Source organism: Vibrio ouci, from assembly GCF_004551525.1.
In the GTDB taxonomy this organism is placed as follows: domain Bacteria; phylum Pseudomonadota; class Gammaproteobacteria; order Enterobacterales; family Vibrionaceae; genus Vibrio; species Vibrio ouci.
In genome coordinates, this window is sequence record NZ_SATR01000038.1 from 1 (window position 1) to 42,984 (window position 42,984).

A 42,984-nucleotide genomic window follows, 5' to 3' on the forward strand; every position below is an offset into this window, starting at 1 on the left:
GACAACTGGCTTACTGACATTGAATATGGAGGCAGTAGCTTCTTCAATATGGCTTCTTTTCTTTCTGCTGGAATACGAGACACAATTCATTCTTACCGCCCAAACTGGTTAAATTTTAACAGTGACAACTATCCTGCCAGAGGGGGAAGGCCAACACTTTTGAGTTGGCCTTCTTAACCATATGCTTCGGACTAATTATCGTGAGATAAAGCAACAGGGTTATGAATACAAGGGCTATGTCGTCGAAAACTTTGTTCAGCAAGAATCGCCGCACTTCGAGTCTCTGTAAAAGAGACGAGTTCCATAAGACCTCCACACTTACAGTTTAAGGTACAAGTATGATTCTACTCTTTGGACATGTACAGCTCAACGGACAGTACATTTAGAGCTTGTTAGAACTATTGTTTTTTGACGGGATAATTATCCAATTTGTCAGGAAACCGTACTGAGGGAGTTAATAAAATCATCAAGCGCATATACAACATTCTTCAATTCCTTTCATTGCTTGAAATAACAACACCGTTCATTGTGGAGTAAAGACCACGAATAATAAAAATTAATAAGTTGGTCTATTCAAATAAATTGATTTTTAATTGTGCTCAACCAATGAGCTCAATTATTAATGAATTAAAGGAAGTAACAATGAAAAAAGTAAACCTTGAAGACCAAAAAGCTGCTAACTGGACACCAATGAAGAAGCAAAAATAAAAGTTAAATAGCAGGAGAGGCTCCAACCTGTTGGAGCCTTTAATTATTTCATGGCAAATATAGATTACTCATTCATAAAGTTAGTAGATAATAAACTTATTCTTTGGGACTACCTCAACCGAAACCAGTACGAGATTCAGCCTGAACTTGTAAGTACGATTTATAACTATATTAACGACTCTGGGGAATATGATGTAAAGGCTATTGAGTACCTTCAGGAACTTAATATACTCCAGGAAAGTAAGAGCCAACCTTGGGGCTGGGATTGCCTCTCTCATATTTACCATCATGGAACCAAGAATGTATTCAATGAAGAGGTTGTTAAAAATGCCGATGCCTGGGTAGAAGAGAATGAAAGGGTCCAGCTTCAAGAAGCGGACTCGATCATACCGAAGTTTCGCGCAATAGTGGACGAAAAGTCCATGGGGAGGCGGATAGCGTTGTCTTGCAAGCCGTCAAATCTCGATATAGAAAAACACCTAAATAACAGAAAAACTACTCGAGATTTCTTAGACTCTCCGGTACCTCTTTCCTCTGTAGAAAACATCTTGACGATTTGCTACAAAGCATCATTCGATTGGGGCAACTCAAACAGCAAAGAACCGCTAGGCAAAAAGAAAACTAGCCCGTCTGGAGGTGGGTTACACCCCACACAAGCCTATATTATAGCGCTGAATGTAAATGGATTGGGAAGAGGGATATATTTTTATAATGACCTAGACCATGAGCTAATTTACCTGCGCCCTTTCCCAGACAACTATCCGCTTAGCCAACTGATCGGAGGGCAGCCCTACGCTGAGAATGCAGCGTTCCTTATCATATTGACTACGCGATTTGATTTGTCTTGGATAAAGTACAAACACTCCCGCTGTTATCGAGTCTCACTATTGGATGTGGGGCACTTGTCGCAATCAACCCAGCTAGTAACCTCAGAACTGGGCTTGGGGAGTTGGATTACAGGTCAACTCTGTGATTCGAATGTCGAAGGCTTACTAGGTTGTGACACTTCAGTCGAAGCTCCGATATATTGCATTGCGATTGGTAATGCAACGGGTAATTCGTTCCCTAACGATTAAGGTAAATTTATGGATCACGTTAGCAACTGGATGCAAAAATCAACCATCACTTCTCACAAGTACCGATATTCAATGCAAGTAGATGGAATGAAAGGAGTGCTGAGTACTGCGTGGATAGCAGACTCTTGGTACTCTTATTTTCTACCTTCAGTAATTGTGAGTAAACTAAACCAAGAAGAAAAAGCTATTCTAGGTGCCTGCATATTGAGTAATTTTATGTCATACACTGTTGAAGTGGAGCATGGAATTGTTAACCCGATAGTGAACAAGATTAGCCTGGGTGAGTCGATATTTTTTTCTGGTAAGCAAGAGCGAATGACGTGTTACGGAGTCTTTGCAGACGAAGTTTATCATGCCATGTTCTCTTACGATCTGCTTTCTTCACTCATGTATAGTGGCGACATTCATAAGATTCATGACTTTGAGTTAGATTCTAAAGAGAAGTCAAAAAAAATCGTCTCACTGCGCAGATGCGATAATGACAGGGATACTGAAGTGTCAATGCTTGCATTGGGAGTCTACTCTGAAGTTTGCATCGCTACACAGCTAACCAATATCCAAAAAGACACCATCTATGAGCCTGTCTACAATGCATTAAAAGATCACCTCGATGATGAAAAACGTCACGCTGCAATATTTGTTGACCTAATGAGAACGTTTTGGAAAACATCAACTATAGCCGACAAGACGTTGTTTATTTCAAAACTGTTTGCAGTGATGGAACTCAACGTATCATACATGGATCGCACTTGGGTGAAGAACTACCTTAGCTACATTGATAAGGCTGACTTATTTTCGCTCATGCCTACCATCAAACCAGAGAACAAGTTTGAAGGGGTTGCCAGCTTTGTTGAAAGAACGTCTAAAGTACTGTTTGCGGAGCTTAATAGGCTTGGCGCATGGGATGTTCAAGAGCTTAATGAGTTGCTGACTCGCTATCGTTTAGCGAAATTTGCGCAGGGAGGCAACCTATGCGTAGAACAAAGGTACTAGTCTGCCTAGCAGCACTGTCTGTATTGTCCATGTTCCCGATGGACGTGTTTATTTCCTCTTTTGAAGACTTAGCCAGTTATTTTTCGATTCCCTATAGAGATACCATCTCTTCGGTCACTTTGTTTACCTACGGATTCGGTGTAGGGGTATTGGTTGTTGGTATTCTGGCAGAAAAACTGGGAGTGACTACTGTGCTATTGGGAAGTTTAGTTTTTTTACTGCTTTCGAATTTGCTGTCTCTTGGCCATAGCAGTTATGAACTCTTCCTTGGCTCACGATTCATGCAAGGGCTGTTCTCATCGTCATTCGTACTAAGTACATTTATAGTGCGAAACTGCTTTAATGAGGAAGAGGGAGTGAGGGTTCGCGCTTTGATTGCGTCAATCTCTGCGATTGCAATTACGCTTTCACCGATGCTGGGGGCTCTATTAACAACAGCGTTTGGGTGGGGCTCGATTATTGTGGTCGCGTCCTGCGCCTGTGTCGTTACCATGCTGTGTTTCTTGTCAATAAGTAGTGAGTTACGTGACGAAAACCTTAGTGCGGTACGAAATAATTTTTTAAGGTCAAGAGAGTTTTGGGTGCTAAACCTAGTGTCTACGCTGAATTTCTCCATTCACTTCGTTTTTGTAATACTGTCGGTCAAAATTTTCACACAAGACTTTAGTGGCTCTCTGCAAGACTACGGTTGGATGATGATTTTTTATGGGGTGGCACTCTTTGTCACAAACACCATCATTATTAAGTTCAACACCAAGCTAGCATTTACGGGCTCTAACTATTGGTATTTGCTGTCCATAGCCGTGCTGGCTGTGATCATAATGCAGATGTCCACTAACGATAATCTTGGTTTTTATAGTTACTTTCCTATTATCGTCCTCGCGACCTTTTTTGGTGTCTATTTATCTAATATCACCCTCAACAAAGCTATATTCGTAGTCAACGGAACCCCGACAGTTTCCTCTGTTGTGGGAAGTATTAGATTTATTACTACAGGTACCATTGGCTGGTTAGGCTTTAGTTATGGGTCTGGGATGACTTCAATCGCCCTACTCTATTTCTTGTCTTCGATTTCATCACTTATACTTTTGCGGTCGGTAAGGCCTAATAAAACCGAACCGTGAGGGGCAATTACCATTATCCTTGCCAATGAGGCCAGACTCAGGTAAAGGTGTTAAACGGCAGGCGTTCGGGATGAAGGCTTGAACCTTTGGCTTCGTGGTGGTGGCATATTCGCGTGTCGACGGCTTGGCAGTTACAGCAACGGCATCCGAGTAGCTCGATTTTGCTGATTGAGAAAGAGCAGCACTTATCATCTCATCAAACTGGGTACAACAGTGGTGTGATTCACGCTGAGGTGTATTACGCCCCAGGCAGTTTAAAAGCCGAGTTTTGTAAAGCGGGCTACCGAAAGCCGGTTAACAAATATTGCTCACAGGTAGAGGCCGAAGATTTGCAGCCGTATCCCGCTGATATAAGGGTGCAAGCCGTGCTTAAAGATGGCAGCTTAGTGCATGACTTTTTGTTTGCGGAGAGCCTGCGTTCTTTGCATGTCTGTAATGCACCCTCACCAGCGGCAACCTCTGCTATCCCGATTGGTGGTTATATTTGCGATAAGATTGCAGAGAAACAAAAGCTATAGTTGGGGCTTTAGCTCTACCACATTCCCTTCTGGGTCTTCAATATAGATAGAGCGGCCAAAGCCTTGCGCGCCGTATCGCTCGAAAAAGTCACTGGTCGCTATATTGTGCGCTTCAAGATAGCCACGCAGCTGTTGCTCATCAAACGCGGCTATTTTTAGGCAGAAATGATCAACGTTGCGCCCGTTCTGCAAGGGCGCTTTCCCACCTAGTTTTCCCAACTCGCTATCTACCGTCACTATATCGATCAATGCAGTGCCTGCTCTTAGTTGAGTTAGGCCAAGTTCGGGTAGCTCTCTTTCTATTGGGCAAGCAAGAATGTCTTGATAAAAGGCGAGCATTTTCTTTAAGTTAGAGGTTCTAAGTACAATATGGTCAATCGCAAGTATGCGAATGGGATTTGATGTAGTCATAACTAGCCTTAGTCGTTTGGTTGTTTTAACTATACGAAAAAATGGCTCGGCTCGATTGGCTATCTGAATAAACGATGGAGATAAGATGCGATATCTTGGGATTGATGGTTGCAAAGCTGGGTGGGTTGTTTGGTTGCTCAACGGTGGCACGCCATCTTTTCAAATAGTGACTTCCTTAAGTAACATAGCGGATGTACTTACCCAGAGTAGAGCTTTGATCGACATACCGATTGGCTTTAGTGATAGTGCGCAGCCAGATAGGTTATGCGATAAAGCCGCAAGAAAGTTCTTAGCGCCTAAGCGAGGTTCATCGGTATTTCCTGTTCCTTGCAAAGAGGCCGCCTATGCGGAGACTTATCAGCAAGCGTGCCAAATCAATATGGAACAATTGGGTAAAAAGCTTTCTAAACAAACCTGGTATATCTTGCCGAAAGTACGCGAAGTTGATGCGCTATTAAGACAATACCCTAAAGTCATGCTTCGAGAATCTCACCCTGAAGTCGTCTTCAAAGCACTCAATAAACAGCCGCTATCCCACAGCAAAAAGACGATAGAGGGTAGGGAAGAGCGCCTCACTATTTTGAATCACTATTGCCCAGAATGGATATCAGTACTGACTGATTCTATAGAGCAAACCAAGCGTAGCGAGGCTCAACCCGACGATTTGATTGATGCGTTTGCATTGATGTTTATTGCTTCAAAGTGGCTGCAATTGTCGACGCTGCCTGAAACGAAAGCGTCGTTGGATAATGAAATTGTGTATTGGCAAGCGAATTAAATGAAACAGAGAATAATGACGATAAAAACAGTGGTTACAGCCTTACTGCTACTATTCAGTGCAGGAGCGAGCGCAAACGTCGCACCTATTTCAGAGTGGCAATGCGGTATGATGAAAAAGACCGGAGTTTTGCCAAGCAATGCGCCAATTGGATGTGACCGGTTAAACAAAGTCGATTTTGAGTTTGTGAATTTTGCCGATAAAACCAAGTCAGGAAGTGTGATTGTCTTGGATATCGTGGCACCTTCTGTCGAGCAAATCTTCAAGGCATTGAAGCAGCGAAAATTCCCGCTCCACTCCGCACGTTTAATGCGTGAGTTTAAAGGCGATGACAATGCCTCGATGGACGCCAACAACAGCAGCGCATTTAATGCTCGGGCGATCACGGGTGGTAGTAGTTGGTCTAAACATGCTTACGGCGTAGCGATTGATATTAACCCAGTGCAAAACCCATTCTTAGAGTTTGGGGATAACGGCACTATTACCGTTAAGCCGACTCAATCTGCAACACAGTACATTAACCGAACTCAGTTTCGTGCTCGCTCTGAGCTAAGCCGAACAGGCATGGCGGAAGAGGTAGTCGATCTATTTGCCCACCACGGATTTCTTATTTGGGGCGGGGATTGGAACACGCCTATCGATACCCAGCATTTCGAAGTTGGCTCAAGGAAGTTCGTCAATCAATTAGTCTCCAAACCTAAGCCAGAGGCGACACAACTGTTTAACCGTTACATCGATTCCTACCGAGCGTGCTACCAGCAAAACAAAGCGCAAGGTGCAGAGAAAGCCAGAGCGATGTGTGCTTATCGTATCGTTCATAGGCATTGATTAGCGGCGAACCAACAAAGATAAATAAAAAGCCAACTCTTTTGAGTTGGCCTTTTTACTCATATCTCATTTGAACAAGTATTCATTTACTAGGTACCAATTTTGATAATTAGTTTATGACCGTAGGTTGTTGTTTTATTGGGGCAGGTTTCAGATTAATTATTGTTAATAACTACCTTTAGCCAATATCTGAGTATAAGTTTTATCGCAGCCGCAGCTTGCTAGCTGCCGGTTAAGAAACATTTACCGTCCAATCAGTTACAAACAATTGTGGGCATAAATGATCAGTGATTTATTTTAGATTCAAACGGAGACTTATGTTCAGACATACCATCAAGATCTGCTTTAGCACTTTGATATTAACCGGATGCGCTAACTCCTTTCCTGATACTCAGCATAGTTGGCCGCTGACTTATGGCGAACTAGGTATTCCCATCGCTCATGTAACCATCGGAAATAATACCCACCAATTAAGTGTCGACACTGGCGCTTCACGAGGGCTGTATTTGTATCAGGAAAATATTAATAGCATGATCGATGACCCCGCCTTTTCGATTCAGTATATCGGTACTGATAGGTCGATTGATTTGGATGGAAACATCACTACAACAGACCTATGGCAAGTTGATAAGTTAGTTATTTCTAAAGTAACGTTTAATGAAGTAGATATTCTCGCGTTTAAACCGTGGGGGCTTGTGCTTGGTGGTGGCGAACAACCTGCCGATGAGGTTTTGGGTTTAGGATTGTTTCAAGATGCATTAGTTTTAATGGACTTTTACAGTAACAAGATCAGGGTGATTGACTCCTTACCAACTGATTTATCAGGGTGGACTGAGTTTCGCGTAACTCCAAATAAAGCGGGCCTTCAAATTGACGGGTATCTTAGTGAAGGCTCTCGAATAAGGTTAGTCATTGATACTGCCGCTAGCCATTCCGTCCTCCTTTCTAGCCCATTAACTGAACCATTAACTAAATTGGGTTGTAGCGCGGCGTTTCCTGAGGCTCAGGACTCTGATTGTATGGTGGTGCGATATGAACTGTCTGATAACTTGGATAGTGTTGGTCATCCATTTGCAATTCTGATCCCGAATACAAGTGAGATTACTGAATTTGATGGGATACTTGGCATGGATGTATTACGTGGAAGACAAATGATCATCGACACACAAAATCTACGTGTGTATATCAGTCGCTAATCGAATGCTATCGTTCAGAAACGTTGGAACATAAATAGAATACGCGGTGGCAGGGGGCTCAGTGTTACTACCTAGATCTGGCTTTCATTGAGGTTCAAGAAAAAGTCGACATTCCCAATGTAACAACGCTTACTTAAAAACTGCCTAAATAATCGGATACATATATGTTAAATAAGAACCCAAACCTTGCCTTATTCGGTGTCGGTTTAGCGAGCTTTTTAGGCTGTGTTGACTTTACCATTGTTAATACAGCATTACCGGATATACAAACTGAATTCTCCTCTTCCCTTTCATCTCTGCAATGGGTGATGAACATTTTTGTTATCGCGCTCTCTTCCATGATGGTGATGATGGGGCGTCTGGGGGATATCTACAGTCATGAAAAGGTCTTCTACGCAGGCGTGGTGGTATTTGGTTTGTCCTCTGTCGCAGCGGCGATAGCTCCAAACATTGACGTACTCATCGTGGCAAGACTGTTACAGGGGGTTGCCTGCGCTATATTGTTTACCAACTCAGGTGCGATCATTTCCCATATTTTTCCAGCACATAAACAAGGGCATGCGTTAGGCATTTTATTTGGAATCAATGGACTCGGCTTGGCGATAGGACCTTTCCTTGGTGGCTTACTGGTCAGCTACATGGGCTGGCGATGGATTTTCTTCATCAATATTCCGATTATCGCGCTCTCGGTGCTGGCTTGTCTGGCCTCCATTCCTGCACCGGAGCATCAGGAAAAGAAAGGCCGTCTTGATATACCTGGTGCGATACTGGTCACGCTGATCCTCGGGTGTCTATCGATACTATTTACGCAGGGACCGACTTGGGGATGGCTATCATCTAATTCGCTCGCGTTATCTGCTGCAATCGCACTGTTTACGTTTGGCTTTGTCTACGCTGAACGTAAGGCTACTGAACCTATTGCCAACTTAAGTATCTTGCGTAATTCGCAGTTTTCTTCGTCGGCGATCGCCTCCTTTACCTTGGGCGCATTCTATAGTTTGGCGTTCTTTCTGATGCCGCTGTACTTGGCTAATATTCAACACTTACCGGCGTTAAATATTGGATTCATGCTCCTTCCGACTACCGCAGGGGTAGCTATTATCTCCCCGTTTGTTGGTAAAGCCGTCGATCAATTTGGCTGCAAACCTATTATCATGTTGGGGCTGTTGTTATTGGCCATCTCAGCCATACTGCAATCCCAATTCACCGCGAGTGAGACGACACCATTTATTCTTCTCTCATTCCTTTGCATGGGAATTGGTTGGGGGTGCGTCTTGAGTCCGTCTATGACTGCGGCGGTCACTTCGGTACCGCAACACTATACGGGGGCTGCGATCGGGAATTTAGGCACGATACAAAACACAGGGGCCTCGATAGGCTTGGCCATCGGCGTCGCATTATTCAACAGCCAGTTACTGGAGCATCTCTCTTCAGGGCGAGAAAACGAATTGGCATCGACGCTACACACTGGCGATTTGGAGCAACTCACTCAGGCTTTGGCGAGCCAGTTGTCTTTAGGGATCAATGAAGTCAGTCATCTGGTCATCGACGGCTTTATGGCGTCTTATTCAAGTGCGATGTTACTCCTAGCTGCACTCTGCTCATTATCTTGGTTGACTTTACTGTTCAAGATGAAAAGCGCCTCTATGAGCCGCTCGGAAGAAAAACCATGATCACCATGGGCACCTTTTATACCTATGATGAAGCCAGAGCTATGTGTGCTTATAAGACAGTGAGGGCGTTTTGATTTAGTTCTAATGCTTTCTTGTGGGACAACATAGACAAAAAAGGCGCTAACTCAAAGAGTTAGCGCCTTTCCAAACGTTTGGGCTGGCGGCATCTGAATTCTCTGTTTAAGGTATTGTTTTAGTTATGGAATGTTTGATTTTATTATCTGTCTTGGTACATGTCTTGGTACTAAAGTTGTTTGGTAGTGAGCCAACAGATAAAGCTTAAAATTGTGAAAGTGATCCAAATAATAGTTGGATGCTCACTCAAAAAACAATGATTCAGCGTTGTCCCATTCACCATTGTAAGCTTGCTGATTGTTCGAGTTCTAGATATTACCGAGCATACGGCCATTAGCAAATAACAGAGTTCCTTAATTAGTATCTCCAATCCAGCTTGTCACTATCAGTTATATCACTTCAATCTTCGGGATCTGAGTAGTCTCTTAAATTTGCAGAAGTAACATTTTTTTCGTGTTCACCTAATCCGTAACTTCCTATAACGATTGGAAGGTCTACATCAAATTTGACATCGATAGTATCGCCACAATAACCTTTGTCTTCTTCTGTTGTTCCGGTAAGTGATGTACTGAAAGATAAGGTAAGCCCTTTTGTACTATCAAAAGAATGGTCTATTAAATCCGCAGAGTCAGCTTCATAATCAATTGCATTAGTATTAGCTATTTCTGAGTTTACGGGTGTAGATTCCGTTAAATCCAGTAGTTCATCAAAGTTGTTTATAGCTTCAACAAGTTCCTCAACTACCCCATCAATGCTAGAAATGGTTATATTGAACTTATCTGATAGGATTTGTTGAAAATGCTCAAATAGCCAATCTTCTCCCCAATATTCGATCTTGTTTTCATCTAATACCTTTGCGAAGGCTGGTAGTAGTCTTTCGTCATAAGCTAAATAACGAGTTTTCATCAATGATTCGTGATTGAAGTTTCTGTCGTTGAGTAAGTCTTCGAAGGAGCCATAACCAAAGCTAGCAGCAACAATAGCACCTAAACTTGAAGGATTTAGGTACACCTCATCTGCAGCGATGCTTTCTGACAAGGTATCAATTAAGTAAAAGACAGCAGGAAATCGCATCACTTTAAGCTTATCGTTGTGGATTTCAGTGTTCAGCTCAAACTCTTGCCTTTCTTTCTCTGTACGAATTCTTTTTAGTTCTGCTTCATGAGTAGCTTTTTGTGTAATGGACTTTTGCTCTTCAGCTTCACTTTTTGCTTTCTCTTTACGCTTTTCTGCTTCAAGCCTTTCGCTCTCTGCTTTTTCGGTCTCAGCAATTCGTCTACGTGTGTCAGCTTCAATGTTTCTCTTTTCAGCTTCTATTTCGATCTCAGCGATTTGGTCTTGCATATCGGCTTTCTTTGTGGCTTTGACTAACCGCCCTCGGTGTTCTTCTTTATCTATATCTAAGTCAACAGCACTTGAGTAGCGTCTTCCTTCGCAAGGAGATTGAGCTCTGTAAATCCAATGGTTTACCCAAGGTAACGCAAATAGGTAGAGCAGCGTTAGAGATGCAGGGCCTACAATGAAGTTTATTTCTAGTGGAGATAATGAAGCCGAAAAAGTCTCGATACGTGAGTTAACAGAGCCTACACCCCATATGAGAAGAACCAGCTTATCCCAGTTACAAAGCGCCCAAGATGTGAAAAAAGTGCCGACTACGGGGCTAGTTACTCTGGAGTCAATACTGGTGGCCATGGATTTAAAAAAATCTTTAACTATCTGCATGTTACGCTTCTAAGTTGAGGTGTTTAATACAGAGACTATTCTATGCTACAAAATGATGTGACTCAAAGGTGGTATGTGTAAGGTTTAATATGCTTCACTCTTTAGTTTCTATAAGCACACATTGTTCGAACCGCTCTTAAGGCGTAAAATCAGAACCAATTTTCTGGTACGGGTATTACCGTGCCACCAGCCTTATTTATAAGAATCGAAATGACTAAAAAACTCACCCTCCAGCAGCTTGAATCTTTCCTATGGGAAACCGCTGATATCCTTCGTGGCAACATGGATGCCTCTGAATTTAAAGACTATATCTTTGGCATGATGTTCTTAAAGCGCATGTCGGATGCGTTTGAAGAAGAGCAAGAGAAAGTCATTCAGTACTACCTAGACAAAGGTAAAACACAAGCTCAAGCAGAAGAGTTAGCAGATGATGAAGATGAGTACGATAGTACCTTCTATATCCCTGAGAATGCGCGTTGGTCTGCACTAAAAGACTTAAAGCACAACATTGGTGAAAGCCTCAACAAAGCGACAGAAGCGATTGAAGAACATAACCCATCCCTAGAAGGTGTGTTGGTGACCATCGACTTCAATATTAAGAACAAGCTGACTGATGCTAAGTTGCGTGATTTGCTCTCTCACTTTAGCCAACATCGTCTACGTAATGAAGATTTTGAGCGCCCTGATATGTTGGGAACGGCTTACGAATACCTAATCAAAATGTTTGCAGATAGCGCAGGCAAAAAGGGCGGGGAGTTCTATACCCCAAGTGAAGTGGTACAACTGCTGGTGGCATTGCTGAAACCTCATGCTGGTATGCGTATCTACGATCCAACAACGGGCTCAGGCGGTATGTTGGTTCAGACTCGAAACTATCTAAAACAACACGGTGAAAACCCTGCCAATCTGTCGCTATTCGGGCAAGAGATGAACCTGAATACGTGGGCGATTTGTAAGATGAATATGTTCTTACATGGCGTACAAAGTGCTGACATCCGCAAAGGCGACACTCTACGTGAGCCAAAGCATACCGAAGGCGGAGAGCTCATTAGCTTTGACCGCGTTATTGCCAACCCGCCGTTCTCACTAAAGAAGTGGGGTAAAGACGAGTGTGATAATGATGGTTTTGGACGCTTTCCTTATGGTACGCCGCCTAAAGATGCAGGTGACTTAGCCTTTGTTCAGCATATGATTGCTAGTACTAACAATGAAGGTATGGTCGGTGTGGTCATGCCTCATGGTGTGCTATTCCGTGGTTCAAGTGAGAAGGCGATTCGCCAAGGCATTTTGGAAGACGATTTGCTAGAAGCGGTGATCGGTCTGCCATCTGGCTTGTTCTATGGCACGGGTATTCCTGCTTGTTTGCTTATTATCAACAAGAATAAAGCGGCAGAACGAAGAGGTAAAGTGCTGTTTATCAACTCTGAACTTGAGTTTGAAGAAGGCAAAAACCAGAACAAACTGCGCCTGAAAGATATCACTAAGATTGTTGAAACCTTCGATAACTATGTTGATGTGAAGCGCTACGCGAAAGTGGTGAACTATTCAGAAATTGCCGAGAACGACTTTAACCTCAACATTCGCCGTTATGCGGATACCTCACCACCAGCAGAAATTTTTGATGTACGTGCGATTCTTCATGGTGGTATTCCTGCTCGTGAAGTGCATAACGAATATATTGAAGAAGAAATCCTTGAGGGGTTTGATATCTCTTTAGTGTTCGATAAAACCAACGATGATTACTATGCCTTCAAACCAAGCATTAAAAGTAAAGAGCAGATCCGAGAAGTTGCAGGTGATGTAGACGCCAAGGTTATCACACAACTTGAGCGTTGGTGGGATAAATACCAAGTGTCGTTGCATGAATTTGATAAGCAAGTAACGGAAGCTGAGCAAGTAATGCAAGGGTACTTAAAGGAGCTAGGTTATGAGTAATGTAGTTCCGGAAGGTTGGGCAGTAACATCAATTGGGGAGTTAACTAAGAAAGACTCGTTGTTTAGTGATGGGGATTGGGTTGAGAGTAAAGACCAAGACCCGAATGGTTCTAACCGATTAATTCAACTTGCTGATATTGGTGATGGTAGATTTATCAATAAGTCGTCTCGTTATCTAAACGACGAGCAATTTGAAAGACTAAATTGCACAACGTTGAGAAAAAATGATGTCTTGGTAGCACGAATGCCTGAACCTTTAGGAAGAGCATGTTTATATCCACTTGATAATGCTCGGGCGGCAACAATTGTCGATATTGCTATTATTCGTACTCCGAATGCTGATCATAAGTGGTTGATGTCGGCTATTAATTCTTCTGACTACAGAGCGGATATTGAGCTGAATGCCAGTGGTACAACTCGCACTAGAATTGCAAGAGGAGCGCTTTCGAAATTAAAGCTGATTGCGCCGCCCCTCCCTGAACAAAAGAAAATCGCCGCCATCCTTACCTCTGCCGATGACGTGATTGAAAAAATACAGGCGCAAATCGACAAGCTCAAAGACTTAAAAACAGGCATGATGCAAGAGTTACTTACTCGTGGTGTCGGTGTGGATGGTAAGCCGCATGCCGAGTTTAAAGACTCGCCAGTGGGTAGGATTCCGAAGGGGTGGGAGGTTCGGAAGATATCTGAACTATGTACTTATGTAGTGGATTGTGTGAACAAGACTGCGCCAGTAGTAGACTATAAAACACCATATAAGATGATACGTACAACTAATGTACGACATGGTCGAGTTGATACTGAGAACGTACGCTATGTTACGGAAGAAACTTATAACGCGTGGACTCGTCGGTTAACTCCAGAAAATGGCGATTTGATATTTACTCGTGAAGCGCCGGTTGGAGAGTGTGGGGTTTTAGAAGACTCCCGGGGAGTTTTTCTTGGTCAACGGACAATGATGTACCGCGCAGATCAAACTAAAACATCATCACATTTTTTATTGTATTCATTGATGAGTGAATATGGAAAGCAGCAGCTTGAAGATTTCAGTGGTGGTAGCACGGTGCCACATATGAGGGTTCCAGACTGCAGCAAGATCTTAATCAAATTACCGCCGAAAGAAGAGCAGGGTTTAATCGTTAATTCTTTAAAGAGTGTTGATGTGGCGATAAAAAACAAAGAGAAAAAACTTCAAAAAGTTAGCCATATGAAAAAAGCCCTTATGCAAGATCTTCTAACAGGCAAGGTTCGCGTTAAGGTCGAGGACTAACCATGAGTCGAGTACACTATTTCCAAAGATACTCCCAGAAAGAAAACGTTGTCACCAACAATACCTTGTTGCTGTTTTCTCGACTGTACAACCATAGTCCTGCAAGGTTTGAAGATTTCCTAAATGCCCTCAGTGGTGATGGAAACCTAACCTTTGATGTGGGTATGCAGTTTGCCCAGCAAGAAGGGAATACAAAAAGAAATAGTGTACCGGATGGCTTGATTACCCAGAAAAGCATCAAAGTTGTTATTGAGACAAAGCTATATGGGAATTACGGTTTATCCCAGCTATCTAACCACTTGGAGAGCTTTGAAAACGAAGATACTCAAGTGCTATTGCTTTTAGACCCACGCAAACCAAATGATGAATTCTTAACGCAAGTGATAAGTGACGTTAAGAGCTTCAACCAAGCAAACGATACGCAAGTGATTTGCTTGGCAACAACTTTCACTGAAATCATCAAAAACTTTGACTCTGTCTTATTGGACTACGATCTTGAGCTCCATGAAATCTTGGGTGACTATCGAGAGTTTTGTGATTCGATGTCATTGCTTCCTCGTGACGAGATGGTGATGAGGGCCATCGTTACGGGTTATACGTTCCATGAGAACATGGAGTTCGGGGTTTACTACGATCCTATTGATAGGGGATTCTCAAACCACGCTTATCTTGGCTTATACAAAAACAAATCTGTGCGTGGTATCGGTAAGCTAACCAAAATTGTTCATGCTGAATACGATAAAGAGACGGATGAACTTAACTTGGTGGCTTATCAAGAAGGCGCTGAAATAACCGAAGATGAGAAAAATCGGATAATTGGGGTGATGCGCTCTGCTGAGGAAGTGCATGGCTGGAACGTCTACACTGGGCATCATTTCTTTGTTGTCGATGAGTTTGTAGCGACCAACTTCAATAAAAGCTCTAAATACCCAATTCAGCGGTCTAAGTATTTCGATCTAGGAGAAGTGCTCGATATTGAAGTGCTACCAAGTGATTCTGAAATAGCCACAAGATTAACTGAAAAAAGCTGGAGTTAACGCATGGCAAATAATGAATTCGAAAAAGTAGAGGCGCTTGCGATTTTGCTCTGCCTGTGAGCTTTTTCTTGGCTATCGCTGTAGTCCTAGATAACCCCCTGAAACTTGGTCGAATATAAGTTAATATAACTTTAATGCTATTTTACGAGAGTAAACCTCATGAAACTCAATACATTATCTGTCAAAAACTTCCGTTGCTATAAGGATGAAACTTTCCAGTTTAATCCTCAAGTAAACCTCATAGTTGGACAAAATGCGACGGGTAAAACAGCTGTGTTGGATGCAGTATCGGTAGCGATGGCGACTTGGATATTAGGTTTTAAGAAGAAAAACGATCAAAAAAGCTTATACCCAACCGATGCCACTTTGTCATATGTTGAAAAAGAGGGAGAGTCTCAGTTTGTTGAGGCATGGCCGGTTTTGGTTTCTGCAACTGGAGTAGTTAAAGAGCAAAAGATTGAATGGGAGCGCTCTAAAGATTCACCGAAGGGGAACACTCGTTACGGCAATGCTAGTTCATTGATTGCTCTGGCAAAAAATTGCGATGAGCGGCTTTCGGAGGATATCAACCTTCCTTTGATCAGCTATTATGGCACAATGCGTTTATGGCAAGATCCAAAAGCCTCTAGAGCAAAGCCATCATTAACAAAATCAACAACCAAACCTTCTCGCCTAGATGGCTATAAGCATTGTGTCGACCCTCGTATAGCTTTAAAAGAGCTAGTTGCATGGTTTGCTCGCCAAGAGTGGCAAGCGTTTCAAGAAGGTAAAGAATCTACCATGCTTAAGGTTGTGCGTAAGGCGGTAATTGGCTGTATAGAGCATGCTGAGCATTTACGTTATGACCCAAAAAGAGAAGAGCTACTTTTAACCCTTAAAGATTCAGAACCACAACCTTTCAACTTGCTAAGTGACGGTCAACGATGTGTTTTAGCTTTGGTTGCGGACATTGCACAAAAAGCAGCGCGTCTTAATCCTCACTTAGGGGATGAGGTGCTTAATAAGACTGAAGGTATTGTTCTAATTGATGAGCTTGATCTACACCTTCATCCTAAATGGCAGCGTCATGTTATTGAAGACTTGCGGAATACTTTCCCTAAAGTGCAATTTATTTGCACAACGCACTCACCTTTCTTAATTCAGTCACTACGCTCTAGTGAAGAGTTGATCATGCTTGATGGCTTAGCACCAGCTCAACTAGCGAATAAGACTCTCTCGGATATAGCGGTAGGGATTATGGATGTTAACTCGCCAGATACGAGTAGCCGTTATGAAGAGATGAAAGGTGTAGCAACAGAATATTTGAAGTTATTAGATGAATCTGAATCAGCCCCTGAGGATAAACTTCAACAGTATAAAGAGAGGTTAGCAGAATCGATTGCTCCTTATGATGACAATCCTGCATTCCAAGCATTCCTAGAGATGCAGCGAGTTGCCAAATTAGGAGAGTAAGTTAATGCGACCAATAAGAAGAGACACTTCCCCGGAGGCTGACGATTATGATGATTATACCAAGGCAAAACCTGCGTTAATAGGTCGTTTAGGGAGTTATTGTTCGTACTGTGAGCGTCCAATAAAAACTAATTTGGCTGTGGAGCATATTCAACCTAAAGCTGGCGATGATGGACACCCTGAGTTAATTGGCAGGTGGACGAATTTTCTTTTGGCTTGTGTTAATTGTAATTCGACTAAGAAAGATAAAAAGGTCGACTTAGATAAACTATTAATACCAGATCGCGACAATACTTTTAGCTCCTTTCAATATACTGAGGATGGGAAAGTTTCGGTTTCTGAGGCATTGGCTACTCCAATCAGTGGATATGCAAAAGCAACTTTAGAGCTTGTTGGTCTTGACAAGAAAATACTCCGCGCACTCGATGCAAATGGCGTACAAGTTGAGATTGACCGTGTTTCTCAAAGGATGCAAGCGTGGGCAAAAGCTCAAAGTGCAGAAGCGATGATTCAACAGCAACCCCAAAATGACTTACTAAAAGAAATGGCTATTGGCTGGGCGGTTTCTGAAGGTTTCTTTAGTATTTGGTTGACTGTATTTGCAGATTGTCCTGATATGAAGCTTAAACTTGTGCGTGCATTCAAAGGAACTGAAGAGAGTGGTTGTTTTGATATGACAACAGGTGATTCAGTAACCCCAGCCCCAAATCCAGATGTACTTGCCCATGGCGGTAAAGTTTAAATCTCCTTTCTGTCTTGCAGAGAATATATTTTGGCAAATAACGAATTCGATAAGGTAGAAGCCCCCGCCATTGCTCAGTTAGTTAAGCTTGGCTGGACTTACGTACAAGGTAAATCCCTCTCCCCTGAACATGCAAATCAAGAGCGTACCTATCTACGTGACGTCATACTGGTGAAGCGCTTAGAGGCGGCAATTAAACGTATTAACCCTTGGATCAGTGAAGAAAACCTGCGAAAGGTATCTAGGGAAGTTACGCACCCCAATTTTGCTGCTTTGATGGAGTACAACCATGCTTTCTACCAAACCATGGTTAACTACCTATCGGTAGAGCAAGACCTCGGTAAAGGGCGTAAAGGGCAAACCGTTAAACTTATCGACTTCGATACGCCGCCCAACAACGAATTCTTAGTGACGAACCAGTTTAAAGTCGAAGGTGCACAAAACATTATCCCTGACATAATCTGTTTTGTTAACGGTATTCCTCTTGCTGTCATTGAATGCAAATCTCCGTACATTTCTGACCCTATGAGCCACGGAATAGACCAGCTTCGTCGTTACGCTAACCTACGTGAACAAGAAAATGAAGAAGGTGCGGCAAAGCTATTTTGGTATAACCAATTGATGGTTTCGACCTGTCGTGACCAAGCGAGAGTCGGTACTATTAGCTCCAGCAGTCAGCACTATGGTGATTGGAAAGATGCCTACCCATACAGTGATGAAGAGCTAGCTCAACAATCACTGCACGACAATGCAGTGACGTTTCGTTCTACCGTGGACGTTCAGCTTCCTGACGATGTTGTGGATGACAACTCCGAGGCAGAAAGCCAAGTTGAGTTCTTACAAGCTGCCGAAGAAAAAGCCACTTACGAAGTCCTGACTCGTGTAACAGCGCAGCAGCGATTAATAGCAGGCATTTTTAGCCTGGATAACTTCCTCGATATTCTGCAAAACTTCATCATCTATGAAACCGACGATGGCAAAATTATTAAGAAAGTTGCACGTTATCAGCAGTATCGTGCCGTTAATAAGGTCATTCAGCGCTTAAAAACAGGTAAAGACCGCAGAGAAAAATCTGGCGTGGTGTGGCATACGCAGGGGAGTGGTAAATCTCTGACCATGGTCATGCTAGCGGTGAAGATGCGCCGTGACCCTGAACTGCAGCAATATAAGTTGGTATTCATCACCGATAGAACTCAGCTCGATGAGCAGCTCTCTGATACTTTCCGTGATGCGCAAGGTGAAACCGTTTATAACGCTGGCTCAGTGAATGAACTCAAAGAGCTACTAAAAAAAGACAGCTCAGATCTCGTTACGGCAATGGTTCAGAAGTTCTCTGATTTAGAGAAAGAACAAGAGAAACAGCCGAAAGCTGCAGAAGGGTTTAAAGATCTAAACCCTAGCGAAAAAATCATCGTATTGGCTGATGAGGCACACCGTACTCAGTTTGGTGGTCTTGCGATGACTATCAATGCTGCACTGCCTAATGCGCCTAAAGTAGGCTTTACGGGGACACCACTGCTTAAAACCCAGAAGATGGGGCAAGCATTTGGTGGCTATATTGACGAGTACAAAATCAACCAAGCAGTAGAAGACGGGGCGACTGTACGCCTGCTGTATGAAGGTCGAGAAGTTAAGTCTGAAGTTGCTGGAGAATCTCTTGATAAGTTGTTTGAAGAATACTTTGGTGAATACACAGAAGAAGAACAGCGCGAAATTAAGAAAAAGTACGGTGTAGAACGTGCCGTGCGTGAAGCGCCTGCACGCATCCGTTGGGTCTGCCTTGATCTGCTCAAGCACTATAAAGAGCGCATTCGTCCTGATGGCTTTAAAGCAATGATTGTTGTTGGTAGCCGCCATGCCGCTGCCGTTTTCAAAAAGACACTGGATGAGCTTGGTGCTCCGCCTTCAGAGGTGATCATTTCTGGTGACCACAACGATAAGCAGTATATCGCTAAGTACACCGACAAAGCACATCAAAAAAAGGTGATTAGTAACTTCAAAAAGCCTTTTGGTATGGATAAGGCTGGCACTGAAGAAAAGGACAAGAAGTTTGATAATACGGCGTTTCTCATCGTCAAAGATATGCTGTTAACTGGCTTTGATGCACCGATTGCACAGGTCATGTATATCGATAGAAAACTGCAAGATCACACATTAATGCAAGCCATCGCTCGTGTGAATCGTACATACAAAGGTAAAACTTGTGGCTACATCGTTGACTACTATGGTCTTGCAACGCACTTAACTGAAGCGCTTGATTTGTTTAGTAGTGAAGATGTTGAGGGGACGTATCAAAGCCTCAAAGACGAGGTACCGAAGCTTAAGGCGAAACATACCCGTGCAATGTCATTCTTTAAACACATTGATAGCGATGATATTGACGAGTATGTGCTCGCGCTTAAAGATGAAACTACTCGTGCTCAATTTGATGTAGCGTTCAAACTTTTTGCCAAACAGCTCAACGTAATATTGCCTGATGCGAGTGCTGCTCCTTTTATCCCAGATATGAAGTTGCTAGGAAAAGTACACAATGCATCGCGAACCATGTATCGAGATGCTGGTTTAGATATGCGTGAGATTGGTGAAAAAGTAAGACAGTTGGTCGATGAGCATATTTTGAGTACAGGGGTAGATCCTAAAATTCCTCCAGTGGACTTATTGGCAGCCAACTTCAAAGATACGATTAAGCCAAATAAATCAGATGAATCTAAAGCCTCTGAGATAGAGAGCGCTATCAAGCATCATATAACCGTTAATCTTGATGATGACCCTGAGTACTACCGTTCTTTGAGTCTGAGACTGAGGGATATTATCGAGAAGACGTCTGGTCAATGGGCTTTGCAGCTTGAGTTACTACTTGCAATGACAGATGACATTGGGTCAGCCCACCAGCAAGCCGCTCAAGATGTTGGGTTAAACGAAACAGAGTTCGCTTTTTACAATATCTTAATTGCCGAGGTGACTAACGCTAATGATGGCGATGTGATTGATGAAAGCGTCCATGAAGCTATTAAAGATACCACGCAAACTTTGGTCGCCATGTTAAATGAAGCAACGGAAATGATTGATTTCTTCGCTAAGCAAGATGAAGTTAAGCGGATGAAGAAAGAGATAAAACGCGCTGTGCTTGATCAGCCGTTTGGTGATAAAGCATTGGTTAGTGCTCTTCAAGAGCGTTTTATGGATCTCGCTAAGCACAAGTTCGGCAATAAATGATTGAGCAAAACATGACGAAAAAGCACCAGCCAGAGCTTATTCATACTGCCAGTTACAGTGTGCTGGTGGAGCGTACTTCAAGAAAGAAAACTGCATCACTTAAAGTTGATGAAGGGGAGGTGACTATCATCGTTCCCAAGTTATTAGAGCAAGAAAAAATAGATGAAATTCTTGCAGATAAGCATAGTTGGATAGTTGATAAGTTGGCTCAATATCAAGCTCATAGTCCCTCGTTAGCACGAGAATATGTATCGGGTGAGGCATTGCCATACCTAGGGCGTAATTATCGCTTAAAAGTGCTTACAGGTGATTTGGCACCCACTAAGCTGATGAATGGGCGCATCACTGTAACCGTGCCAGAACCTTCAACTCAAACGCACTATATTCGCAGGGCATTGGTAAATTGGTACAAGCGCCACGCTGACAAAAAGATTCGCGAAAAAGTGAGGCGTTATGAATCGCTGGTGGGTGTTGAAACTGGCGTCGTTCGGACTAAAGAGTTTAAGAGCCGCTGGGGTAGTTGTACCCCTTACGGTGATTTAGAGTTTAACTGGGTAATTGTGATGGCCCCTAACCGTGTAGTTGACTATGTGGTTATCCACGAGCTTTGCCATTTGCTTCATCATGATCATTCACCTCAGTTCTGGAAGGAAGTGGAGCGAGTCATGCCCGACTACAAAGAGAATAAAGAGTGGCTTAGAGAATTTGGGCATGGACTGTGCGTGTAGTCATATTTGTTTATATACCTGCGTAACAATAGATAAGTAATTAAATTTATATTATCCGTGGACTAAATTCACAAATTGGGTACTTAACTTAATTAGCTCTTAACTAAACAATATTTAAATCAGTTAATTAGATACAATTCATACTATTTTCATCGTGAGCTGAGGTCTAGGGTGAGTTACAAAGGTGTACGATTAGCTGAATTGATGACTTATGAATTCGGTCAAGTAGAAGGTGATTTCGAAAAGATAGATGAGCGTTCTTTGAGGTCAGCTATTCCACATGGAATGAGCTTTAAAGGTTTCTTGGATAGTCTCAAGCGCGGCGAACTAGCTTTATTGACAGATACTCCCTCTAATCCTGTTATGCAATACGATTCTATTAGTAAATCTTGGAGCATATCGTCCGGAGGACACGAAGCCCTCTCTCCAGAGGCTAAAAATGCGTTTATTGCCAGAAGTAAAATGTCTGGAGCCTCTGCTGGGGGGGCTGTAAATCGCAGCGCAGTTTATGAGCCCAATATCGAAGATACATACACACCAGAGCCAGCAAAACCAGATACCTCCGATGCTCCACCTAAGCTGAAGTATGAGTATTGTTTCGAAATCGCTTGTTCTGATGAGACCTTTAGAGAAAGAGTCGGGTGTTCTTTCCAGATAGCTAAAACCAAACAAGAAGATTTGATTGGACGTTGGCAGACTTCACCTACAGAACATGGGACAAAGTACACTGCACAGTTGGTATTCGACGAGCCTAAACAGCTAGTAGCGAAAGTTGCTTCGAGCTCCATGGGGGTTAGTGTCCCAGAGAATATTCAGGTAAAACCTATTGGGTCTGGTGTTGTCCGCGAAGCCTTTATACCTATAATTCCATCCGTTCAATTAGGGGAACGATTAGGCCTACCAACGGAAGGTTATTATTACCACTTCCATAATGGGAGGTTAGTCCAAGAGTACAAACTGTTAGGCGACAAAAAATGGGCGTTCTATGCTACTCGTTCTAGGCATGACAAACTCGATGACGAACAAGGCTACAACACTTACCAAAGTGCAATTTTAGTCTTTTGGAAATTAGGTGGCACAGAGGTTGAAGATCAGAATCTAGTCTACCTTGAGAAACAAATTACCCGAGAAGAGTTGGATAGCCTAAGTAAAGATTGGCTATCTGAGCATGGTGTCCAGCTCAATATCAAAGAATTACTTAATGCTCCGAAACAACCAATCATTGAAAGAGCACAAGTCCAACTAAACCCAAATGTTGAAGTGGACGACACCCCAAAAACACATACCGTCAGGATTGATCCGCAAACTAACCAACGTGAATCTTGGAGTGTCATAGCCGAGCTTCACAAGTTATCGGCGAAGCAATTGCTGGAATACAATCCAAATTACAATGCCGATCCTATGTCGCTAAAAGTAGATGACATTCTGACGGTGCAACAACCTGCCAAACATAATACTACAGAGCAAGTTGAGCGTAACCAGCCCCCCGTAGAGCCAGAAACCTATAACCATGCAGCGAACTCTCACTATACGTATAAGGGGGATTTTCAAGGAACGTCCATCACACCTATCAATAACGAAGGGATGTTAACTAATGACGTAACCGTGGTTAACTTGGCTTCAATTTCTCCTCAAGATGTTGACGATGTGTATCTTGTCTTCGCTGATAAGAAAATGAGCATTGAAGACTTTGCTCAAGAAACATATTTATCGAAAGATGAAACGATTATCGAGCATGTTTTGTCTTCGAACCCTCATCTTAAGCGTAGCTTCAGTCAGATCATCGAAGGTATGCCGTTAGTCGTCTCTCCATGGATTGAAAAGCACCCAGACGAAGAACTCGCCGTTAACCAAGCCGATGACCTCATGGATGAGTTTCTAAAACTTTCCAGCGAAGAGAAAAAATGGTTTGCAGAGCACCACGAAACTGCAACCAATGCTTTGCTTGTTTCTGCCACATCGGGGTTGGACATCTATCAAGGCACCGCGATTTCAACTGAACTAAGTGACTTTAACCTCAATCATGTTGTCGCAGGGGCTGGTGCTGTAGTGGCAGGAGCACAGGTTCAAGGGGATAAACTTAGCAAACGGATGAAATCATTTGCTGAATATTCCCGCTATGTCGCTGAAAAAACTAAAGGTCTGTCTGGGCAAGCGCTTTATTCAAATACTGAATATAAAGCATGGCGTAAAGAATCAAGGGTGTTTCAGAGTGAAATGAAGTCAATTCTTTCTGAAGTTGGAAAACCCGGGTACATAAAGAACATTCAGGCCAAACGTATCAACAACTACCTCAATGTTGGTAAGCGTCAGTTGTATCGTGCAAAAGACTTCTCTAAAGCCATATCAGGCATTGAAATGACGGCGCTGTACAAGCAGGCTATGTCATTTAGTAAAATGGCGTCTACAGCAAGTTGGTTGGTTGTAGGTGTTGGTTTATATGGCAATGCGAAGGATGTTTATCAAACTTGTGAAATGAATGGAGTAATAAGCGAAGCATGTGGTCGCTCGACGACTAGGAACGTCATATCTGGCGGGATAAACGCCGCAGCGGGTTATGCCATAGGTTATGGGTTGAGTTTAATACCAGTTACGGGAGGCTTATCCATTGTTTTGGTTGGTGCTGGAGCATTTCTGTGGGGAATGCAAGGTGGTGAAATCTCTAATCAAATTGGATCAACTATTGAGGAGCTAGTCTTTGAGTGACCTAATTACTAAATATGCAGCCATCATTGCTGGGGTTTGTGTAATTCCATTTTTTATAACAAATGCCTACTTAACTATTAAGTTAAGGCCGAGAAAATACGAGTTAATACAATTAATTTATCAAAGCGCTCCTGAGAAATTTAGAAGTCGAGCTTTATTAGTCATGGAAGCTCACATGTCTTGGGTCGCTGGTAGTGCGTGTAGTTATATTTGGTTCGTATACCCAATGCTACGTTTCGCATGGGGTATACCGGCCTCTGCTATATCTCAATGGCAAAGTGATATAAAGAAAGCATTAGGCCCAACCTATAACCTCTACTGGATATCTACAATGTTACTCAATGTAACTTTTGCAGGTTTAGCCATCTTTATCATTAATGAATACGTTATTAGTAAGTTTGTGTGATTGTTAAGTCAGAGTGTCTTCATGAGATAAGTAACTGAGGTAGACTTGACTGTTTTTTGCCCACCTTTCCATTTGTTCTCTGCGTGTTTATTGGACTGCTGCTTTGATATTCATGAAGTCTGGTTTATCAAAGCATTGTTGGTGATTGCAACCTTGTAGAGTTCGGTGAATAAAATTTAGAAAATGACTAAGAGCGCGTCGGTTATTGTGCAGTAGATCTAGCTCTTTGGTTTCAGTAGGTATGCGCTTGTACGCTTTTTCAAGCTCTGAAAGTATGTAAGGAATTTCTCCGTCATAGAGCCTAACTCCTGAGACGCATTCCCCATAAGTTGAATTGAAGTCGTTTTTACTTGCAATAGCAACCAAGCAACGTTCAATGTGTTTCTTTAACTGGACGCTTCGCTGATCAACCATGCTTTCAATAGTAATACAGCACGAACGAGCCATGAACTGACAGGATGTATTGCCATTGAGTCGATACTCTCTTTTGTAGTGTAAGTAAACTTTTGTTATTTCGCTTGTGAGCTCTAAAGCCTCTTCAACTAGCATTCTTTTCATTCTTGTATTTCCTTTTGTTTTATTTTGTGGCACGCGCGGAGTTTGTTCACTCTTCATCCCAGCCAAAGAAATCAGCAAGTAAAGCGCTTTGGTCGTCATCATTATGTCTTTCGTATGCGCTTCTTGGGGATGCAAGGAACATAAAGCAGTATGTATCAGAGCGGTCTGGAGATTTGATATTGTATTTTTCTCGCATTTCCTTTTTAGAGGTAACAACCCACTGCCCTGCTTCATTGATGAAGACAGGAAGCCTACTCATTTGGTCCTTGGTCATTTCACTCGGGTCGATTTTCATACGTCCAGTTTTGACTGCATTTCGCATCATAATATGGCTATATGCGCGTTTGTTTATGAAACGACTTTTGGCGTCATTATTAAAAACAGGCTTTCCCCAGCGAACCTCTTGAGTGTCTATGCCTAGTTCTCTTACTGTCTTTACAGTGGAAAAACCAACTCCATCACCATCAATTAGGACTGTAATGTTTTGGCTTTGATATGGTTCTATGGCCTTTTGAATTTCATAGGCAAAATCGATCGGGTCGATATCTGGACTCATTTCTAGAATTTGGTGTGACTCCACCAGCCTATGTTCTGGTGATTCGAGAGATACTTTACAGATATTTATTACGGACTTATCTCGTCCGTTGCCAACATCACAGGCAGCAACCCATCCCCAATCTTCATTCTGTAGTTCCACCTTAGTTCTAGAAGAGCGCTCACAATCAGTTCTGCTTAGAAGGTATCCTTCCATGCTGTCAGGGAATCGACCGAGGACTTTTATCTGATACTCTGCTGCATCCTCGCCACCGTAAGAGAGTAGTTTCTCTCCAATGAACTCAGGTGTTACCAGAGGAGATTCTTCCGAGCTAAGCGTGATGGCAGTCCATATGCCGTCGGGATTGTTAGGTGTTTTTGCTAGGCGGTGGTGAGTATCGTAGAAGAAGCCGGAACTACGAGTAGGTTGACTTAACAGACACATATTGTTGTGAGTTTCAGTTAATGCTGAACTCAGTACCTGTAAAGCCTTATCAGGAAGTCCACTTGCTTCATCTACAACAACTAGGTAAGTGTGGCAGTGTTCACCAGCAAGTGCCTCCTCTTGTCCTAAACGAGCTGATTTAGCTATACAGCTCCAGACACCTTTGTAACCAACGGCAAAGAACTCACGTTCATTCAGTTCAAAATAAGGAACTAACCAAGGGACGGTATTACATATAGTCCTGAAGTTGATTTTGATATATTTCCAGATTACGTTTCTAACTTGTGCTGCGTTGTTGGCTACTACGACAACACGACTTTCTGGGTGCAGAATGATGAATGCCAAGATCATTATACTCGTCATATCACTCTTGCCCGTTCCGTGGCCGCTAGATACTGATACTCTAGACCCTTTTTCTTGGACCGCTTCTATGATTTTTCTTTGTTGCCATGTTGGTTTCTTCTTGGCTATGACCGCTGCAAAGCCCACCCAGTCTTGTTGGAATTGCTTTATCAGCTCTATGTAGCGAGGATCAGACAGAGCCGTTCTTATCTTTGTCATATCTAACTCGCTTGATTGGAGTCTGTAGCATTTGATGAGTTAAAGAAGTGGTCAGCAATCCGTTTCTTCTCTTTTTGAATAGCTTCTTCTCGTTTACTTCGAAGCTGCGCTTCTGACGCAGTCTCCTTCCAATATTCAGTAAGTAGCTGTTGAATCTCTTCTCGATTGTATTGCGTGTCATCCACCTCTAATGGAGCACTTTTAATATCGACTTCAAGTTTTTTTATGATATAGAGTGGTGGTAGTCCCAGGTTGTTAACTTCAAATTGGTAAGCAACTTCCGCTGCGGAGCATTCGCCTACATGAAATCGTTTGAGCCAACGATTCTTTAGGCGTCGTTCCTTTGGGTCTGGCTCTGAGTTTAATACGATTGGTGACTCTAGAGCTTTTTGTATTTGAGGTACTAATTTGGAGGCGCGATCGGCGCAAGATAGTGCAACACTAAGAGCTGTTGCAGATTCTCCTTGTTGACAGAGATCTTGGATTAGTTGTTCACCCATAACTGCGATGTTTGATAGCTGACCTTTGAGGATACCAACTTCAAAGCCGAGATCGTTGTCTGTCATTGCGGTAAGTAAATCAGGTGATATTTTCTTTGAATATCCACCGTGAATCAATGCAGCGTTATTGTTTTTTTTGAAGCGAGAGCGCTTGGTAACAGGGTCTAGTTCGAAGTCTTTTCCTTTAACCGCTCGTGACTTAACTACTATTTCTTTTTTCATAGTCGTAACTATTGCTTGTATCGGGGGATAAGAGTCCCCCTTACATTTTTAATTTGTTGGTTGTCTAAGAGAGATATGGCTGCACGAAAATGCTTGGTAGCGAGTTTTCCTTTGCGGATAACAGCTTCCAATTATATTTATCATGCATTTAGCCGTACTCCTGCTTGTCCATGCTTTTCCTTGTAGAACTCCGCTGGGCACGAGTAATACTTTCCATCCTGTGCTAGGTATGCTTGATTAGGGTTCGAAGAATTACGTGATGTACTAGTCTTACTCGGATTATCCGTTAGCATTGTAGTGTTAAGCTTGTATAGGTTGCTTGTCGGTCCCGAGGATGAATAGCGTCGTTTTTTAGTAATTAGTTTTAGCTCTTCAAGTTTTTTGATAGCTCGCTTAATTGCCGACTCACTAAAACCAGTGATTTGAGCGAGTGTTTTAATTGAAGGAAAGCATTGGAACTTACCATCGGCAAAAGTGCTTAAATGTACAAGAGTCGTTTTCTCTATGCCTGAAAGACCAAGGGCTAAAGCTTCAGTCATCAAGTATCTATTCGTGGCTGTAAATTGAGTCATCTGGTATAATCCCTTTCACTGTACTGCATTGAGTTTGACGGCTTCGTATGCAGTGTATTGATTGGGCCATAGTGATACTTTTGTTGTCACTGTGGCCTTTCTATATGGTCCTGTGAGTATCTAGTTGGTGGCTAACGGACCTATTAACAAACCAACTAATAAACCAAATAACAGTACTTACATTACTGTTCTGCTTTGAATCCATTCATTGATCTCAGAAAGAAACCAGCCGACAGAGCTGCCATTAGGTGTTAGTTTTCGACGTTTGGGGAATTGACCTTTCTTTTCCATCTCCCAGCAAGTTGTGCGTGATATTCCTGTAATAGCTAAGCGTTCTGATTCGCGAATTATTCGTTCTGAATTCATGTATCCCCCTTGGATAGGTGTGCTGTTTTGTTCGGGGGTATTCTGTGATGTATTGGGAAGAGAGAAAATAGACGCTATATACAGCGTCATATTTTTAATTTTTAACTACTTGAATTTTAGTAATATTTTTTCTTTGTAGTCGTTGTCGAGATATGTCGCGTAGTCTAATTTGAAGGTTGTTTTAAATTTCTTAGTGAGAGAGGAAGGCCTTCCTTTTTTTGTCGCCTCTGGGGGGATGATCAGGTTTTTCTTGAGGAACGCCGCGAGTTTCTCTTTAGAAATCGTTGGCTTACTATTTTCTTCAAATAGTTCAATAACCATCTCGCAGAGTTGACCGACTTGTATGGTGCTATTTTCAGGATCGTTGTAGAAATGTTGTGCTATGTCTGCAGCCGTAAGCTTTTGATAGCCATTAGCTGTCCATTGGTTTTTTTTGGCTGTTTTAGATTTTGTATAGGTAGACTTTTCAGCGTCCGCCACATAAGGCTCATCTATAACCCATTGGTTATGGGACCCTTTGAGTTCTCCTAGTTTATAAACAAAGCAGAGAAGCTTATCCAATGCCAAAAGTTGTGCCTCTTCAAGAGGAGCAGAGAAGTCAGCTAATTCACTTGAAATAATATTCACAAAATTGATTTGGCTTTCAGTTACGAATGCTCTTTTATCTGACACTGGTGAGTCTTTTTCATATTCGCGAAGTTCTTTAAGTAGAGATGGTAGTCTTTCTATAAGGGTCTCAAGTTCAGTTAGAAAGTTGAATTCATCGCCATTCATGGTTCTAGGGAGAAGCAGATGAGCCCTTCCTTTAAACCCATTAGTCTTATTTGGGGTCATATTCTAATCACCTATAACTCTGAGGTTTCGAGTAGAGAGAGTATTATTGGAAAGGCCTCTAGTTGCGGCTTCAATATATTCACTCCACCAGCACATTACTGGGCGACGCTGCTCTAAGTAATCGGTGCGGTTGTAGGCTCGACGTACCTCATTTCCATCCACGTGGGAAAGCGCGGCTTCTATTACGTCAGGGTTGAAGCCTTGTTCGTTTAAAGCGGTACTAGCAATTGCTCTCAATCCATGTGAAACCAGCTTTCCTTGGTAGCCCATTCGTTTGATGGCCGCGTTCGCTGTTTGGGAGTTTGTTGGTTTTCTTGGATCCCTATCTGCAGGAAATATAAATTCTCTATGCCCACTAATAGGCTTCATAATGTTAAGGAGTTCTAACATTTGAGGGGTTAGGGGAATTGAGTGCTCACGTCGACTTTTCATCCTTTCTGCTGGAACGATCCATGTGCTCTTGCCCCAGTCAATCTCAGACCATCTAGCACTTGATGACTCATTTGGCCGAGTCATAGTATGCAGTTGCCATTCAATTAAGCACCTTGTCGTGAGCTTAATACTCGCTCTAGATAGAGTCGTCATAAATTGAGGCAACTCTTCTGGGGTGATAGTCGGCATGTTTTTCTTTTTTGGAGCATGAAAAGCGGAGTGGATTTTGCTCAATGGGTTTGAATTTACAATTCCTGTGTTTACAGAAAAGTCCATAACTTCGTTGATGCGTTGACAGAGGCGTTTTACAGTTTCTAGTGACCCCTTCGCTGCTATTGGTTTAAGTGTGTTGATGGTTTCAATAGCGGTGAGTTTGCTGATAGGCAATTTGCCCAACTTAGGGAATACGTGTAGCTCGAATGAACGCCAGATGTCTTTAGCATAGTTTTCAGACACAGTGGAGCTTTTCACCGCCATCCAAGATTCAGAGACTTTTTCGAAGGTATATTCGAGTTCCGCGAGTTTTCCTTGTGTCTGCTGTTCCTTGTGCTCTCGGGGGTCAATTAGTTTTGCTAAAAGAGTTAAAGCTTCGAGCCTTAGCTTTCGTGCATCAGAAATACTAATTTCGGGGAAACTACCAAATGAGATATTGGTGCGCTTTTTGGTGTAAGGCTTTTGATATTTAAAAAGCCAAACTTTGCTACCGGATGGGCGGACACTAAGCATTAATCCTTGTCCATCGCTCAGGGTGTACTCTTTCTCTCTTGGTTTTGCTTTGTTAACTTCGGTAAAAGTTAGAGGTTTTACATTTCTTGCCATTCTAATGCTCCGTGAGTGGTACTAAAAACGGCTTAGTACCAAGATGCTTAGTACTAAATTCGCCTTGGTACATTTCTTGGTACCAAGTTTTACGAATCTAGCAAAACAACCTCGAACATTATAAATACAAAAAGCCCCGCTAGGCTAGGGGCTTAGCGGGGCTTTCAAACGTTCTAGAACGTCTTCGTATACGAATTTGGTGGAGCTGGCGGGAGTTGAACCCGCGTCCAAAAACCATTCATCATTGGTACTACATGCTTAGTCGATCTTTAATTTCACCAGTGACCTGCGAACCGACACGCCAGCCAAAGGCTATCCTGAATTAAAATTCGCCGTTCATCTCTCAGGCGGGAGAATCCGGGCTAGCGCGTTTGGGTTTGATCTCTCGTTGGTCCCCGTCTTACGTGCGGAAGCTAGGGCGAGAGAGCTCTGAGCAGGTTATTAAGCTGCTAGTGCGTAGTTTTCGTCGTTTGCGACTATTTTTTTGCGGCTTTTTACGTGGCCAACCGCCCCACGGCATGCACCTCAGACTTCAAAATTCCTGTCGAATCCTAAATCAGCCCCGAAGTGTTACTCGCATAGTACCAGAAAAGTGTAACCTGTCTAGACTTGTGCGTTTAAGTGCTCAATATTAGCGCAATGAACTCTTCATTACGCGCGCTTTTTCACGAGCCCAATCTTTTTCTTTAAGATCAGTACGTTTATCGTGCAGCTTCTTACCTTTCGCGACACCAATTTTGATCTTCACCCAAGAGCGAGACCAGTATAGTGAAAGGGCAGCTAGCGTCATGCCTTCGCGGTTGATACGACCTAATAGGTTGTCCAGTTCGCGGCGGCTCATAAGTAGTTTACGTACACGAGTCGGGTTAGCGACAACGTGCGTAGATGCTTGTTGAAGTGGAGTGATGGTCATGCCACTGACAAAAGCTTCACCGTCACGCATAAAGACGTAGCTTTCTGCGATATTCGCTTTGCCTTGACGAAGTGACTTAACTTCCCAGCCTTGTAGCTCCATGCCGGCTTCAATTTCATCGTCGATAAAATATTCGTGGCGAGCTTTCTTATTCAGAGCGATGGTATTGCTACCCGCTTTTTGTTTAGATTTTTTCTTTGCCATAATAGCTGCATTATACGGTTAGGATTTAAGTTAGGAAATCCCTTTATTTGCGCTGAGTGCAAATAAAAGTAAAATTGCATCATGCTTGAGGTTCGAGCAGATGTTAAGAGGAATCAATATGAAGCAAGTCAGCCGTTCTGCACTGGTGTCATTTAGTGCCGAGCAGATGTTCAATCTAGTGAATGATGTAGCCAGCTACCCAGAGTTTCTACCGGGTTGCTCAGGCTCGCGTGTGATTGAGTCGAGTGCAGGAGCTATGGTCGCTTCAGTTGATGTAGCAAAAGCAGGGATTAGCAAAACATTTACCACGTCGAACGAGTTAGTGGATTGCGAGGCAATCATCATGAACCTTGTTGATGGTCCTTTTAAAACCCTCAAAGGCGGTTGGTTCTTTACGCCACTCGATGAGCAAGCTTGTAAAGTTGAGCTGAAACTTGAATTTGAGTTTTCAAGCAAGATGATCGAAATGGCATTTGGTAAGGTTTTCAATGAATTGACTAACAATATGGTCAATGCATTTACTAAGCGTGCAAAACAGGTGTACCCAGCTTATGAGTATTGAGTCTGACATGATTCATGTTGAGGTGGTTTATGCACTTCCTCAAGAGCAGCGTGTGTTTACGCTGGTGGTCAATAAAGAGATGACGGTAGAAGAGATCATCGCGCAATCAGGCGTGTTAGAGATCTACCCAGAAATTGACCTAAAAGAGAACAAAGTCGGTGTGTTTAGTCGCAATGTGAAATTGAACGCGACCGTTCACGATAAAGACCGTATTGAGATTTATCGTCCTCTTTTGGCTGATCCAAAAGAAATTCGTCGTAAACGTGCTGAACAAGCCAAGGCCTCTGGCGCTGCTGACCCTGTGACAGGTGGCAAGAAGAATCCGCTGAGGAAGGAAGGTTAGGCTAGGGAGAGCGGGCAGCACCCTACGAGGTGCGAGAACACTACGTTCCGAGAGTCGAGACTGGACAGTGCCCTTCTAGAGTAGAGTGACGCTATATACCGTCATTCCCTAGACTGACGAAGGAGGAGTAGGGAATCTCCATAGGCCATCGACTTGCTTTAAGAGATCCCCAACTCACTCATTCTTCGTTCTTGAGGATGACAGCTTAATTTATTGAAATGAAAAGGGTTGATGCTTACACATCAACCCTTAATTTTTTCTCGATTAGTGATGACTTGTTCGATTAGTTAATACTTTCGAAAAAATCAGAACTTGCTGGGAAGTCTCCGGCAATATCAACTAACTGGCCGTTGCCATTGAAGTTGACGATAAGGTTCTTCTGGATCGAATCGTTGTGGCCTTCAGTGTGGTGATAAATGTAGTACCACGTATCTGGGTAGCCATTTTCGACCAACATAGGTGAGCCCATGACGTAACGAACTTGTTCTTTAGTCATGCCAAACTTCAACTGCTCTACAGCAGATTGCTCAACATAGTTACCTTGGTTGATATCAATACGATATACCAGCTTTTCTAGTAGGGAGCAGCCTGTCAACATTGTCATAGCGAGTGGTACTGCGATAAGCCACTTTTTCAATTGCATACTTAAATTCTTGTAACTGATAAATTCTCAAACTCAGCCGATAATAAACAAGCTAGGCGCTAAAGTAAAAAGCTGAACGTGTTTTGAATTGTTTCAGACCATGATTTTTGAATTTGGTTGCAAAGTCGAGTCAAAATTCTTAAACAAAAGGAACTTTGACTCGATGTGTTGAAGATTATGCAGCGATTAGGAGCTCTTTCGCATTGGCCAGTGTCGAATCGGTGATTTGGCTACCGCCGAGCAAGCGAGCTAACTCTGATACACGTTGTTCGTTATCTAGGCGGCGCATTTGTGTTTCGGTCTTGCCTGCTTTGGTTTGTTTCGCGACAAAGAGTTGTTGGTGACCACAGCCCGCAACTTGCGGTAAGTGGGTTACACACATTACTTGCGTTGATTCACCTAGCTTACGTAGCATTTTACCGACGACTGCGGCTGTTGGGCCACTGATACCGACATCCACTTCATCGAAGATAAGACTTGGTGTGTCGACTTTTTGCGCGGTAATGACTTGTATTGCAAGAGAAATACGTGACAGCTCTCCGCCCGAAGCCACTTTAGCGATAGGCTGCATCGGTTGACCTGGGTTGGTTGAGACCACAAAGCACACCGAGTCCATACCAAGTGGTGAAGGGTGTGTACCTTCATTGTTCACTTCAATACTAAACTGGGCTTTTTCCATACTCAGTTCATGCATACTTGCCGTAATAAGCTTATTGAGTTCTTTCGCGTAACGCAGACGAGACTTGTGTAGTTTCTCTGCTGCGGTTAGGAAGCTTTGGTATTTTGCCTCAACTTCTTGTTCTAGCTCTTCAAGTTTTTCATCAGAACAATCGAGCGCTTCAATCTGGCTGAGCAAGTCTTGATGGTGTTGGTATAGCTCGTCAGGCATAACGTGGTGCTTTCTTGCCATCGACATCACTTTAGAGAAACGCTCTTCAACATAAGCCATGCGCGCAGGGTCAACATCGATATTATCAAGGTAATTACGCAGCTCACTGTTGGCTTCTTCAAGCTGAATGATCGCTTCCGCCACCATATTTGGCAGCTCTGCGAGTTTTTCGTCGAGCTCCGCTAATTGAATTAGGGAGTGATTGGCTGTTTGCAAAATACCAAGCGCGTTAACTTCTTCACCTTCGTAAATAAGTTCGATCGCTTGTTGGCAAGTAGAGGCAAGCTCGCCGCTGTTGGATAGGCGTTTATGTTCTTGTTCGAGTTCTTCATATTCGTCCTCTCCAAGTGATAGCTCGTTTAGCTCTTTGATTTGGTATTCAAGTAGCTGCTTTTGAGCCAAGTTTGCTGCGCTGTTTTCTTTTAGCTGCTTGAGGTTGTTATCTGCCTGTCGCCATGACTGGTAAGTGTTACGAGTGCTTTTTAACAGATTAGAATGCCCTGCGTATTGGTCAAGCATGGCCATTTGGTATTCGCTTTTCATCAATTGATGATGCGCATGCTGACCGTGGATATTGATCAGTAGCTGCCCTAAAGATTTAAGTTGAGAAAGGGGGACAGGGCTGCCATTGATGAATGCGCGAGAGCGACCTTCTTTGCTGATGATGCGGCGCAAAATACAGTCGCTACCATCCAGTAGGTCGTTGTCTTCTAACCAACGAGTGGCATTAATATTGTTCTCTAAAGAGAAAGCGGCACTGACTTCGGTTTTTTCTTCACCTTGTCGCACCATGCTGGCTTCCGCGCGCCCGCCTAAACATAAACCAAGAGCGTCAATGGCGATGGATTTACCCGCGCCTGTTTCACCCGTGATGGTCGTCATTCCTTTGGATAGCTCTAGCTGTAGAGACTTAACAATTGCAAAATTATTAACACTTAGATGAGCCAGCATTTTGTTGTACCTGTTTAAATGAACAATACTGTATATAAGATCAGTATATACTGTTTCTTTATACAGTAAAGTGACAGGTGAAAATTTTTGTGAAGAGGATCTAAACCCTGCTGGGCGAGAGCACCGTCATTCCATAGAGCGACGAAGGAGTGAGTAGGGAATCTCTTAGCATTTTCGACTCGCTTTAAGGGATTCCCAACTCGGTCGAACCTCCCTCTCGGGAATGACAGCGAGAGTGTATTTAGAGTTGTCATTCCATAGAGCGACGAAGGAGCGAGTAGGGAATCTCTTATGATTTTCGACTCGTTTTAAGGGATTCCCAACTCGGTCGTGCCTCCCTCTCGGGAATGACGGGGGAGTGTATTTCGGAGTGTCATTCCATAGAGCGACAAAGGAGGGAGTCGGGAATCTCTTATGATTTTCGACTCGCTTTAAGGGATTCCCAACTCGGTCGTGCCTCCCTCTCGGGAATGACGGGGGAGTGTATTTCGGAGTGTCATTCCATAGAGCGACAAAGGAGGGAGTCGGGAATCTCTTATGATTTTCGACTCGCTTTGAGGGATTCCCAACTCGGTCGTATCTCCCTCTCGGGAGTGACAGCGAGAGTGTATTTAGAGTTGTCATTCCATAGAGCGACGGAGGAGAGAGTAGGGAATCTCCAAAGGGTTGGCATCTTAGTTCTTTTTTCCAACTTATTCGTTAGACATCCAATCTATCATTGGTAACGCTAATGTTCGGATGGAGGAACTCGAATTGAAACAACCTGCGGTATACATATTGGCCAACGAATCAGGTAGCTGCTTGTACATTGGTGTGACGAGCAATTTAAAAGCGCGGATATGGCAGCACAAAAATAGCAGTGTCGATGGATTTAGTAAGCGGTATAACATTGACCGTTTGGTCTACTATGAACTTTATCTTGATATCACAGACGCCATCAAGAGAGAGAAACAAATGAAAAAATGGAAGCGAGAATGGAAAGAGAGTTTAATCGCTGAAACGAATCTGAGTTGGGCCGACCTATACGACACTCTTTAAGAGATTCCTGACTCTGTCGTTCCTCCATCTCAGGAATGACAGGACAAATGAGCTTATCCTGTCATTATTCATCGAGTACTTAAAACAACTTACTCGACCAGCCGAGCTTGTTACGCAGTACGTGGTAGTAGCTGTAATCTTTCGGGTGGATCAGCTTGAGCACATTTGGGCTCTGGTAGATATGCACTTCATCGCCTGGTGACACAGGTAACGAAACCTGACCGTCACAGCCAACTTCTTGCGTGCCGCGGTTATCTGGCGACACAATCAACTTAATATGGCGTTTGCTATCTACCACTAGCGGGCGGCTTGATAGCGTGTGCGGGAACATCGGCACCAATGAAATCGCATTCAGGCTAGGGGATAGAATAGGACCACCACCAGATAGTGAGTAAGCCGTCGAGCCGGTTGGCGTCGATACGATCAATCCATCGGCACGCAGTGAAAACGCAAAGCTATCATCGATGTACACTTCGAACTCAATCATATGCGCGACTTGCCCTGGGTGAAGGACTGCTTCATTTAATGCCGCGTTATGACTTTTTACTTGCCCATGGCGATGAACTTCCGCTTCAAGTAGAAAACGCTCTTCTTCAAAAAACTCACCTTCTAGCACTTTTTTGAGTGACGTTTGGAAGTCTTCAGGGTTGAGGTCGGTAAGGAAGCCAAGATTGCCGCGGTTGACACCGATAACCGAAATATCAAAGCGAGAAAGAACACGAGCTGCGCCTAGCATATTGCCATCACCACCCACGACGATAGCAAGGTCGGCGCTGCGGCCCAATTGAATCAGACTGGCAAAGTCATCTTTTGGAATATCATCTAAGATTTCGCTTAGGCGGTCGTCGATATAGACCTTATAACCTTCTGATCTCAGCCAAGTATAGAGCTCTCGATGAGTCGCAATAGCTTGCTGATCTCTTGGTTTTCCAATGATGGCGATCACTTGAAAAGGTTTTTTCATAGGTTTTACGTACCAAATAGGCTTGAATCGTCAATCTTCATCCCCATAATAATGGCAAGTTAGCTATTTATGCGAATTTTTGTGTATCTCAATACGATAAACGTGATGTATTGAGTACCAATAGATGTGAATTCTGGAGATATCATGAGCAACGAAGAAAACAAAGTTACTGAAGAAGAGCTGGATCAAATCATCCAAGAGGCAGAGAAAGTAGAAGCTGCGGCTCAAGAAGCGGAAGCTGAGCTTGAGGAAGTTGGTGATGAGAAAGACGTTAAGATTGCTCAACTAGAAGCGGCTCTACTTTCAAGCGAAACGAAAGTAAAAGAGCAGCAAGACGGTGTGCTACGTGCAAAAGCTGAAGTAGAAAACATGCGTCGCCGTACTGAAACTGAAATTGATAAGGCGCGCAAATACGCTCTAAACAAGTTTTCAGAAGAGCTGTTGCCAGTTATTGATAACCTTGAGCGTGCTATCCAAGCGGCAGACACTGAAAATGAAGCAGTAAAACCACTGCTTGAAGGTGTTGAACTGACGCACAAAACGTTTGTTGATACGGTTTCTAAGTTTGGTCTAAAAGAGATCAACCCAGAAGGTGAAGTATTCAACCCTGAACTGCACCAAGCGATGTCAATTCAAGAAAGCCCTGACCACGAGTCAAACACAGTTATGTTCGTTATGCAGAAAGGCTACGAGCTAAACGGTCGTGTAATTCGCCCAGCAATGGTTATGGTAGCTAAATAATTCTACTTAGATCTAAGTTTTGAAAAGAGAGTCCTACGGGGCTCTCTTTTTTTATGTGCTAGAAAAAGACAAATAGAGCCAATATAAATGATTGATGTAGGGAATAATTTCGCTACATAAGTTTAATATAAAATTTATTTCCAATGAGAAAGTTGTAACACTATCGTAAACAAAGTCTTTATTTTGTAACCTTTGTGTGTATTATGTGCGAACTCTGCCGAGAAAACTGGCGGAATTAACTATAAAACCATAAATAATAAACACAACATTCTGGAGATGAATGATGGATAAATCGCTTTCAAGCAAGATATTTGTAGGCTTGTTTGCTGGTCTTCTGATCGGTACCGCAATTCAGTACTTGTTCAGTGGGATCGCTATCTTCGATACATACCTGTTAGGTGCTGCGGAAGGCGCTGGTGGTATGTTTGTATCTTTGATTAAGCTGCTAGTTGTTCCTTTGGTCTACGTATCTATCGTATGTGGTATCGTAGATCTGAAAGACATCACTGCATTTGGTCGTCTTGGTGGTAAAACCTTTGCTCTATACATTATTAACACCATCATCGCGATTACCGCTGCTCTAACTGTTGGTCTTATCTTCCAACCGGGTGCAGACGCAAACCTAGCAGGTACGATTTCAGAAACCGTTAAGCTAACGACAACTGAAACACCTGACATTTTCTCACTAGTTGTGAACATCGTACCAAGCAACCCTGTACAGGCGTTTGCTAACGGTGACATGCTACAAATCATCTTTATGGCAATCCTGACAGGTCTTGCTATTCAAGCGCTTGATTCACGTGGTGGCCCAGCTATCCGTACGTTCAAGATGGCTAACGAAATCATGATGAAGCTTGTTGGTCTAGTAATGAGCCTAGCGCCATTTGGTGTATTTGCGCTGATGATTCAACTAGGTGCAACGCTAGATGCAAACACGCTGATGTCTGTAGCAGGCTACGTAGCGCTAGTAGTATCAATGCTGGTTTTCTGGATCTTCGTTTTCTACCCAACAGCGGTAGGTATTGCGACTGGTACTTCTCCAAAGACGTTCCTGCGTGCAACACGTGAGCAGATCCTATTCTCGCTATCAACAGCAAGCTCGAACGCGACTATCCCTGTAACAATGCGTACTTTGACTGAGAAGCTGCAAGTTTCTAAGTCAGTGGCAGGCTTTGGTGTACCACTAGGTGCAACCATGAACATGTCTGGTGTATCTATCTACATCGCACTAGCAACTATCTTCGTGGCAAACGCATTTGGTCAGCCTATCAACACTGCTGACGTATTCACTCTAGGTCTAACTATCCTTCTGCTATCAATTGGCGCAGGTGGTGTACCAGGCGGCGGCGTGGTAATGGTTGGTGTTCTTCTTCACCAATTAGGTCTTCCACCAGAAGGTCTTGCAATCATCGCAGCGGTAGACCGTATTAACGATATGTTCTGTACTTCTTCTAACGTAGTTGGTGACACAGCGGTAAACACTATCGTTGCGAAAACTGAAGGCGAAATTGGTAAAGAAGAAGTGGAAGTAGAAGCGAAGCCAGTACAAGCTTAATCTTCAAAGTTCCTAAACATTAAAAGCGAGCCTTAGGGTTCGCTTTTTTTTCATTTTTTTTCAATCTTTCCCTTGAAAAGCCATTTGCCGCCCTTATCTATGTGGCATACGAGAAGCAAACATCCATATTTTTGTTTGTGAGCAAGGGTTGAAACCCGATTCTCCATCCCCCACATAGGGGATATAGCAAAACGAAAATAGAAAATTATTCGGAGATAGCCTGATGGGTAAAATCATTGGTATTGACTTAGGTACTACTAACTCATGTGTTGCTGTACTAGACGGCGACAAACCACGTGTAATCGAGAACGCAGAAGGTGAGCGTACAACGGCATCTGTTGTTGCTTACACAGACGGCGAAACGCTAGTAGGCCAACCAGCTAAACGTCAAGCGGTTACTAACCCAACAAACACGCTATTTGCAATTAAGCGTCTTATTGGTCGTCGCTTTGAAGACGAAGAAGTTCAGCGCGACATCGAAATCATGCCTTACAAAATCGTTAAGGCTGACAACGGTGACGCTTGGGTAGAAGCACAAGGCCAAAAAATGGCAGCTCCTCAAGTTTCAGCTGAAATCCTGAAGAAAATGAAGAAAACAGCTGAAGACTTCCTTGGTGAGGAAGTAACTGGCGCTGTTGTTACTGTACCTGCTTACTTCAACGATGCTCAGCGTCAAGCAACTAAAGATGCTGGCCGTATCGCAGGTCTAGATGTTAAACGTATCATCAATGAACCAACGGCTGCTGCACTAGCATACGGCCTAGACAAGCAAGGCGGCGATCGCACTATCGCGGTATACGACCTTGGTGGTGGTACATTCGATATCTCAATCATCGAAATCGACGAAGTTGAAGGCGAGAAGACTTTCGAAGTACTAGCAACTAACGGTGACACTCACCTTGGTGGTGAAGATTTCGATAACCGCATGATCAACTACCTAGTAGAAGAGTTTAAGAAAGAGCAAGGCATCGATCTTAAGACTGATCCACTAGCAATGCAGCGTGTTAAAGAAGCAGCAGAAAAAGCGAAAATCGAGCTTTCTTCTACTTCTCAAACTGACGTAAACCTACCTTACGTTACTGCGGATGCAACTGGTCCTAAGCACATGAACGTTAAAGTGACTCGTGCGAAACTAGAGTCTCTAGTTGAAGACCTAGTTCAACGTTCTCTTGAGCCACTAAAAGTTGCTCTAGCTGACGCTGACCTATCTGTAGGCGACATCACTGACGTTATCCTAGTAGGTGGTCAGACTCGTATGCCTATGGTTCAAGCTAAAGTTGCTGAGTTCTTCGGTAAAGAAGCTCGCCGTGACGTGAACCCTGACGAAGCAGTAGCAATGGGTGCTGCAGTTCAAGGTGGTGTACTAGCTGGTGACGTTAAAGACGTACTTCTACTAGACGTTACTCCTCTATCTTTCGGTATCGAAACGATGGGCGGCGTAATGACTAAGCTAATCGAGAAGAACACAACTATCCCTACTAAAGCGGACCAAGTGTTCTCTACAGCTGAAGACAACCAGAGCGCGGTAACTATCCACGTACTACAAGGTGAGCGTAAGCAAGCGACTTACAACAAGTCTCTTGGTCAGTTCAACCTAGAAGGTATTCAGCCAGCACCACGTGGCATGCCACAAATCGAAGTAACTTTCGACCTAGATGCTGACGGTATCCTAAACGTATCTGCGAAAGATAAAGCGACTGGTAAAGAGCAGAAGATCACTATCCAAGCTTCTGGCGGTCTATCAGACGAAGAAATCGAGAAAATGGTACAAGAAGCAGAAGCTAACAAAGAAGCGGACAAGAAGTTCGAAGAGTTAGTCACTGCACGTAACCAAGCTGACCAAATGATTCACGGTACTCGTAAGCAAATCGAAGAAGCGGGCGAAGCTCTTCCAGCTGACGAGAAAGAGAAGATTGAAGCAGCTATCACTGAGCTAGAAGAAGCTCGTAAGGGTGAAGACAAAGAAGCGATCGACGCTAAAGTTCAAGCTCTTATGGCAGCAGCTCAGAAGCTAATGGAAATCGCTCAGCAGCAAGCTCAAGCTCAGCAAGCACAAGGTGCTGACGCTGGTGCACAGCAACAGTCTCAAGATGATGACGTTGTTGACGCAGAGTTTGAAGAAGTTAAAGAAGACAAGAAGTAATTTCTTCACAGAGTGACTTGATTTCGTTGTCGGAAGTGCTCATTTATACTTATAAATTCCGCGCTTCCTCCTAGAACTCAAGTCATCTGTTTTGAAATTGGTCCTGACTTAATGCGGGCGTTTGGGGAAACTCATACGCCCGTATGTTTGTAATTATCTGTCCTTCCAGATAAGCACTTTTGTTTAAAGCCTTTATCTAGAATGATACAAACACCAAGCGGTGGTCGACTAACCCACTGTTTGCAGTACTACATTGGTGACGAAGAACATGTCAAAACGTGATTTTTACGAAGTATTAGGCGTAAGCCGCGATGCATCAGAGCGCGATATTAAGAAAGCGTACAAGCGCTTAGCGATGAAATACCACCCAGACCGCAATCAGGGTGATGACAGCGCTGCAGAAAAGTTTAAAGAAGTAAAAGTAGCGTACGAAATTCTTACTGACGCTCAAAAACGTGCAGCTTACGACCAGTACGGTCACGCAGCCTTTGAACAAGGTGGCATGGGCGGCGGCGGTGGCTTCGGTGGCGGCGGCGCAGACTTCGGCGATATCTTCGGTGATGTATTCGGTGATATTTTTGGTGGCGGTCGTCGTGGTGGCGGTGGTCATCGCGCACAACGTGGTGCTGACCTACGTTACAACATGGAACTAACGCTAGAAGAAGCGGTTCGTGGTGTTTCTAAAGAAATCGAAGTACCAACACTGGTCGAGTGTGATACGTGTGACGGCAGCGGCGCAGAGAAAGGCTCTTCAGCTGAGACTTGTGGAACCTGTCATGGCCACGGCCAAGTACAAATGCGTCAAGGTTTCTTCGCGGTTCAACAAACCTGTCCTACCTGTAACGGTAAAGGCAAGATCATCAAGAACCCATGTAAGTCATGTCATGGCCAAGGTCGCAAGCAAAAAACTAAAACACTTAATGTTAAGATTCCAGCAGGCGTGGATACTGGCGATCGCATTCGTCTATCTGGCGAAGGTGAAGCGGGTGAGCACGGCGCACCAGCAGGCGATCTATATGTACAAGTACACGTAAAAGAGCACCATATCTTTGAGCGTGACGGCAACAACCTTTACTGTGAAGTACCAGTGAGCTTTGCAATGGCTGCGCTAGGTGGTGAAGTTGAAGTTCCTACGCTTGATGGCCGTGTGAATCTTAAAGTGCCTTCTGAAACGCAAACTAGCCGCATGTTCCGTATGCGCGGTAAGGGTGTTAAGGGTGTACGCGGCGGCGGTATTGGTGACCTAATCGTTAAGCTGGTGGTTGAGACTCCAGTTAACCTAAGCTCTCGTCAAAAAGAACTACTGAAAGAGTTTGAAGAGTCTTGTGGCGGTGAAGCGGCGACTAAGCATAAGCCAAAGTCTGAAGGTTTCTTCAACGGCGTTAAGAAATTCTTTGATGACCTAACCAGCTAATTGGTTATTAAATTTGATTGAAAAGCCTGCCACTGCGCAGGCTTTTTTATGGTTCATCGCGGATTAACGGGAACACAAAACAAAAACGGTAGTAAGTGATAGAGTTTTATCGCCAAACAAAACTTACACAAACTACCGTTCTCATGCCGAATCATACTTTCCTATCTTCATTCTGGGAAGGCTTTCA

General features: G+C 43.4%; 37 protein-coding genes and 1 other RNA gene. 24 read left to right on the forward strand and 14 right to left on the reverse strand.

All coding sequences use genetic code 11. The features are described 5' to 3' along the window. Positions 1–758 precede the first annotated feature (758 nt). The 4 genes from ELS82_RS19180 (at position 759) to ELS82_RS19195 (ending at position 4,419) form a co-directional block, all read left to right on the forward strand. Complete coding sequence (locus ELS82_RS19180; protein ID WP_134836910.1) at positions 759–1,784, forward strand: SagB/ThcOx family dehydrogenase; 1,026 nt, start codon at positions 759–761, stop codon at positions 1,782–1,784. A gap of 9 nt (positions 1,785–1,793) precedes the next feature. Further along, the gene (locus ELS82_RS19185; RefSeq protein WP_134836911.1) at positions 1,794–2,777 is read left to right on the forward strand and encodes a diiron oxygenase; all 984 of its coding nucleotides are present in this window, start codon (positions 1,794–1,796) and stop codon (positions 2,775–2,777) included. After that, complete coding sequence (locus tag ELS82_RS19190) at positions 2,756–3,901, forward strand: MFS transporter (protein ID WP_134836912.1); 1,146 nt, start codon at positions 2,756–2,758, stop codon at positions 3,899–3,901. Before ELS82_RS19185 ends, ELS82_RS19190 begins: the two co-directional genes overlap by 22 nt. 113 nt (positions 3,902–4,014) lie before the next feature. After that, positions 4,015–4,419 (forward strand): FAD-dependent oxidoreductase, encoded by a 405-nt coding sequence (locus ELS82_RS19195; RefSeq protein WP_341867193.1) that lies wholly within the window; start codon positions 4,015–4,017, stop codon positions 4,417–4,419. On the opposite strand, the gene ELS82_RS19200 is transcribed toward ELS82_RS19195, so the two are convergent. Next, on the reverse strand, positions 4,414–4,830 hold the full coding sequence (locus ELS82_RS19200) for a VOC family protein (RefSeq protein WP_134836914.1): 417 nt from the start codon (positions 4,828–4,830) through the stop codon (positions 4,414–4,416). The two genes, ELS82_RS19195 and ELS82_RS19200, sit on opposite strands and share 6 nt — an antisense overlap. Positions 4,831–4,915: 85 nt before the next feature. On the opposite strand from ELS82_RS19200, the gene ELS82_RS19205 reads away from it, so the two are divergent. The 4 genes from ELS82_RS19205 (at position 4,916) to ELS82_RS19220 (ending at position 9,305) form a co-directional block, all read left to right on the forward strand. Beyond that, positions 4,916–5,608: a DUF429 domain-containing protein gene (locus ELS82_RS19205; RefSeq protein WP_134836915.1), complete on the forward strand. Its 693-nt coding sequence runs from the start codon at positions 4,916–4,918 to the stop codon at positions 5,606–5,608. A 15-nt stretch (positions 5,609–5,623) separates the two neighbouring features. Continuing rightward, positions 5,624–6,436, forward strand: coding sequence for a M15 family metallopeptidase (locus tag ELS82_RS19210; protein WP_134836916.1), 813 nt, complete (start codon positions 5,624–5,626; stop codon positions 6,434–6,436). A gap of 317 nt (positions 6,437–6,753) precedes the next feature. Next, the gene (locus ELS82_RS19215) at positions 6,754–7,632 is read left to right on the forward strand and encodes a hypothetical protein (RefSeq protein WP_134836917.1); all 879 of its coding nucleotides are present in this window, start codon (positions 6,754–6,756) and stop codon (positions 7,630–7,632) included. Positions 7,633–7,796: 164 nt separating this feature from the next. Beyond that, entirely contained in the window at positions 7,797–9,305 is a 1,509-nt protein-coding gene (locus tag ELS82_RS19220) for an MFS transporter (RefSeq protein WP_134836918.1), read from the forward strand. Positions 9,306–9,779: 474 nt separating this feature from the next. Here ELS82_RS19220 and ELS82_RS19225 read toward each other — a convergent pair whose 3' ends face one another. Next, entirely contained in the window at positions 9,780–11,102 is a 1,323-nt protein-coding gene (locus ELS82_RS19225) for a hypothetical protein (RefSeq protein WP_134836919.1), read from the reverse strand. A 210-nt stretch (positions 11,103–11,312) separates the two neighbouring features. On the opposite strand from ELS82_RS19225, the gene ELS82_RS19230 reads away from it, so the two are divergent. The 9 genes from ELS82_RS19230 to ELS82_RS19270 all read left to right on the forward strand — a co-directional run bounded on the left by ELS82_RS19230 (position 11,313) and on the right by ELS82_RS19270 (position 24,594). After that, the gene (locus ELS82_RS19230; RefSeq protein WP_134836920.1) at positions 11,313–13,037 is read left to right on the forward strand and encodes a type I restriction-modification system subunit M; all 1,725 of its coding nucleotides are present in this window, start codon (positions 11,313–11,315) and stop codon (positions 13,035–13,037) included. Beyond that, positions 13,030–14,307, forward strand: a complete 1,278-nt coding sequence (locus ELS82_RS19235) for a restriction endonuclease subunit S (protein WP_134836921.1) — start codon at positions 13,030–13,032, stop codon at positions 14,305–14,307. Before ELS82_RS19230 ends, ELS82_RS19235 begins: the two co-directional genes overlap by 8 nt. 2 nt (positions 14,308–14,309) lie before the next feature. After that, positions 14,310–15,344: a hypothetical protein gene (locus tag ELS82_RS19240; RefSeq protein ID WP_134836922.1), complete on the forward strand. Its 1,035-nt coding sequence runs from the start codon at positions 14,310–14,312 to the stop codon at positions 15,342–15,344. Between the two features lie 159 nt (positions 15,345–15,503). Then, positions 15,504–16,796 (forward strand): AAA family ATPase, encoded by a 1,293-nt coding sequence (locus ELS82_RS19245; RefSeq protein ID WP_134836923.1) that lies wholly within the window; start codon positions 15,504–15,506, stop codon positions 16,794–16,796. 4 nt (positions 16,797–16,800) lie between these two features. Then, positions 16,801–17,538: an HNH endonuclease gene (locus ELS82_RS19250; RefSeq protein ID WP_134836924.1), complete on the forward strand. Its 738-nt coding sequence runs from the start codon at positions 16,801–16,803 to the stop codon at positions 17,536–17,538. A 30-nt stretch (positions 17,539–17,568) separates the two neighbouring features. Beyond that, entirely contained in the window at positions 17,569–20,754 is a 3,186-nt protein-coding gene (locus ELS82_RS19255) for a type I restriction endonuclease subunit R (RefSeq protein WP_134836925.1), read from the forward strand. Between the two features lie 11 nt (positions 20,755–20,765). Next, positions 20,766–21,482 (forward strand): M48 family metallopeptidase, encoded by a 717-nt coding sequence (locus tag ELS82_RS19260; protein WP_244230825.1) that lies wholly within the window; start codon positions 20,766–20,768, stop codon positions 21,480–21,482. Between the two features lie 204 nt (positions 21,483–21,686). Further along, entirely contained in the window at positions 21,687–24,188 is a 2,502-nt protein-coding gene (locus ELS82_RS19265; protein ID WP_134836927.1) for a LysM peptidoglycan-binding domain-containing protein, read from the forward strand. Further along, a complete protein-coding gene (locus ELS82_RS19270; RefSeq protein WP_134836928.1) occupies positions 24,181–24,594 on the forward strand; it encodes a hypothetical protein in 414 nt (137 codons plus the stop codon). The genes ELS82_RS19265 and ELS82_RS19270 overlap by 8 nt, the downstream gene beginning before the upstream one ends. Before the next feature lie 87 nt (positions 24,595–24,681). On the opposite strand, the gene ELS82_RS19275 is transcribed toward ELS82_RS19270, so the two are convergent. The 9 genes from ELS82_RS19275 to smpB form a co-directional block, all read right to left on the reverse strand. Continuing rightward, complete coding sequence (locus tag ELS82_RS19275) at positions 24,682–25,254, reverse strand: hypothetical protein (RefSeq protein WP_134836929.1); 573 nt, start codon at positions 25,252–25,254, stop codon at positions 24,682–24,684. Continuing rightward, complete coding sequence (locus ELS82_RS19280) at positions 25,199–26,692, reverse strand: DEAD/DEAH box helicase family protein (RefSeq protein WP_208733220.1); 1,494 nt, start codon at positions 26,690–26,692, stop codon at positions 25,199–25,201. The genes ELS82_RS19275 and ELS82_RS19280 overlap by 56 nt, the downstream gene beginning before the upstream one ends. Before the next feature lie 2 nt (positions 26,693–26,694). Next, positions 26,695–27,414 (reverse strand): hypothetical protein, encoded by a 720-nt coding sequence (locus ELS82_RS19285; protein ID WP_134836930.1) that lies wholly within the window; start codon positions 27,412–27,414, stop codon positions 26,695–26,697. 140 nt (positions 27,415–27,554) lie between these two features. Beyond that, positions 27,555–27,953, reverse strand: a complete 399-nt coding sequence (locus ELS82_RS19290) for a helix-turn-helix domain-containing protein (protein WP_167489398.1) — start codon at positions 27,951–27,953, stop codon at positions 27,555–27,557. 210 nt (positions 27,954–28,163) lie between these two features. Beyond that, positions 28,164–28,352 (reverse strand): helix-turn-helix transcriptional regulator, encoded by a 189-nt coding sequence (locus ELS82_RS19295; RefSeq protein WP_080931654.1) that lies wholly within the window; start codon positions 28,350–28,352, stop codon positions 28,164–28,166. Positions 28,353–28,457: 105 nt separating this feature from the next. Continuing rightward, a complete protein-coding gene (locus ELS82_RS19300) occupies positions 28,458–29,186 on the reverse strand; it encodes a hypothetical protein (protein WP_134836932.1) in 729 nt (242 codons plus the stop codon). Between the two features lie 3 nt (positions 29,187–29,189). Beyond that, positions 29,190–30,437, reverse strand: coding sequence for an integrase domain-containing protein (locus ELS82_RS19305; RefSeq protein ID WP_134836933.1), 1,248 nt, complete (start codon positions 30,435–30,437; stop codon positions 29,190–29,192). Between the two features lie 197 nt (positions 30,438–30,634). Next, positions 30,635–31,001, reverse strand: a transfer-messenger RNA (tmRNA) gene (gene ssrA / locus ELS82_RS19310). 67 nt (positions 31,002–31,068) lie between these two features. Beyond that, entirely contained in the window at positions 31,069–31,554 is a 486-nt protein-coding gene (smpB, locus tag ELS82_RS19315) for an SsrA-binding protein SmpB (protein WP_134836934.1), read from the reverse strand. A 118-nt stretch (positions 31,555–31,672) separates the two neighbouring features. On the opposite strand from smpB, the gene ELS82_RS19320 reads away from it, so the two are divergent. Together ELS82_RS19320 and ELS82_RS19325 are read left to right on the forward strand one after the other, a co-directional pair. Beyond that, a complete protein-coding gene (locus tag ELS82_RS19320; protein ID WP_053440574.1) occupies positions 31,673–32,116 on the forward strand; it encodes an SRPBCC family protein in 444 nt (147 codons plus the stop codon). After that, a complete protein-coding gene (locus tag ELS82_RS19325) occupies positions 32,106–32,459 on the forward strand; it encodes an RnfH family protein (RefSeq protein WP_134836935.1) in 354 nt (117 codons plus the stop codon). Before ELS82_RS19320 ends, ELS82_RS19325 begins: the two co-directional genes overlap by 11 nt. A gap of 283 nt (positions 32,460–32,742) precedes the next feature. Here ELS82_RS19325 and bamE read toward each other — a convergent pair whose 3' ends face one another. Together bamE and recN are read right to left on the reverse strand one after the other, a co-directional pair. Then, entirely contained in the window at positions 32,743–33,102 is a 360-nt protein-coding gene (gene bamE, locus ELS82_RS19330; protein WP_134836936.1) for an outer membrane protein assembly factor BamE, read from the reverse strand. 175 nt (positions 33,103–33,277) lie between these two features. Beyond that, entirely contained in the window at positions 33,278–34,942 is a 1,665-nt protein-coding gene (recN, locus tag ELS82_RS19335; RefSeq protein WP_134836937.1) for a DNA repair protein RecN, read from the reverse strand. 738 nt (positions 34,943–35,680) lie between these two features. Between recN and ELS82_RS19340 the strand changes: the two genes are divergently transcribed. After that, the gene (locus ELS82_RS19340) at positions 35,681–35,980 is read left to right on the forward strand and encodes a GIY-YIG nuclease family protein (RefSeq protein WP_134836938.1); all 300 of its coding nucleotides are present in this window, start codon (positions 35,681–35,683) and stop codon (positions 35,978–35,980) included. A 79-nt stretch (positions 35,981–36,059) separates the two neighbouring features. Here ELS82_RS19340 and nadK read toward each other — a convergent pair whose 3' ends face one another. Further along, the gene (gene nadK / locus ELS82_RS19345; RefSeq protein ID WP_053440569.1) at positions 36,060–36,944 is read right to left on the reverse strand and encodes an NAD(+) kinase; all 885 of its coding nucleotides are present in this window, start codon (positions 36,942–36,944) and stop codon (positions 36,060–36,062) included. 144 nt (positions 36,945–37,088) lie between these two features. On the opposite strand from nadK, the gene grpE reads away from it, so the two are divergent. From grpE to dnaJ, 4 genes are all read left to right on the forward strand, one after another. After that, entirely contained in the window at positions 37,089–37,685 is a 597-nt protein-coding gene (gene grpE, locus ELS82_RS19350; protein ID WP_134836939.1) for a nucleotide exchange factor GrpE, read from the forward strand. A gap of 283 nt (positions 37,686–37,968) precedes the next feature. Next, the gene (locus ELS82_RS19355) at positions 37,969–39,240 is read left to right on the forward strand and encodes a dicarboxylate/amino acid:cation symporter (RefSeq protein WP_134836941.1); all 1,272 of its coding nucleotides are present in this window, start codon (positions 37,969–37,971) and stop codon (positions 39,238–39,240) included. A gap of 223 nt (positions 39,241–39,463) precedes the next feature. Continuing rightward, the gene (dnaK, locus tag ELS82_RS19360; RefSeq protein WP_134836940.1) at positions 39,464–41,383 is read left to right on the forward strand and encodes a molecular chaperone DnaK; all 1,920 of its coding nucleotides are present in this window, start codon (positions 39,464–39,466) and stop codon (positions 41,381–41,383) included. 268 nt (positions 41,384–41,651) lie between these two features. Further along, entirely contained in the window at positions 41,652–42,797 is a 1,146-nt protein-coding gene (dnaJ, locus tag ELS82_RS19365; RefSeq protein WP_053440566.1) for a molecular chaperone DnaJ, read from the forward strand. The last annotated feature ends 187 nt before the right edge of the window (positions 42,798–42,984 follow it).

Excerpts from the sequence above, each read along its gene's own strand:
- smpB (WP_134836934.1), bottom strand. The coding sequence starts at position 31,554 with ATGGCAAAGAAAAAATCTAAACAAAAAGCGGGTAGCAATACCATCGCT.
- ELS82_RS19280 (WP_208733220.1), bottom strand. The coding sequence starts at position 26,692 with ATGACAAAGATAAGAACGGCTCTGTCTGATCCTCGCTACATAGAGCTG.
- ELS82_RS19305 (WP_134836933.1), bottom strand. The coding sequence starts at position 30,437 with ATGGCAAGAAATGTAAAACCTCTAACTTTTACCGAAGTTAACAAAGCA.
- nadK (WP_053440569.1), bottom strand. The coding sequence starts at position 36,944 with ATGAAAAAACCTTTTCAAGTGATCGCCATCATTGGAAAACCAAGAGAT.
- recN (WP_134836937.1), bottom strand. The coding sequence starts at position 34,942 with ATGCTGGCTCATCTAAGTGTTAATAATTTTGCAATTGTTAAGTCTCTA.
- ELS82_RS19275 (WP_134836929.1), bottom strand. The coding sequence starts at position 25,254 with ATGATGACGACCAAAGCGCTTTACTTGCTGATTTCTTTGGCTGGGATG.
- bamE (WP_134836936.1), bottom strand. The coding sequence starts at position 33,102 with ATGCAATTGAAAAAGTGGCTTATCGCAGTACCACTCGCTATGACAATG.
- ELS82_RS19260 (WP_244230825.1), top strand. The coding sequence starts at position 20,766 with ATGACGAAAAAGCACCAGCCAGAGCTTATTCATACTGCCAGTTACAGT.
- ELS82_RS19340 (WP_134836938.1), top strand. The coding sequence starts at position 35,681 with ATGGAGGAACTCGAATTGAAACAACCTGCGGTATACATATTGGCCAAC.
- ELS82_RS19225 (WP_134836919.1), bottom strand. The coding sequence starts at position 11,102 with ATGCAGATAGTTAAAGATTTTTTTAAATCCATGGCCACCAGTATTGAC.
- ELS82_RS19240 (WP_134836922.1), top strand. The coding sequence starts at position 14,310 with ATGAGTCGAGTACACTATTTCCAAAGATACTCCCAGAAAGAAAACGTT.
- ELS82_RS19285 (WP_134836930.1), bottom strand. The coding sequence starts at position 27,414 with ATGAAAAAAGAAATAGTAGTTAAGTCACGAGCGGTTAAAGGAAAAGAC.
- ELS82_RS19180 (WP_134836910.1), top strand. The coding sequence starts at position 759 with ATGGCAAATATAGATTACTCATTCATAAAGTTAGTAGATAATAAACTT.
- ELS82_RS19320 (WP_053440574.1), top strand. The coding sequence starts at position 31,673 with ATGAAGCAAGTCAGCCGTTCTGCACTGGTGTCATTTAGTGCCGAGCAG.
- dnaJ (WP_053440566.1), top strand. The coding sequence starts at position 41,652 with ATGTCAAAACGTGATTTTTACGAAGTATTAGGCGTAAGCCGCGATGCA.
- ELS82_RS19235 (WP_134836921.1), top strand. The coding sequence starts at position 13,030 with ATGAGTAATGTAGTTCCGGAAGGTTGGGCAGTAACATCAATTGGGGAG.
- ELS82_RS19230 (WP_134836920.1), top strand. The coding sequence starts at position 11,313 with ATGACTAAAAAACTCACCCTCCAGCAGCTTGAATCTTTCCTATGGGAA.
- dnaK (WP_134836940.1), top strand. The coding sequence starts at position 39,464 with ATGGGTAAAATCATTGGTATTGACTTAGGTACTACTAACTCATGTGTT.
- ELS82_RS19250 (WP_134836924.1), top strand. The coding sequence starts at position 16,801 with ATGCGACCAATAAGAAGAGACACTTCCCCGGAGGCTGACGATTATGAT.
- ELS82_RS19190 (WP_134836912.1), top strand. The coding sequence starts at position 2,756 with ATGCGTAGAACAAAGGTACTAGTCTGCCTAGCAGCACTGTCTGTATTG.
- ELS82_RS19215 (WP_134836917.1), top strand. The coding sequence starts at position 6,754 with ATGTTCAGACATACCATCAAGATCTGCTTTAGCACTTTGATATTAACC.
- grpE (WP_134836939.1), top strand. The coding sequence starts at position 37,089 with ATGAGCAACGAAGAAAACAAAGTTACTGAAGAAGAGCTGGATCAAATC.
- ELS82_RS19210 (WP_134836916.1), top strand. The coding sequence starts at position 5,624 with ATGACGATAAAAACAGTGGTTACAGCCTTACTGCTACTATTCAGTGCA.
- ELS82_RS19185 (WP_134836911.1), top strand. The coding sequence starts at position 1,794 with ATGGATCACGTTAGCAACTGGATGCAAAAATCAACCATCACTTCTCAC.
- ELS82_RS19295 (WP_080931654.1), bottom strand. The coding sequence starts at position 28,352 with ATGAATTCAGAACGAATAATTCGCGAATCAGAACGCTTAGCTATTACA.
- ELS82_RS19245 (WP_134836923.1), top strand. The coding sequence starts at position 15,504 with ATGAAACTCAATACATTATCTGTCAAAAACTTCCGTTGCTATAAGGAT.
- ELS82_RS19205 (WP_134836915.1), top strand. The coding sequence starts at position 4,916 with ATGCGATATCTTGGGATTGATGGTTGCAAAGCTGGGTGGGTTGTTTGG.
- ELS82_RS19325 (WP_134836935.1), top strand. The coding sequence starts at position 32,106 with ATGAGTATTGAGTCTGACATGATTCATGTTGAGGTGGTTTATGCACTT.
- ELS82_RS19355 (WP_134836941.1), top strand. The coding sequence starts at position 37,969 with ATGGATAAATCGCTTTCAAGCAAGATATTTGTAGGCTTGTTTGCTGGT.
- ELS82_RS19300 (WP_134836932.1), bottom strand. The coding sequence starts at position 29,186 with ATGACCCCAAATAAGACTAATGGGTTTAAAGGAAGGGCTCATCTGCTT.
- ELS82_RS19290 (WP_167489398.1), bottom strand. The coding sequence starts at position 27,953 with ATGACTGAAGCTTTAGCCCTTGGTCTTTCAGGCATAGAGAAAACGACT.
- ELS82_RS19200 (WP_134836914.1), bottom strand. The coding sequence starts at position 4,830 with ATGACTACATCAAATCCCATTCGCATACTTGCGATTGACCATATTGTA.
- ELS82_RS19220 (WP_134836918.1), top strand. The coding sequence starts at position 7,797 with ATGTTAAATAAGAACCCAAACCTTGCCTTATTCGGTGTCGGTTTAGCG.
- ELS82_RS19265 (WP_134836927.1), top strand. The coding sequence starts at position 21,687 with ATGACTTATGAATTCGGTCAAGTAGAAGGTGATTTCGAAAAGATAGAT.